Origin of the sequence: Idiomarina xiamenensis 10-D-4, assembly GCF_000299895.1 — a bacterium.
Lineage (GTDB): Bacteria > Pseudomonadota > Gammaproteobacteria > Enterobacterales > Alteromonadaceae > Idiomarina > Idiomarina xiamenensis.
Genome location: NZ_AMRG01000016.1, coordinates 1 through 57,419, shown reverse-complemented (window position 1 = coordinate 57,419; position 57,419 = coordinate 1). Strand labels below are relative to the sequence as shown.

At 50.6% G+C, this 57,419-nt stretch carries 61 protein-coding genes and 1 tRNA gene (1 of these 62 running past the window's edge); 55 read left to right on the top strand and 7 right to left on the bottom strand.

The window, feature by feature from the left end:
- The 7 genes from A10D4_RS11445 to A10D4_RS11415 form a co-directional block, all read left to right on the top strand.
- Positions 1–1,154, top strand: partial view of a LegC family aminotransferase gene (locus A10D4_RS11445; protein ID WP_008489678.1) — the 3' portion only. 19 nt of this gene lie to the left of the window's left edge; 1,154 of the gene's 1,173 nt are visible here — the last part of the coding sequence; the start codon falls outside the window, past its left edge; the stop codon is at positions 1,152–1,154.
- Positions 1,144–2,301 (top strand): UDP-N-acetylglucosamine 2-epimerase, encoded by a 1,158-nt coding sequence (gene neuC, locus A10D4_RS11440; RefSeq protein ID WP_008489677.1) that lies wholly within the window; start codon positions 1,144–1,146, stop codon positions 2,299–2,301. Before A10D4_RS11445 ends, neuC begins: the two co-directional genes overlap by 11 nt.
- Entirely contained in the window at positions 2,291–3,373 is a 1,083-nt protein-coding gene (gene neuB, locus A10D4_RS11435; RefSeq protein ID WP_237738546.1) for an N-acetylneuraminate synthase, read from the top strand. The genes neuC and neuB overlap by 11 nt, the downstream gene beginning before the upstream one ends.
- 89 nt (positions 3,374–3,462) lie before the next feature.
- Positions 3,463–4,509, top strand: coding sequence for a nucleotidyltransferase family protein (locus A10D4_RS11430; RefSeq protein ID WP_008489675.1), 1,047 nt, complete (start codon positions 3,463–3,465; stop codon positions 4,507–4,509).
- The gene (locus tag A10D4_RS13735; protein ID WP_008489674.1) at positions 4,506–5,486 is read left to right on the top strand and encodes a Gfo/Idh/MocA family protein; all 981 of its coding nucleotides are present in this window, start codon (positions 4,506–4,508) and stop codon (positions 5,484–5,486) included. The genes A10D4_RS11430 and A10D4_RS13735 overlap by 4 nt, the downstream gene beginning before the upstream one ends.
- Positions 5,486–6,181, top strand: a complete 696-nt coding sequence (locus A10D4_RS11420; protein ID WP_008489673.1) for an acylneuraminate cytidylyltransferase family protein — start codon at positions 5,486–5,488, stop codon at positions 6,179–6,181. Before A10D4_RS13735 ends, A10D4_RS11420 begins: the two co-directional genes overlap by 1 nt.
- Before the next feature lie 45 nt (positions 6,182–6,226).
- Positions 6,227–6,973: an SDR family oxidoreductase gene (locus A10D4_RS11415; RefSeq protein ID WP_008489671.1), complete on the top strand. Its 747-nt coding sequence runs from the start codon at positions 6,227–6,229 to the stop codon at positions 6,971–6,973.
- Positions 6,974–7,090: 117 nt separating this feature from the next.
- Here the strand turns inward: A10D4_RS11415 and rpsT are convergent, their stop codons facing one another.
- Positions 7,091–7,351, bottom strand: coding sequence for a 30S ribosomal protein S20 (gene rpsT, locus A10D4_RS11410; protein WP_008489670.1), 261 nt, complete (start codon positions 7,349–7,351; stop codon positions 7,091–7,093).
- 235 nt (positions 7,352–7,586) lie between these two features.
- Here rpsT and murJ point away from each other — a divergent pair, with 235 nt between their 5' ends.
- The 22 genes from murJ to A10D4_RS11300 all read left to right on the top strand — a co-directional run bounded on the left by murJ (position 7,587) and on the right by A10D4_RS11300 (position 29,606).
- Positions 7,587–9,140, top strand: a complete 1,554-nt coding sequence (murJ, locus tag A10D4_RS11405) for a murein biosynthesis integral membrane protein MurJ (RefSeq protein ID WP_008489669.1) — start codon at positions 7,587–7,589, stop codon at positions 9,138–9,140.
- A 145-nt stretch (positions 9,141–9,285) separates the two neighbouring features.
- The gene (ribF, locus tag A10D4_RS11400; protein WP_008489668.1) at positions 9,286–10,206 is read left to right on the top strand and encodes a bifunctional riboflavin kinase/FAD synthetase; all 921 of its coding nucleotides are present in this window, start codon (positions 9,286–9,288) and stop codon (positions 10,204–10,206) included.
- A 144-nt stretch (positions 10,207–10,350) separates the two neighbouring features.
- Positions 10,351–13,194 (top strand): isoleucine--tRNA ligase, encoded by a 2,844-nt coding sequence (ileS, locus tag A10D4_RS11395; RefSeq protein WP_008489664.1) that lies wholly within the window; start codon positions 10,351–10,353, stop codon positions 13,192–13,194.
- A 7-nt stretch (positions 13,195–13,201) separates the two neighbouring features.
- Complete coding sequence (gene lspA, locus A10D4_RS11390; RefSeq protein ID WP_040502905.1) at positions 13,202–13,714, top strand: signal peptidase II; 513 nt, start codon at positions 13,202–13,204, stop codon at positions 13,712–13,714.
- A complete protein-coding gene (gene fkpB / locus A10D4_RS11385) occupies positions 13,711–14,151 on the top strand; it encodes an FKBP-type peptidyl-prolyl cis-trans isomerase (protein ID WP_008489661.1) in 441 nt (146 codons plus the stop codon). Before lspA ends, fkpB begins: the two co-directional genes overlap by 4 nt.
- Before the next feature lie 8 nt (positions 14,152–14,159).
- Positions 14,160–15,101: a 4-hydroxy-3-methylbut-2-enyl diphosphate reductase gene (ispH, locus tag A10D4_RS11380; protein ID WP_008489659.1), complete on the top strand. Its 942-nt coding sequence runs from the start codon at positions 14,160–14,162 to the stop codon at positions 15,099–15,101.
- 181 nt (positions 15,102–15,282) lie between these two features.
- The gene (locus tag A10D4_RS13730; RefSeq protein WP_008489658.1) at positions 15,283–15,708 is read left to right on the top strand and encodes a hypothetical protein; all 426 of its coding nucleotides are present in this window, start codon (positions 15,283–15,285) and stop codon (positions 15,706–15,708) included.
- A gap of 23 nt (positions 15,709–15,731) precedes the next feature.
- Complete coding sequence (locus A10D4_RS11370; RefSeq protein ID WP_156812152.1) at positions 15,732–16,247, top strand: hypothetical protein; 516 nt, start codon at positions 15,732–15,734, stop codon at positions 16,245–16,247.
- Positions 16,248–16,309: 62 nt separating this feature from the next.
- Positions 16,310–16,717, top strand: coding sequence for a hypothetical protein (locus A10D4_RS11365; protein ID WP_008489655.1), 408 nt, complete (start codon positions 16,310–16,312; stop codon positions 16,715–16,717).
- Positions 16,710–16,892 carry a hypothetical protein gene (locus A10D4_RS11360; RefSeq protein ID WP_008489654.1) on the top strand — a complete coding sequence of 61 codons (183 nt, stop codon included), beginning with the start codon at positions 16,710–16,712 and terminating at the stop codon, positions 16,890–16,892. Before A10D4_RS11365 ends, A10D4_RS11360 begins: the two co-directional genes overlap by 8 nt.
- Before the next feature lie 247 nt (positions 16,893–17,139).
- Positions 17,140–19,269, top strand: coding sequence for a flagellar biosynthesis protein FlhA (gene flhA, locus A10D4_RS11355; protein ID WP_008489652.1), 2,130 nt, complete (start codon positions 17,140–17,142; stop codon positions 19,267–19,269).
- A 12-nt stretch (positions 19,270–19,281) separates the two neighbouring features.
- Positions 19,282–20,649: a flagellar biosynthesis GTPase FlhF gene (flhF, locus tag A10D4_RS11350; RefSeq protein WP_040502913.1), complete on the top strand. Its 1,368-nt coding sequence runs from the start codon at positions 19,282–19,284 to the stop codon at positions 20,647–20,649.
- A gap of 29 nt (positions 20,650–20,678) precedes the next feature.
- Positions 20,679–21,551: a MinD/ParA family protein gene (locus A10D4_RS11345; RefSeq protein ID WP_040502904.1), complete on the top strand. Its 873-nt coding sequence runs from the start codon at positions 20,679–20,681 to the stop codon at positions 21,549–21,551.
- Positions 21,544–22,269 (top strand): RNA polymerase sigma factor FliA, encoded by a 726-nt coding sequence (locus A10D4_RS11340; RefSeq protein ID WP_008489649.1) that lies wholly within the window; start codon positions 21,544–21,546, stop codon positions 22,267–22,269. The genes A10D4_RS11345 and A10D4_RS11340 overlap by 8 nt, the downstream gene beginning before the upstream one ends.
- A gap of 37 nt (positions 22,270–22,306) precedes the next feature.
- Positions 22,307–22,690, top strand: coding sequence for a chemotaxis response regulator CheY (gene cheY / locus A10D4_RS11335; protein ID WP_008489648.1), 384 nt, complete (start codon positions 22,307–22,309; stop codon positions 22,688–22,690).
- A 20-nt stretch (positions 22,691–22,710) separates the two neighbouring features.
- Positions 22,711–23,484, top strand: a complete 774-nt coding sequence (locus A10D4_RS11330; protein WP_008489646.1) for a protein phosphatase CheZ — start codon at positions 22,711–22,713, stop codon at positions 23,482–23,484.
- A 13-nt stretch (positions 23,485–23,497) separates the two neighbouring features.
- The gene (locus tag A10D4_RS11325) at positions 23,498–25,762 is read left to right on the top strand and encodes a chemotaxis protein CheA (RefSeq protein ID WP_008489645.1); all 2,265 of its coding nucleotides are present in this window, start codon (positions 23,498–23,500) and stop codon (positions 25,760–25,762) included.
- Positions 25,763–25,774: 12 nt separating this feature from the next.
- Complete coding sequence (locus tag A10D4_RS11320) at positions 25,775–26,905, top strand: protein-glutamate methylesterase/protein-glutamine glutaminase (protein ID WP_008489644.1); 1,131 nt, start codon at positions 25,775–25,777, stop codon at positions 26,903–26,905.
- 36 nt (positions 26,906–26,941) lie between these two features.
- Positions 26,942–27,730, top strand: coding sequence for a ParA family protein (locus A10D4_RS11315; RefSeq protein ID WP_008489643.1), 789 nt, complete (start codon positions 26,942–26,944; stop codon positions 27,728–27,730).
- Entirely contained in the window at positions 27,727–28,617 is an 891-nt protein-coding gene (locus tag A10D4_RS11310; RefSeq protein ID WP_008489642.1) for a chemotaxis protein CheW, read from the top strand. Before A10D4_RS11315 ends, A10D4_RS11310 begins: the two co-directional genes overlap by 4 nt.
- Positions 28,618–28,635: 18 nt before the next feature.
- A complete protein-coding gene (locus A10D4_RS11305; protein WP_008489641.1) occupies positions 28,636–29,133 on the top strand; it encodes a chemotaxis protein CheW in 498 nt (165 codons plus the stop codon).
- Positions 29,134–29,162: 29 nt separating this feature from the next.
- Positions 29,163–29,606, top strand: coding sequence for a DUF2802 domain-containing protein (locus A10D4_RS11300; RefSeq protein WP_008489640.1), 444 nt, complete (start codon positions 29,163–29,165; stop codon positions 29,604–29,606).
- Between the two features lie 14 nt (positions 29,607–29,620).
- Here the strand turns inward: A10D4_RS11300 and A10D4_RS11295 are convergent, their stop codons facing one another.
- Positions 29,621–29,953 (bottom strand): EscU/YscU/HrcU family type III secretion system export apparatus switch protein, encoded by a 333-nt coding sequence (locus A10D4_RS11295; protein ID WP_008489639.1) that lies wholly within the window; start codon positions 29,951–29,953, stop codon positions 29,621–29,623.
- Positions 29,950–31,752 carry a flagellar hook-length control protein FliK gene (fliK, locus tag A10D4_RS11290; RefSeq protein ID WP_008489637.1) on the bottom strand — a complete coding sequence of 601 codons (1,803 nt, stop codon included), beginning with the start codon at positions 31,750–31,752 and terminating at the stop codon, positions 29,950–29,952. The genes A10D4_RS11295 and fliK overlap by 4 nt, the downstream gene beginning before the upstream one ends.
- An 86-nt stretch (positions 31,753–31,838) precedes the next feature.
- Between fliK and ccmA the strand changes: the two genes are divergently transcribed.
- The 11 genes from ccmA to A10D4_RS11235 all read left to right on the top strand — a co-directional run bounded on the left by ccmA (position 31,839) and on the right by A10D4_RS11235 (position 40,748).
- A complete protein-coding gene (gene ccmA, locus A10D4_RS11285; protein WP_008489636.1) occupies positions 31,839–32,537 on the top strand; it encodes a cytochrome c biogenesis heme-transporting ATPase CcmA in 699 nt (232 codons plus the stop codon).
- On the top strand, positions 32,524–33,207 hold the full coding sequence (ccmB, locus tag A10D4_RS11280; protein WP_040502902.1) for a heme exporter protein CcmB: 684 nt from the start codon (positions 32,524–32,526) through the stop codon (positions 33,205–33,207). The genes ccmA and ccmB overlap by 14 nt, the downstream gene beginning before the upstream one ends.
- 1 nt (position 33,208) lies before the next feature.
- Positions 33,209–33,979 carry a heme ABC transporter permease gene (locus A10D4_RS11275; RefSeq protein WP_008489634.1) on the top strand — a complete coding sequence of 257 codons (771 nt, stop codon included), beginning with the start codon at positions 33,209–33,211 and terminating at the stop codon, positions 33,977–33,979.
- Positions 33,979–34,188, top strand: a complete 210-nt coding sequence (ccmD, locus tag A10D4_RS11270) for a heme exporter protein CcmD (RefSeq protein ID WP_008489633.1) — start codon at positions 33,979–33,981, stop codon at positions 34,186–34,188. Before A10D4_RS11275 ends, ccmD begins: the two co-directional genes overlap by 1 nt.
- Positions 34,185–34,676: a cytochrome c maturation protein CcmE gene (ccmE, locus tag A10D4_RS11265; protein WP_008489632.1), complete on the top strand. Its 492-nt coding sequence runs from the start codon at positions 34,185–34,187 to the stop codon at positions 34,674–34,676. Before ccmD ends, ccmE begins: the two co-directional genes overlap by 4 nt.
- Entirely contained in the window at positions 34,673–36,637 is a 1,965-nt protein-coding gene (locus A10D4_RS11260) for a heme lyase CcmF/NrfE family subunit (RefSeq protein ID WP_008489631.1), read from the top strand. Before ccmE ends, A10D4_RS11260 begins: the two co-directional genes overlap by 4 nt.
- On the top strand, positions 36,634–37,176 hold the full coding sequence (locus A10D4_RS11255; RefSeq protein ID WP_008489630.1) for a DsbE family thiol:disulfide interchange protein: 543 nt from the start codon (positions 36,634–36,636) through the stop codon (positions 37,174–37,176). The genes A10D4_RS11260 and A10D4_RS11255 overlap by 4 nt, the downstream gene beginning before the upstream one ends.
- Complete coding sequence (locus A10D4_RS11250) at positions 37,173–37,649, top strand: cytochrome c-type biogenesis protein (protein ID WP_008489629.1); 477 nt, start codon at positions 37,173–37,175, stop codon at positions 37,647–37,649. The genes A10D4_RS11255 and A10D4_RS11250 overlap by 4 nt, the downstream gene beginning before the upstream one ends.
- Positions 37,639–38,853: a c-type cytochrome biogenesis protein CcmI gene (gene ccmI / locus A10D4_RS11245; protein ID WP_008489628.1), complete on the top strand. Its 1,215-nt coding sequence runs from the start codon at positions 37,639–37,641 to the stop codon at positions 38,851–38,853. The genes A10D4_RS11250 and ccmI overlap by 11 nt, the downstream gene beginning before the upstream one ends.
- Positions 38,850–39,608, top strand: coding sequence for an MlaA family lipoprotein (locus tag A10D4_RS11240; protein ID WP_008489627.1), 759 nt, complete (start codon positions 38,850–38,852; stop codon positions 39,606–39,608). Before ccmI ends, A10D4_RS11240 begins: the two co-directional genes overlap by 4 nt.
- Before the next feature lie 144 nt (positions 39,609–39,752).
- Entirely contained in the window at positions 39,753–40,748 is a 996-nt protein-coding gene (locus A10D4_RS11235) for a response regulator (RefSeq protein WP_008489626.1), read from the top strand.
- 18 nt (positions 40,749–40,766) lie between these two features.
- Here A10D4_RS11235 and A10D4_RS11230 read toward each other — a convergent pair whose 3' ends face one another.
- Positions 40,767–41,111, bottom strand: a complete 345-nt coding sequence (locus A10D4_RS11230; RefSeq protein WP_008489625.1) for a DUF6170 family protein — start codon at positions 41,109–41,111, stop codon at positions 40,767–40,769.
- A gap of 215 nt (positions 41,112–41,326) precedes the next feature.
- Here A10D4_RS11230 and A10D4_RS11225 point away from each other — a divergent pair, with 215 nt between their 5' ends.
- Together A10D4_RS11225 and galU are read left to right on the top strand one after the other, a co-directional pair.
- A complete protein-coding gene (locus tag A10D4_RS11225) occupies positions 41,327–42,811 on the top strand; it encodes a peptide MFS transporter (RefSeq protein ID WP_008489623.1) in 1,485 nt (494 codons plus the stop codon).
- Positions 42,812–42,935: 124 nt separating this feature from the next.
- Positions 42,936–43,820: a UTP--glucose-1-phosphate uridylyltransferase GalU gene (gene galU, locus A10D4_RS11220; RefSeq protein WP_008489621.1), complete on the top strand. Its 885-nt coding sequence runs from the start codon at positions 42,936–42,938 to the stop codon at positions 43,818–43,820.
- Between the two features lie 39 nt (positions 43,821–43,859).
- Here the strand turns inward: galU and A10D4_RS11215 are convergent, their stop codons facing one another.
- From A10D4_RS11215 to cmoA, 3 genes are read right to left on the bottom strand one after another with little or no spacing between them, the layout of a single operon-like run.
- A complete protein-coding gene (locus tag A10D4_RS11215; protein WP_008489620.1) occupies positions 43,860–44,777 on the bottom strand; it encodes a LysR family transcriptional regulator in 918 nt (305 codons plus the stop codon).
- Between the two features lie 29 nt (positions 44,778–44,806).
- Positions 44,807–45,781, bottom strand: coding sequence for a tRNA 5-methoxyuridine(34)/uridine 5-oxyacetic acid(34) synthase CmoB (cmoB, locus tag A10D4_RS11210; protein WP_008489619.1), 975 nt, complete (start codon positions 45,779–45,781; stop codon positions 44,807–44,809).
- 12 nt (positions 45,782–45,793) lie between these two features.
- The gene (gene cmoA, locus A10D4_RS11205; RefSeq protein WP_008489618.1) at positions 45,794–46,540 is read right to left on the bottom strand and encodes a carboxy-S-adenosyl-L-methionine synthase CmoA; all 747 of its coding nucleotides are present in this window, start codon (positions 46,538–46,540) and stop codon (positions 45,794–45,796) included.
- 173 nt (positions 46,541–46,713) lie between these two features.
- Between cmoA and aspS the strand changes: the two genes are divergently transcribed.
- From aspS to A10D4_RS11140, 13 genes are all read left to right on the top strand, one after another.
- On the top strand, positions 46,714–48,498 hold the full coding sequence (aspS, locus tag A10D4_RS11200) for an aspartate--tRNA ligase (protein ID WP_008489617.1): 1,785 nt from the start codon (positions 46,714–46,716) through the stop codon (positions 48,496–48,498).
- A 23-nt stretch (positions 48,499–48,521) separates the two neighbouring features.
- A complete protein-coding gene (locus A10D4_RS11195; protein ID WP_008489615.1) occupies positions 48,522–49,277 on the top strand; it encodes a YebC/PmpR family DNA-binding transcriptional regulator in 756 nt (251 codons plus the stop codon).
- Entirely contained in the window at positions 49,274–49,807 is a 534-nt protein-coding gene (gene ruvC / locus A10D4_RS11190) for a crossover junction endodeoxyribonuclease RuvC (RefSeq protein WP_008489614.1), read from the top strand. The genes A10D4_RS11195 and ruvC overlap by 4 nt, the downstream gene beginning before the upstream one ends.
- 16 nt (positions 49,808–49,823) lie before the next feature.
- Positions 49,824–50,444 (top strand): Holliday junction branch migration protein RuvA, encoded by a 621-nt coding sequence (gene ruvA / locus A10D4_RS11185; protein ID WP_008489613.1) that lies wholly within the window; start codon positions 49,824–49,826, stop codon positions 50,442–50,444.
- A 9-nt stretch (positions 50,445–50,453) separates the two neighbouring features.
- Positions 50,454–51,473 carry a Holliday junction branch migration DNA helicase RuvB gene (gene ruvB / locus A10D4_RS11180; RefSeq protein WP_008489612.1) on the top strand — a complete coding sequence of 340 codons (1,020 nt, stop codon included), beginning with the start codon at positions 50,454–50,456 and terminating at the stop codon, positions 51,471–51,473.
- Between the two features lie 400 nt (positions 51,474–51,873).
- Positions 51,874–52,287, top strand: coding sequence for a tol-pal system-associated acyl-CoA thioesterase (gene ybgC, locus A10D4_RS11175; RefSeq protein ID WP_008489611.1), 414 nt, complete (start codon positions 51,874–51,876; stop codon positions 52,285–52,287).
- Entirely contained in the window at positions 52,277–52,981 is a 705-nt protein-coding gene (gene tolQ, locus A10D4_RS11170; RefSeq protein ID WP_008489610.1) for a protein TolQ, read from the top strand. Before ybgC ends, tolQ begins: the two co-directional genes overlap by 11 nt.
- A gap of 2 nt (positions 52,982–52,983) precedes the next feature.
- A complete protein-coding gene (gene tolR / locus A10D4_RS11165; protein WP_008489609.1) occupies positions 52,984–53,415 on the top strand; it encodes a protein TolR in 432 nt (143 codons plus the stop codon).
- A 3-nt stretch (positions 53,416–53,418) separates the two neighbouring features.
- Entirely contained in the window at positions 53,419–54,363 is a 945-nt protein-coding gene (tolA, locus tag A10D4_RS11160; protein ID WP_008489607.1) for a cell envelope integrity protein TolA, read from the top strand.
- Between the two features lie 43 nt (positions 54,364–54,406).
- Positions 54,407–55,759, top strand: a complete 1,353-nt coding sequence (gene tolB / locus A10D4_RS11155; protein WP_008489606.1) for a Tol-Pal system beta propeller repeat protein TolB — start codon at positions 54,407–54,409, stop codon at positions 55,757–55,759.
- Between the two features lie 46 nt (positions 55,760–55,805).
- Positions 55,806–56,339, top strand: a complete 534-nt coding sequence (pal, locus tag A10D4_RS11150; protein ID WP_008489605.1) for a peptidoglycan-associated lipoprotein Pal — start codon at positions 55,806–55,808, stop codon at positions 56,337–56,339.
- 9 nt (positions 56,340–56,348) lie between these two features.
- Positions 56,349–57,125 (top strand): tol-pal system protein YbgF, encoded by a 777-nt coding sequence (gene ybgF, locus A10D4_RS11145; protein ID WP_008489604.1) that lies wholly within the window; start codon positions 56,349–56,351, stop codon positions 57,123–57,125.
- Between the two features lie 146 nt (positions 57,126–57,271).
- Positions 57,272–57,347: transfer RNA gene (locus tag A10D4_RS11140), tRNA-Lys, on the top strand.
- Positions 57,348–57,419: the final 72 nt, after the last annotated feature.

Sequence of the window (57,419 nt, the reverse complement as noted above, 5' to 3'; positions counted from 1 at the left end):
TAACCGACCATATTCGTGCTCATTACGGCGTTAGCGATGACAGCGTCATTCCCTTGCATGCCCCACAGTTTGGCAGCCAAGAGCGCAGCGCGGTGCTGGATACCATCGACTCTACCTTTGTATCCAGCGTGGGTCGTTACGTCGATTTCTTCGAACGACAGCTGGCCGACCACTGCCAGCGGCCTGCGGCGGTTGCCACCGTTAATGGTACTGCCGCTTTGCACACTGCATTATTGATCGCCGGTGTTGAAGCGGGGGATTTGGTGCTGACACAGGCATTAACTTTTGTCGCCACCTGTAACGCGATTCGTTACTGCCAGGCCGACCCGGTATTTATCGATGTTGAGCGCGAAAGTTTGGGCATGAGTGCGACAGCGTTAGCCGAATGGCTGGCTGAGCAGGCGCTGATTGACGATCACGGCATCTGTCGTCAGCGTGAGTCGGGACGTCCAATTCGTGCTTGTGTGCCGATGCATACATACGGTCACCCGTGCGATATGGACGCACTGCAAAGCGTTTGTCAGCAGTGGCGGATACTGTTGCTCGAAGATGCCGCCGAAGCGCTGGGCTCATCTTATCGGGGCCGTCCATGTGGTGGCTTAGCGCCGTTAGCGGCGTTTAGTTTTAACGGTAATAAAGTCATCACCTGTGGCGGTGGTGGCATGGTGTTAGGTGATACCGAGCAGATGCGTCAGGCCAAGCATTTAACAACCACCGCCAAGCAGCCACACGCTTACGAATTCGTACACGACCAAGTGGCTTATAACTACCGACTGCCGAATCTAAATGCCGCCTTGGGGCACGCACAAATGCGTCATTTACCACGTTTTTTAGCCGATAAGCGCGCTACTGCCGAGGCATATCAACAGCTGCTCAGCGACAGCCCCTATCAGTTTATCGCCGAGCCCAGTTACGGCAAAAGTAACTACTGGCTAAACACCGTCTTGTGCCGCGACCTTAGCGCCCGGGATGCACTATTGAGCGGTTGTCAGCAGGCCGGTATTCAAGCGCGGCCGGTGTGGCGGCCGATGCATCAGTTGGCGATGTATCAACAGCAAGCGCACGGTGATTTAAGTCAGACCGAGTGGCTGGCACAGCGCTTGGTCAATCTACCCAGTAGCGTACGCGCTGGGGTGGCGACCGATGACGACTAAACGTATTGCGGTATTTACCGGCGGCCGAGCCGACTACGGTTTACTTACGCCATTGCTACGTGCGATCAGTGCTGAATCGACACTAACCTTACAGTTACTGGCTTCGGGGTATCACTTTGATAGCCAGCTAGGCGATACCCAGCGGCAGATCAGCGCAGACGGTTTTACCGTAAGTGCGCAAATACCTTTTCAACGGGTCGCTGATGAACGTGACGTAGTGCGCAGTATGGGCGCCGCTTTGCCAGCCCTGAGCGAGACCCTACAACGCTTGCGTAGCGAGGTGTTGGTGATACTGGGGGATCGCTATGAAGCGTTAGCGGCTGCTCAGGCCGCCTACTTTTTACGCATACCCATCGCCCATATTCATGGTGGCGAAGTCACTGCGGGCGCGTTGGACGATGGCATACGGCATGCCATCACACAGCTAGCCAGTTATCACTTTGCGTCCAATCAGCAGCATCGGCAACGCATCATTGCCATGGGTAAGTCACCACAGCGGGTGTTTGACGTTGGCGCCTTGGGTGTCGATAACGTGTTACATACCGAACTGATTGAACGCGATGCTTTTTGTGTGCATTGGGGCTTACGAGAACGGCCTTTTATCCTCGCTACTTATCATCCGGCGACGGCCAGTACAGCAGAGCAACCGGCTGCCGTGACCGCGCACATTTTGGACGCGCTGGCCGCCTTTAGCGATTACGATGTGTTGTTTACCTACCCGAATGGCGATGCCGGCCATCAGGCGATTATTGCACAGTTAGAGCAGGCGGCTGGGCGTCATCGTGATAACGATCAGCGCTTGTGCTTAGTACCCAGCTTGGGTATGCGTCATTATGTCAATGCCATTCGCCATTGCGCGTTGGTGTTAGGTAATTCATCCAGCGCTATCATTGAAGTATCGGCGCTACGCAAAGCGGTGGTTAATGTGGGTCAACGTCAAGCTGGGCGTATAGCGGCAGCATCGGTGCTACATTGTAATAGCGATACTGATTCCATCCGACAGGCGGTTGAGCAGGCGCTCAGTGATACCCATCAACGGCTTACCGCGAACTGTGCGTTACCCTATGGTGGTGGTGATAGTGCCGCCAAAATTTGTCAGCAATTAACTCAACCGAGCTCCATAGCACTAGGATTTTATGATGGCTAATTCAGCGGTTTATATCATTGCCGAGGCTGGCGTAAATCATAACGGTGATTTACACCTGGCAGAACAATTGATTGACGTTGCCGCAGCCGCCGGCGCCGACGCGGTCAAGTTTCAGACCTTTAACGCCGAAAAGCTGGCCGCTGAGCAAGCACAACAAGCCGCCTACCAACGCCAAAATATGCAGCAACAAGTGTCGCAGCGTGACATGCTCAAGGCTTTGGAATTGCCATTAGCCTGGCACCAGCCTTTGCAACAGCGAGCGCAACGACTCGGTATCGACTTTTTATCGACAGCCTTTGACAGCGATAGCCTGCAGCATTTGCTAGCGCTCTCGATAACGCGTATCAAGGTGCCTTCTGGCGAGTTGACTAATGCACCGTTACTGTTGGCCTATGCGCGCAGTGGCTTGCCGCTGATGGTCTCGACCGGTATGGCCTTTCTCAGTGAAATCGAACAGGCGTTAGCGACGCTAGCGTGGGGCGCTAATCATAGCGGTTTACCGCAGAGTAGCGAGGTTATCTGGCAATACTGGTGTCAGCCCGAGGCGCAACAGTGGGTACGACAACAGATCACCTTACTACATTGTACTTCGCAATATCCGGCTCCCGATGAAGCCATTCACTTGGCGGCAATGGATCAACTAGCGCAGGCGTTCGGCTGTGCGGTAGGGTATTCTGACCATTCGGCGGGCATTGCGGTGTCAGTGGCCGCAGCGGCGCGCGGCGCACGAGTTATCGAGAAACATTTTACCGTCGATCGTAGTTTACCGGGTCCTGACCACCAAGCCTCAATAGAGGCCGACCAGCTGACGCAAATGGTCGCCATGATCCGACAGGTATCCAGTGCCATCGGTCAACCTCGTAAGTTACCGCAAGCGTGTGAATGGGATACGCGGGCGCTGGCTCGGCAGGTTTTGGTGTGCGCGCAAGCGCTCAGCGCGGGACAAACTATCGATGCTGCGCACCTGACTACTTGCCGTAGTCGTGCTGGCATGTCGCCGCATCGTTTATGGGATTTGCTCGGGCGTCCGGCTCAACGCGACTATGCGGTCGGCGAACTGATTGACGAATAAGGATAAGCCCGCTACCGTCAAAGTTTTGTTGGCATGAAATCTGTATAGCTTTGCTGGCTGACCCCCTTAAGACAGGAGCAACACCGTCCATGAAAGATTGGCAATCGGCATTAGTGACACCCACGGCGACCATCGCCGACGCCATGACCACGCTGGATAACGCCGCACTACGCATTGTGCTGGTGGTAGACGCTGAGCGGAAGTTATTAGGCACGCTGACCGACGGTGATATTCGCCGCGGCTTGCTGGCTCGAAAAGGCTTGGATACCGCTGTCACCGAAGTGATGAACAGTCAACCTAAGGTCGGCTATAGCGATTGGTCGCTAGAGCGTTTGCAGCGTTGGATGGAAAAGCACCAAGTGTTGCAGTTGCCGATACTCAATGAGCAGGGCACAGTGACCCGCTTAGAAACGCTGCAGAGTTTGCTCAGCCGTCCGCAATACGATAACGCGGTGTTCTTGATGGCGGGCGGCTTTGGTACGCGTTTACGACCATTAACTCAAGATTGCCCGAAACCCATGCTTGAAGTAGGTGGTAAGCCGATTTTACAGGTGATTTTAGAGGGCTTTGTTAATGCGGGCTTTCAGCGTTTTTATATCTCGACCCACTATAAGCCTGAAATGATCACCTCACATTTCGGTGATGGTAGTCACTGGGGCGTCGACATTCGCTATGTGCATGAAGATAAGCCGTTGGGTACTGCTGGCGCCTTGGGTTTGTTGCGTGCTGAGCAGCTTTCTGAACCGCTATTCATGATGAATGGTGACCTGTTGACCAATTTGGACTATCGCAAGTTGTTGGATTTTCACCAGCAGTGCGGTGGTGTCGCGACCATGTGTGTACGTCAACACGAGTTTCAAATTCCGTATGGCGTGGTACGTAGTGATGGTCATCAAGCGACTGGTATCGTTGAAAAGCCGGTTTCCTGGTACGACGTCAATGCCGGTATTTATCTGATCTCGCCAGAGTTGATCGAACGAGTGCCGCTGCAGCAACGGATAGACATGCCCGATCTATTGACTCAGGAAATCGAGCAACAACGCCAAGTCAATGTGTTTCCGTTGCAAGAGTATTGGCTTGATATCGGCCGCATGGAAGACTTTAAGCGCGCCCAAAGTGAGTTTGAACAGCTGTGAGCGGTGCCATTCTGATTATTGGCAGTGGCGCCATCGCCCTAAGGCATGCCAGTAATAGTCGACGACTCAGGCCGGATTGTGAGTGCTGGTTACTGTCGGCTTCAGGGCGTGAGCTCAACTTAGTTGATTATCAAGCAGACGGTGTTAGCCGTTGTTTTTCGCAATGGCAGGCATTGCCGCTAGCGCAAATCGAAGCAGCGATCATCGCCGCGCCGGCTTCTCACCACATTGATTACGCATTGCGCTTGGCGTCGTTGAAAATACCGTTGTTAATCGAAAAGCCGCTGGCGCTGAATGCTGCCGACGCTGAACGCTTATTACCGAGCGCAAAGCAAGGCTACATAGCGCTGGCTTACCCATTGCGTTTTCGGCAGCAATTGGCGCAATTAAAGCAGTGGCTGCAAGCACCCGAGCATGGTCGGTTATTGCACGTGCATGCTCACGTTGGGCAACATTTAGCCGCTTGGCGTCCCCATTTACCTTATCAGCAATCGGTATCGGCGCAGCGCAAACTTGGTGGTGGCGTCTTATTAGAGTTATCGCACGAGTTAGATTATTTACAATGGTTATTGGGACCGTTAACGGCGCAGTGTGCGCTATCGATGCCACAGCCGTTGTTGCAAGCCGACGTTGAACAGAGCGTCACTAGCCTCTTAACTAGTGCCGATGGGGTGCCGGTCAGTTTGCATCAGAACTTTGTGCAACAGGTGGTTCAGCGCGAATCGGTGTTCACCACGGAAAATGCCGTATTGCGCTGGAACTTACTGACGCAAACGTTAATTTGTCGCTATGCCGACGGCCGCACCTTACAGGCCAACGCTGAACATAGCGACATGTATTTACGTTTACTGGAGCAGTTTTATGCCGATCAGGCGCAAGCGCAGGTGCAGCCTAGCGCGCCATTAGCGACTGTAGCCGAATCGATGACCCTATTGAAGACCTTAGATGCCTTACGCAGCATGATGAGGAATGATTGATGCAAACAACTTTCGCGTTTATTTTCGCGCGTGGTGGCTCTAAGGGATTGCCACGTAAGAACCTGCTATCGTTAATGGGTAAGCCGCTGCTACAACGCGCTATCGAGAGTGCGCAAGCGGTTGCCGAGATTGAACAGGTATTTGTCTCTACCGACGACGACGAAATCGCTGCCTTAGCGCAACAGTGTGGTGCCGAGTTGATTCGGCGTCCACCGGAACTGGCTCAGGATCGTTCACCTGAGTGGTTGGCGTGGCAGCACGCGATTAACCATGTACGTGCGCAAGGCCGGGATTTCCAGCGCTTTATCAGTGTACCCACAACCAGTCCGCTGCGTGCTACAGACGATTTACAGCGTTGCTTACAGGCATTAGATGAGCACACCGATATGGTGGTGACGGTGACAGCAGCGGCGCGCAGCCCTTATTTTAATATGCTGACCATGAATGCCGAGGGTTATGTACAGTTGGCGGCAACGTCGTCGCAAGCGGTTCATCACCGTCAAGCAGCGCCTCCGGTCTATGATATGACCACGGTGGCTTATGTGACGCGACCAGAGTTTGTACTGACAGGAGCGGGTGTGCTCAGTGGACGTACCAAAGCCGTCGAGATTCCCAAACAACGAGCGGTCGATATTGACGACCGCTACGATTTTATTACCGCCGAGGCCTATTTACGCGCTGAGAGTAATACTTAGCGCGGGTGGCTCAAACGCTAATTAATATCCAAGGAAAGTGATGTAATGACACTGGCTGATAAACGTATTTTAGTGATTGGTGCCAACGGCCTGTTGGGCGCGCGCATGGCGCTCGCTATTCAGCAAGCCGGCGCCGAGGTGGTAGCGCTGGATATTGCCGAGCACCCACAAGCGAGCTTGCAACAAGCCGGTATTCGCTATGTCCGCGGTAGTGCCAGTGCTAACGCGATTCTAGATCCATTATTGGCTGAAGGATTCGACGGTGCGGTTAATTTAGCGTATCCCCGTAATAGCGCTTATGGTCGTGATTTCTGCGAGGTGCAGCTGAGTGATTTTCAAGACAATGTCAGTCAACATTTAGGGCTTTATTTTCAGGTCATGCAGCGCTGTTATTTGGCTGCTAAAGCACGTCAACAAGCGTTTTCGCTGGTTAACTTTTCGTCGATTTACGGCCAAATTGCACCACGTTTTGATGTTTATGAGCAATTACCGATGACGATGCCGGTCGAATATGCGGCAATTAAGGCTGGAGTGCAACACCTGACCCGCTATCTCACTAATTACGCCGCGCACGACGCCGATGGTCTGCCATTTCGAGTCAACTGTGTAGCGCCGGGTGGTATCGAAGATGGTCAGCATGCCCAGTTTCAACAGAACTATCGTCGCTATTGCAACAGCAAAGGTATGTTGAATGCCGATGATATTAGCGGCAGCGTGATCTTCTTGCTCAGCGACGCGGCACGGTATATTTGTGGTCAGACGCTGACTGTCGATGATGGTTTTAGTACCTAATCGGTTAGCGTATTCTCTACTGCGCTATTTGTGAGCATACCAGTCGTAAGCATACAAATCGCGAGCACAAAAAAACCGGCAGACGCCGGTTTTTTTGGTGCGAACAAGTTTAATCGCTTACAGCGCTTTAACTTTCGCGTTCAAGCGGCTCTTATGACGAGCGGCTTTATTCTTGCTGATTAATCCTTTGGTCGCGTAGCGATCAAGGATTGGTGTTACTTGAACCAACGCTGCTTGCGCTGCTTCTTTGTCTTTAGCTTCAACTGCAGCATTTACCTTCTTCAGGTAAGTACGCATCATTGAGCGACGGCTGGCGTTATGGCGACGGTTGTTTTCTGCCTGTTTCGCGCGCTTTTTCGCAGACTTGATGTTAGCCAAGGTGGACTCCTAAAAATTCGTTAACTGAACGCACATTAATAAAGGCCGTGGAATATGCCTGTTTTAGCCGCAAAAGTCAACAGCAAATGCGTTGCCAAAATGACCAGACATCAATGACAAAAAAAGCACAGCCAAGTACAATGCAGCCATTATAACGAAGCTTGCAGCCAAACAACAGTCTGTTATGGTCAATAACTGATTGTTTCTGCCCCACCACTTATTTGAGAAACTATTTGTGTCTAAAGGCTTATTACGTTCCGGCTTAGTGGTCAGTACCATGACCTTACTTTCGCGTATGCTTGGGCTGGTGCGCGATGTCGTGATCGCTAACCTGATGGGCGCTGGGGCGGCAGCCGATGTATTCTTTTTTGCTAATAAAATCCCTAATTTTTTACGGCGTTTATTTGCAGAAGGCGCTTTCGCGCAAGCATTTGTTCCGGTGCTAGTTGAATATCAACAAGGTAAGGAGCTGCCCGATAGGCAACTGTTGATAGCGCGGGTGGCCGGCACTTTAGGAACTATTGTTAGCATCGTTACCTTAGTCGGCATGATTGCCTCGCCGTTGGTCACTGCGCTATTTGGTACCGGCTGGTTTATCGACTGGTGGCAGGGCGGGCCGCAGGCGCAAAAGTTCGTGCTGGCGTCAGATTTATTACGCATTACCTTTCCTTACTTGTGGTTCATTACCTTTACCGCATTAGCGGGCGCGATTCTTAATACATTGGGTAAGTTTGCGGTGGCCGCGTTTACCCCGGTATTCTTAAACGTGGCGATTATTCTTGCTGCAATTTGGTTGGCGCCGCAATTAGATGAGCCCGAATATGGCTTAGCGTGGGGTGTGTTTTTTGGCGGCCTGATCCAATTTTTATTTCAGCTACCTTTTTTAAAGCGTGCCGGATTGTTGGTACGGCCGCGTTGGGGCTGGTCTGATCCTGGTGTTAAAAAAATTCGCAAACTGATGTTACCGGCCTTATTCGGTGTCTCGGTAAGTCAGATTAATTTGCTGTTTGATACGCTGATTGCGAGCTTCTTAATGAGCGGATCTATCAGTTGGCTCTATTATTCTGATCGACTCTTAGAATTCCCGTTGGGGTTATTTGGCATTGCCATTGCGACGGTCATTTTGCCGGCCTTATCGGCTCGCCATAGCGACCGTTCCGCAATCGAATTTCAACGCACCTTAGATTGGGGGATTCGCATGGTGGTGTTGCTCGGTTTACCGGCAATGGCAGGTTTAATTGTGCTGGCACAACCGATGTTAATGGTGCTGTTTATGCATGGTGCCTTTAGCTACAGCGATGCGCAAATGGCATCTTACAGTTTGATCGCCTACGCCACCGGTTTGCTCAGTTTTATGCTGGTTAAGGTACTAGCCACCGGTTTTTACTCACGGCAGGACACTAAACGACCGGTCAAATTTGGCATCATTGCAATGCTGACTAACATGGTGTTCAACGTGATTTTTGCCATCCCTTTTGGTTACGTTGGCTTAGCATTAGCTACCGCGCTTTCGGCCTTGGTCAATGCTGGGTTATTGGGTATCACGTTAAAACGCGAAGGCGCGTTGGTGTGGCAACCCGGTAGTGTCAGTTTTTTGAGCAAGGTGCTACTGGCGACATTGCTGATGACGGTATTACTGGTCATGTTGCAACCTGCGTTACCCGATTGGCAGCATTGGTCGGTTAGTGAGCGCAGTTGGCGCTTAGCCGCGCTCATCGGTGTCGGTGGTGGCGCCTATTTATTGAGCTTGCTGGTTTTGGGGGTGCGGCCACGACATCTGCGCACCTAAGCGATAGATAAACCCTTCAAGCGGGGCAAGTTTGCTTTGCATTTCCTGACTATGGGTGCTGAATCTAGCCGTTGCTTACGTTATAATCGGCCGCTGTCATTCGCGGCGCGGCTGCGAGTTAAAAAAGGTAAGCTTGGCATTAGCTATGGAATTCATTCGCGGCATCCACAACTTACGTCCACGGCATCGTGGTTGCGTACTCACCATCGGTAACTTCGATGGTGTACATTTAGGCCATCAGGCGGTGTTGGCGCGGGTGTTACAGCAAGCGCAGCAACGCCAGTTAACGGCAGCGGTAATGACTTTTGAGCCACAACCGTTAGAGTTGTTTCAGCCGCAACAAGCACCGGCTCGCTTGACCAATTGGCGCGAGAAATATCAGGCATTAGCGGCAACCGGCATTCAACGTCACATCGGTATTGAATTTAATCGTCGCTTTGCGGCACAGCCGGCGCAACAGTTTATCGATGATGTATTACGCGATAAGTTGGCGGTAGAGTTTTTAGTGGTCGGTGATGACTTTCGTTTTGGCCGTGGTCGCGAGGGCGATTTCGCGTTACTACAACGCGCCGGACAGCAGTATGGTTTTGACGTGGTCGATACACACAGTTTCCGACAACAGCAGCAGCGGGTCAGTAGCACCGCGATTCGACAGGCGCTAGCAAGCGCTGACTTTGATAGCGCGGCGGCAATGTTAGGGCGACCTTATAGCTTGTCGGGACGCGTCATTCATGGTCGTAAAAATGGTCGAAAAATCGGCTTCCCAACCGCCAATGTGCCGCTAAAACGATTAAAATCGCCGTTGCACGGGGTCTATGCGGTGACTGTCGAGTTAGCTGGACAAACATACCGTGGCGTCGCTAATGTCGGTAAGCGTCCCACGTTGAACGGGCAAGACATGCAGTTAGAAGTGCATTTGTTTGATTTTACTGGCGATATTTATGGGCAGCGGGTCACTGTGACAGCGTTGGCTAAAATTCGTGATGAGCGGCGTTTTGAGTCGTTACAGCAGTTGGCTGAGCAAATTAGCAAAGATGCTCAGCAAGCGCGCGAGGTTTTCGCTTAGCTGACGAAGCAACGGTCTGCGTTGCAGAACACGGATATTCTTGACGAAACATTAGCACAATGCAGGTGCTAAAAGCGGCGGCCTAATGATAGATTATTAGGCATTACCGATAAACTTATATGATAAAGACGGAATACAGCACGCATGAGTGATTATAAACAGACGCTAAACCTTCCTGAAACAGCGTTCCCGATGCGCGGCAATTTGGCCCAGCGCGAGCCGGTTATGCTGGAAAATTGGTATCAGCAGGATCTGTATGGACAGATTCGCCAAGCCAAAGCAGGAAAGCCGACGTTCATTCTGCACGATGGCCCTCCCTACGCCAACGGCCAGATTCACATTGGTCATGCGGTCAATAAAATTTTGAAAGACATCATTGTTAAAGCCAAAACCTTGAGCGACTTTGATGCGCCTTATGTGCCGGGCTGGGATTGTCACGGCTTGCCGATTGAATTGCAGGTTGAGAAAAAACACGGCAAACCGGGTAAAAAATTGACGCTGGCCGAGTTTCGCCAAAAATGCCGTGAATACGCGCTGCAACAAGTCGAACAGCAACGCACTGATTTCAAACGTTTAGGTGTGTTAGGAGCGTGGGATACACCTTACCTAACCATGAACTTTAAACAAGAAGCCGACAGCATTCGCGCGTTAGCGAAAATTATCGATAATGGTCATCTGCAACAAGGCTTTAAGCCGGTACATTGGTGTACCGATTGTGGTTCGGCATTGGCCGAGGCTGAGGTTGAGTATCAGGATAAGACCTCGGCGGCGATTGATGTGCGCTTGCCGGTGATGTCGGAAACCGATGTAGTGGCGCGTTTTCAGCATCCGCAGGGGCACCCGGGTAACGGACCATTAAGTGTCGCGATTTGGACCACCACGCCATGGACTATGCCAGCCAACCGCGCTGTCACGTTAGCCGCTGGATTAGAGTACGCATTAGTTCAAATAGAGGCCGACGCCGAAAAAGAACGCCAGGCCGAGCGACTCATCATCGCCTCGGATTTGGTTGCCGATGTGATGCAACGTTACGACATCGACCATTATCACAAGTTGGGCTTCTGTCAGGGCAAAGATTTAGAAGGCGTGCAACTGCAACACCCGTTATATGACCTACAAGTCCCCATGATCTTAGGCGACCACGTGACCACTGAGTCGGGCACCGGCTGTGTGCATACCGCCCCAGGACATGGTGTTGATGACTTTTTAGTCGGACAAAAATACGGTATCGAGGTTTACAACCCGGTCGGCGATAACGGTGTCTATAAAGACGATACGCCGTTGTTTGCCGGTATGCATGTGTTAAAAGCCAATGATGCCATCATCGAACAACTGCGTGAGCAGGGTAATTTGCTACACCACGAGGCGTATCAGCATTCTTACCCTCACTGCTGGCGGCATAAAACGCCTATCATTTTCCGTGCTACTCCGCAGTGGTTCATCAGCATGGAAAAAGAAGGCCTGCGGCAACAGGCATTAACACAGATCGACGCGGTACAATGGGTACCCGACTGGGGTCAAAGTCGCATTGAACAAATGGTTGAAGGGCGCCCAGACTGGTGTATTTCGCGGCAGCGCACCTGGGGTAACCCCATTGCTATCTTTGTCCGTCGCGATGATGACAGCTTACATCCACGTACACTTGAGTTAATGGCGCAAGTCGCACAACGAGTTGAACAAGCGGGGATTCAGGCATGGTTTGATTTGCAGCCTGAAGATTTGTTGGACGAAGAAGAAGCTAAACAGTACCGTAAAGTCACCGATACTTTGGATGTCTGGTTTGATTCTGGTGTGACGCATCATTGCGTGTTGCGCGAGTTTGACGGTTTGAGTTGGCCTGCTGACCTCTATTTGGAAGGTTCAGACCAGCACCGTGGTTGGTTCCAGTCGTCGTTAATGACTGGCGTGGCGATGTATCAACAAGCCCCTTATCGACAAGTATTGACGCACGGTTTTACCGTCGACGGTCAAGGCCGCAAGATGTCTAAGTCGTTGGGTAACGTGATGTCACCGCAAGACGTGATGAATAAGCTGGGCGCCGATATTTTACGGTTATGGGTCGCGTCGACCGACTATTCCGCCGAAATGACCGTCTCTGACGAAATTTTGAAGCGCTCTGCCGATGCTTACCGACGCATTCGTAATACTGCGCGTTTCTTACTCGCTAACCTGAACGGTTTTGAGCCGCAACAACATGCCCTTAAGCAAGCCGATATGGTCGAATTGGACCGCTGGATTGTCGGACGTGCGGCCGATCTGCAGGCTGAATTACTAGCCGCTTATGACAGTTACCAATTCCATCAGGTAGTGCAAAAACTGATGCACTTCTGTTCCATTGAGTTGGGTAGCTTTTATTTGGATATCATTAAAGATCGTCAGTATACCGCTAAGCGTGATGGTAATGCTCGCCGCTCTTGTCAAACGGCGTTGTATCATATTGCCGAAGCATTGGTACGCTGGATGGCGCCAATCATGAGTTTTACTGCCGAAGAAATTTGGCAGGCGCTGCCAGGCCAGCGCGGCAAGTTTGCACAAGCCGATAGCTGGTATCAGGGCTTTAACGAATTTGCCGGTGTCGCCGATAGCGAAAACCGCTATTGGACAGAGTTACTGGCGGTACGTGATCAAGTCAACCGCGCGCTTGAGCAAGCGCGTCGTGACGATGTTATCGGTGGTTCGTTGCAGGCTGAGTTAACCCTTTATGCGCAACCAGAACTGGCCGACAAGTTACAACGCCTAGATGACGAACTGCGTTTTGTCATGCTGACCTCGGCTGCTCATGTGAGCGCCGTTGACAAAGCTCCGGCAGAGGCTGTTGCAACCGATATTACCGGGTTGTGGTTACAGGTTAAGCGTACCGAGTATGCTAAATGTGAACGTTGTTGGCATCACCGTGAAGAGGTTGGTCAAATAGCTGAACATCCACAATTGTGTCAGCGTTGTGTCACTAACATCGATGGAACTGGAGAGGAGCGTCACTTTGCCTAAGTCAACGATGGCGCCGGAAAAGCGCCGCTCAGGTTTACATTTTTTATGGTTGTCGGTGGTATTGATCATCATCGACCAAATCACTAAGCAATGGGTTGTTGCCAACTATGACTTGTATGAAAGTACGGCGTTGTGGCGCGCTTTTGATATCGGTCTTAATTTTACCTATGTGCACAATTACGGTGCGGCATTCAGCTTTTTGAGTGATCACGGTGGTTGGCAACGCTGGTTGTTCACGGCGATAGCGGTGGCTGCAGCGGTAGTACTGAGCATTTGGTTGCGGCGTAATCCAGTGGGTGCGTGGCGGCAGAATTTGGCGTTTTCATTAATTGTTGCGGGCGCCGTTGGCAATTTAATCGACCGCGTGATCTATGGTTACGTGATCGATTTTGTCGATGTGTTCTATCAGGATTGGCACTGGCCGGCGTTTAACGTGGCCGATACCGCGATTACCGTGGGAGCTGTGCTGATGTTATTAGAAGCGTTTTTTATCGATCAGAGAGAAGTGCGTCAATCATGAGTCGTTTATCTATTGAACACGGACTCGAAGTGGTCATGCATTTTACTATTCGTCTGAGCGATGGTTCGGTGGCTGATAGTACCTTAGCCTCGGGTAAGCCTGCGCGTTTTCGTATGGGCGATGGCAACTTAACCGATAATTTTGAACGTTGCTTGGTGGGCTTACGGCAAGGCGATAAGCGTGAGTTTGAGTTGCAGCCAGAGGACGCATTTGGGCAACCCAATCCGGATAATTATTATCAGGTCGATGCGTCGCGCTTTAGCGACGATACGAAAGCCGAAGTGGGGGCGATTATTGCCTTTACACAGCCCGATGGTACCGACCTGCCAGGCATTGTCCGTGCTGTTGAAAATGGTCAAGTGACGATTGATTTCAATCATCCATTAGCGGGACAAACACTCACTTTCGAAGTCGATATTTTGGGTGTATCACCGTAGAGGTTAGCATGAAGATTTTATTGGCAAATCCACGTGGTTTTTGTGCCGGAGTTGACCGAGCGATTACCATTGTTGAGCGTGCCTTAGCGATTTTTGAACCCCCTATTTATGTGCGTCACGAAGTCGTACATAACAAATATGTGGTTGATAGTTTACGTAATAGCGGGGCTATTTTTGTCGATGAACTCGATGAGGTACCTGACAATAGTATTGTCATATTTAGTGCGCATGGAGTCTCACAAGCGGTACGTAGCGAAGCCAAGCGGCGAGGTTTAAAAGTTTTTGATGCCACCTGTCCGTTAGTGACTAAAGTGCATATGGAAGTGACGCGAGCGAGTCGTAAAGGGCATGAATGTGTCTTAATTGGCCACCAAGGACACCCCGAAGTCGAGGGCACCATGGGCCAATATGACAATGCTGCGGGTGGTATTTATTTAGTCGAGTCTCCTGCTGATGTGGCGTTGTTGACGGTCAAAGATCCGCAACACCTGCATTACATGAGTCAGACGACGTTATCGGTAGATGATACTGCCGACGTCATTGACGCTTTACGGGCTAAGTTTCCTGATATTAATGGGCCACGCAAAGATGATATCTGCTACGCCACGCAAAACCGTCAAGATGCAGTGCGCGAACTGGCCGCTGAAAGTGACGTATTGCTGGTCGTTGGTGCGCGCAATAGCTCTAACTCGAACCGCCTGCGTGAACTCTCGGAGAAAATCGGTACTCAAGCATTTCTTATCGACGATGCCGATGGTATTCAGCGCGACTGGTTAAATGATGCTAATACGGTCGGCGTGACGGCTGGTGCGTCGGCACCAGAGGTACTCGTGCAGGCAGTGATCAAGCGTTTGCAAGATTGGGGTGGCGAGCGTGTTATTGAGCGTGATGGCCGCGCCGAAAATGTCACCTTTTCGATCCCGCCTGAATTACGGGTTACGGCGTTATAGTGCGTGATAGACGCCTCATAAAAGTGCGACGCAGCGCTTCATAAGCGGCCAGAGAGCCGCTTTTTTATTGTCTGAAATAACGGCTTTAATTGTATGCATAGGCGTAAACTACCGGCTTACCGCGGTTAGCCGACTATAGTTACCGTCACTGGTTACATTGCCTGATCGTCGATATCGCCTTATGTTAAAGCCACTAACCCCCTTGCCGTTCTGTCATGGTTGGAGCTTGCTGGAGTTGTTGTTGGTCATGGCGTTAATCGCGGCGGCGGCTTTTATGAGTTTACCGCGCTCTCAGCAGTGGCAGTCACAACAACAACTTTGGCAGGTTCAGCAGCAACTGTTGGATTATTTAGCGCAAGCCCGACAAGCGGCGCTGTTTGGTCAACGTCAACTGATCAGCCAGACGCAGCTGGCCGCCTTGGTGGGGGAGCAGTGGCAGATTATCAGTAATCGACGCTGGCCATTGAGCTTTAGTGCCAACAGTGGTCGGGCAAGCGCAACCAGCTTGAGCCTAATACCACAATCTACCGGTGTGCCCGTGGCACGTCTTATTATCAGTCAATATGGCCGAATGCGCTGGTGTTTAGCGAGCGCCAGCGTTTGTTGAGTCGGCAACGAGGAATGACGTTATTGAGCGTGATAGTAGCGCTGGGCTTGGTGACAACGCTAACGCTGTTGCTGACCCAACAGCTCTATCAGGTGCTGCAATGGCGTCATCAGGTGCGGCAGTATGCACTGCTATGGCAACAAGGCCAACGCCTGCTGGCGTTGATTCGCAACGATCTGGAACACGCCGCTGAGGTGCTTGCTTTTGGTAATAATTGTTGGCTTTTCGAGGCGCATCAGCATGACGCGCCAGGCAGCGGTTTTCGGCAGCGAGCGCAGCAGTTACAAATTCGGCATGGCAGCGATACATGCGACAGCGGTGGCTGGCAAAACTTGCTGGATGATGAGTGGGTCGGGTTGGTTCACTTTAGTTTGCAGTCGGTACCGCCGCAACGCAGCGGCTGGCAGCGAGCCGCCTACCCGCGTTGGTCGTTGCAGCTGACCCTGAAAGGACAGCAAGTTGATATGCAACTGCACTTGCAGCGCTTGCTAACTCAGACCAACGCTGCTTATCCGTTATCTTTGCAGCAGAATAGATAACCATTAAAAGCACGACTATCAAGGCAGGAAAATACGAATAGCATTACCGTTGAAGGGGAAGTATGAATCATCGTCATGCTGGCTTTTTGTTGATGGCCAGTCCGTTGTTGTTGCTGTTGACGCTACAAACGTCGTTGGCGCTGACCGCACAAGTGCTGTATCGCTTGCAACTACAACAGCAACGCTGGCAACTTTACGAATACTATCGCCAGCGTTTGCTTGATGCGTGGTGGCAATGGCAGGTTGAGCTTGATAACCCTGCCGATAACCTTGAACAGGTGGTGCAGCGCGATAGCAATTATCAGGTGCAGGTCAGTAAGCTGAGCGCTAATGTGTTGAGCATACGCTTATCTTTACGCCGTTCGCCACCGACATTCATGACAGCGTTATCAATTGTGCAGCAATGGCAACGGACAGTAAACGGTTGGCAGCCCATTAACGGTAGTTGGCGCTTGCTCGATCATGAATAAAACAACGGGGCAGGCGCTGCTTGAGGTGCTTAGCATATTACTGCTGGTGACGCCGTTACTGCTTGTGCTGCAGCAACAATGGCAAGCGCAGGCACTGCAACTGCAACAGCTACAGCAAACCATGCAGGCACAGCTTCGCATCAGCGAAGCGGCGGCTGCCACCGCTGGCCAGTGAGCAGATCTCGACACAGGGTGAGTTGCATCAGCGGGTAACACCGGTCGATAGTCAAACTGGGTTGTATCGGGTGCAATGGCAGTGGATCTCAGCTAATCCTATGCAGCCGTTATTGCGACAGCAAGGATTATGGCTACGCTGATGGCAAAAGCTAACGCTGTTTGTATTTAATTATATAGCTACCAAAGCTGGCTTGATTCTTGAATGCTACCGACTCAGATGCGGATTTTTGACGGTATAGAGAGTTATGGCAAGCGGTGCTCAGCGGTTATCAGGGGTTAAGCAATACGCCCAGAATAATGCCCATTTGATACGGGGTTTTGGTACGCCATTGGCGGTATTGGCCATTCTGGCGATGGTTATTTTGCCGATGCCGCCGATACTGCTGGATGTCCTATTTAGCTTCAGTATCACCCTATCTTTAGTGGTCATGTTAGTCGCAGTTTATACCCGTCGACCATTAGATTTTGCCGCTTTCCCTACCGTACTATTGATCGCGACCGTATTACGTTTGAGCCTAAACGTTGCCTCTACGCGCTTAGTGTTGTTGGAGGGACATACCGGGCCGGATGCCGCTGGTAGCGTCATCGAGGCGTTTGGTAGTGTGGTGATTGGTGGTAATTATGCCGTTGGTCTGGTGGTGTTCGCGATTTTGGTCATCATTAACTTTGTCGTTATCACCAAAGGTGCAGGTCGTATTTCTGAAGTCTCGGCGCGCTTTACTTTGGATGCCATGCCGGGTAAGCAAATGGCGATTGATGCCGATCTTAATGCTGGCTTAATTAATCAAGAAGAGGCTAAGGCGCGTCGCTCTGATGTAACTCGCGAAGCCGATTTTTATGGCTCTATGGATGGTGCCAGTAAATTTGTTAAGGGCGATGCCATTGCCGGTATTCTAATTTTGCTGATCAACATCGTCGGTGGATTTATCATCGGCATGGTACAGCACGGTTTGAGCTTCTCCAGTGCAATCGAGGTTTATACCTTATTGACCATCGGTGATGGCTTAGTTGCACAAATTCCCTCGTTATTACTGTCGGTTGCTACGGCGATTATTATCACCCGCGAAAATAACTCGCAGGATATGGGTGAACAAGTCGTTAAGCAGTTGGTCGATAGTCCTCGGGTCCTAGTGATCTCTAGTGCCGTGTTGTTCGCGATTGGCGTTGTACCGGGCATGCCGCATTTAGCCTTTTTAAGTATGGCGGCGGTTTTGGCGGGTGCGGCCTATTTGAAATTGAAGAAGCAAAAATCCACCGAGGGCGAGTTGGTCGAGGCGGAAAAGCAAGCCGAAGCTCAACAAGTGCAGCAAAAAGAGCTGGGCTGGGAGGACGTCCGTCAGGTCGACACTATCGGTTTAGAAGTGGGTTATCGACTGATCCCGTTGGTCGATAAAAGCCAAGGTGGCGAATTGTTGACGCGTGTTAAAGGGGTACGTAAAAAGCTCTCGCAGGAGTTTGGCTTTTTGGTGCCAGCGGTACATATTCGCGACAACTTAGATTTAGGCCCTAACAGTTATCGCTTAACCATCATGGGCGTCACCTTAGGAGAAGCCGAAATTCATGCCGACTGGGAACTGGCTATCGACCCCGGTCAGGTATTTGGCCAATTAGATGGCGAAAAGACCACAGATCCAGCGTTTGGTCTGGATGCGGTGTGGATACGTCCCGAGCAACGCGAGCACGCGCAAACGTTAGGCTATACGGTGGTCGATGCGGCGACGGTGGTCGCTACCCACTTGAGTCAAATTCTTACCAATAATGCGGCGCAGTTACTCGGTCACGACGAGGGGCAACAGTTGCTGGATATGCTGGCGCGCAAGCATCCTAAATTAGTTGAAGGCCTCGTCCCGGATAACTTGTCTTTGGGCACGTTTGTCAAAGTGCTGCAAAACCTCCTCGATGAGGGCGTCGCTATCCGCGATATTCGCACCATTGTACAGACCTTAGTGGAGTATGCGCCGCGTAGTCAGGATCCTGATGTGTTAACGGCGGCGGTGCGCATCGGTTTGCGTCGTTTGATCGTGCAAGACATCGCTAACGGTGAGCAAGAATTAGCTGTCATAACTTTGGCGCCAGAGTTGGAACAAATGTTGCATCAGTCTTTGCAGATGGCCGGTAACGACGGTAATGGTCAAGGCGCGGGCGGTATTGAACCCGGTTTAGCCGAACGCTTGCAGCAGTCGTTACGCGATGTCCATCAGCAACAGGAAATGGCTGGAGAGCCTTCGGTATTACTGACTTCAGGCCTGTTGCGGGGCACCATGGCGCGCTTTGCGCGACACGCGACGGACGGTATGCGAGTACTGTCTTATCAAGAAGTGCCGGACGATAAACAAATTCGAATTGTCAGCTCGATTGGCGGGCAATCAAGCTAAAGGTGAATGGCTGTGAAAATTAAACGTTTTTTTGCTAAAGACATGCGTACGGCGTTACAACAAGTGAAAGAAACCTTGGGTGCTGACGCTGTCATCATGTCGAACAAACGCGTTAATGGCGGTGTCGAGTTAGTGGCGGCGATAGACCCTGAGTCTCGTCAGGCACAGCCGCAGCAGAATCACGACTCACAGCCGACAGCGGAGTCGGCAAGTGTGGACGATACGCAACCGCCAGCTCAAAGCTTGGCTGAATTATTACAGCGACGCCAGCCACAGGTGCAGCCCGAAGCAAAGGCTACGGCCTCAAACAACGCTGCTGCACCGCGCAATCAAGCTGTAGCTGAGACCGATGCCGAGAACATGTACGGCGCCGATGATAGCGGCCAGGCGCAACACTTACGCAATCAATTTTTTCCTGAAATGGTGGCTAATAGCGCTCCTGCCGCGAGTGATAATCAGGATATCGCCGATTTACGTGCGCAAATTGCCGGTATCAGAGAGTTGCTGCAGCATCAGGTGTCGGGTCTAATGCAACAAGAAATCGACCGCAACGAGCCGACCCGGGCGTTACTCATTCAGCGTATGACGCGGATGGGCATTTCAGCGCCTATTGCCGACCAAATTGCCGGCTTTGTGCCCGAAAATGATGACTTAGAAGAAGCCTGGGAACAGACATTAAATCTGTTAGAAGGCCAGTTAACGACTACTCGTGACGATATTTTGGCGCGTGGTGGTGTGGTCGCGCTGGTGGGACCCACTGGTGTGGGCAAAACCACGACAATCGCTAAATTGGCCGCTCGCTTTGCGCAGCGCCACGGCAGTGATGCGATTGCGTTAATCAGCACTGACACGTTTCGCATTGGTGCCACCGAGCAGCTACAAACCTACGGTCGTATTATCGGCTGTCCGGTGAAAGTGGCGAAAGACGCACAGGAATTGGCAGACGTTTTGCTGCAATTGCGTCAGCGTAAGCTCATTCTTATTGATACCGCTGGCATGGGACAACGCGATATCCGCCTGAGCGAACAGTTAGCGACGCTGATGAGTCAACACCGTTTACGAATTCGCCCATATTTAGTGCTGTCGGCAACCGCGCAGAGTCCAGTACAGAATGATATTGTGCGTCAGTTCAAGCAGTTACCGCTAGCCGGTTGCATTTTTACTAAGCTTGATGAATGCATGAGTTTGGGCGAAGCCATTAGTGTCATGATTGAACAAGGCTTGCCAGTCAGTTATTTAACCGATGGCCAGCAGGTGCCAGAGGATATTAAAGCGGCAGAAGCCAGCTTTCTGGTCGCCGAAGCCGAACGTTTGTATGATAAAAGCATTTGTTCCAATGCAGCATACGTGACAGAATCTAGATTAAATCCGTCACTGTAAATTTTTTGTTAAGAGTAGTTTAATACGTCATGGATCAAGCGAGTGGCCTGCGAAGAATGAAAAAGTCGTTAGTTAAAGTGATAGCGGTGACCGGTGGTAAAGGCGGCGTGGGTAAAACCAACGTCTCGCTAAACACTGCCATCGCCATGGCACAACAGGGGCAGCGCGTACTAGTGCTGGATGCCGACTTGGGCCTGGCTAACGTCGATGTCATGTTGGGCTTACGGGTTGAGAAAAACTTGTCACACGTGCTCTCAGGCCAGTGCGCATTAGACGATATTTTGATTGAAGGCCCGGCGGGCATTAAAATTGTTCCGGCCACTTCGGGTACCAAGTCGATGGTTGATTTAAGCGCTGCCGAACATGCGGGCTTGATTCGCGCGTTCAGTACCTTACGTGACGACTACGACGTGCTGATCGTTGATACCGCAGCCGGTATTGGCGACATGGTTGTGAGTTTTGCGAAGGCGGCGCAAGATGTGATGGTAGTGGTTTGTGACGAACCGACCTCAATCACCGATGCTTATGCGTTAATTAAAGTCTTGAGTCGCGAGCAGGGTGTGTTTAAGTTTAAGATTGTCGCTAACATGGTGAAAACGCTACGCGACGGTCAAGTGCTGTATAATAAATTGACTAAAGTGACCGATCGATTTTTGGATGTGGCACTGGAATTAGCCGCGATCGTTCCCTTTGATGAAAATCTACGCTTAGCGGTGCGCAAACAGCAGGCGTTAGTCGCAGCTTATCCGAAGTCGCCAGCCTCGTTAGCATTTAAAGCGCTGGCTAATAAAGCGGTAAACTGGCCAATTCCGGCGCAGCCGGGCGGTCATTTAGAATTTTTCCTTGAGCAATTGATAAGTTCTGCCGATAACAATCGTGAGAGAGATGTTGCCAGTGAGTAAAGCCGCCGTTTATTCCGCGCAAGCGGACAATCGTCAGCGAATCATTGAACAGCATACTGGGTTGGTGAAACGTATTGCCCATCATATGATGGCTCGGTTGCCAGCCAGCGTGCAGGTAGATGATCTAATTCAGGCCGGCATGATCGGTCTGTTGGAAGCTGCGCGCAACTTCGATGGTGGCAAAGGTGCCAGTTTTGAGACCTTTGCTGGTATTCGTATTCGCGGCGCGATGCTGGATGAAATTCGTCGCGGTGATTGGGCACCCCGTTCGGTGCATAAAAACAATCGGATGGTGGCGAATGCGATTAAAATTGTCGAAAACGAAACGGGACGAGATGCACGCGACGTCGATGTTGCTGCGCAGCTTGCCATCAGTTTAGATGAGTATCATCACATTTTGCGAGAAGTTAACGCGGGTCGCATGATCGGTATTGAAGATCTTGGTGTCACCGAAGATGTGTTGACGCCGGCGCAGATGTCGCATGAACATGATGAACCGTTGCACGATTTAGAGCAGGAAGCGTTTCAACAAGCACTGGTTAAAACGATCGCGACCCTGCCTCAACGTGAAGCCTTAGTGCTGTCGTTATATTATGATGACGAGTTAAACCTTAAAGAAATTGGCGAAGTACTTAACGTAAGCGAATCACGCGTTAGTCAAATACACAGTCAAGCGATGCTACGATTAAAGTCTCGTATGCAAAGCTGGGTCGATTAATTTTCAGTTGTAACCGAATGCCTCAGCGGAGGGTGCTTTGGATAAGAATATGAAAATTCTTGTTGTTGATGATTTTTCAACAATGAGACGTATCATCAAAAACTTATTACGTGACTTGGGTTTCCAAAATGTATCGGAAGCAGACGACGGTAATACCGCGTTACCGATGCTACAAAACGGTGATTACGATTTTGTTGTCACCGATTGGAACATGCCGGGCATGCAGGGCATCGATTTGTTGCGTGAGATTCGCGCTGACGAAAACCTATGCCATATTCCTGTATTAATGGTCACCGCAGAAGCTAAGCGTGAGCAAATTATTGCCGCCGCGCAAGCAGGTGTTAACGGCTATATTGTTAAACCATTTACGGCAGCCACACTAAAAGAAAAACTCGATAAAATTTTCGAGCGTATTCAGTAATCATCGGGCGGGAGATAACCATGCCGATCACCGCCAGCCAAATTTCTTTGGCACAGGCTCGCCAATTGGTCGAGTATTTAGAACAAGAAAAGCACACGCAAGCTAACGAACTGTTACGCACGTTATTTACCGAACATCATGACGAATTATTCAAGTCAGTCGGCAGATTAACTCGTGATTTACATGATTCACTTCAAGATTTTCAAATTGATCCGCGCTTACAATCATTGACGGCAGATGAACTGCCCGATGCGCAAAACCGCTTGCGTTATGTGATTCAAAAAACCGAGGATGCCGCCAACCGTACCATGGATGCGGTCGAAGCGAGCTTACCGATTGCCGATGACATGCAACAACGCGTTAGCGATATTGCGCCAACTTGGCAGCGTTTAATGTCACGACAGATCGAGCTGGGTGAGTTCAAACAACTTTGTCATGACGTTAATGGTTTTATTGGCGACGCCGGTCAGAATGCCCAGCACTTACAGGGGTTGATGACCGAAATTCTGATGGCTCAGGATTTCCAGGATATTACCGGTCAGGTTATCCGGCGGGTGATTGAGCTGGTACAAGACGTCGAAAAGAACTTGATCGAGCTACTGAAAGTGTTCGGTAAGCGTTCTGCACAGCAAGTGTCAGAAAGCACTGTAGAAAACAAGGCATCCGTCGATAACAAGGTAACTCAAACTGATCAAACAGGACCAGAGGGACCCATCATCAACCCCGAAACGCGGCAAGATGTCGTGCAAGGTCAAGATGAAGTTGATGACTTATTGTCCAGTTTAGGTTTCTAGGAGAGCTGAAGCGATGAGCTTTGACGTAGATGAAGACATTTTACAGGACTTTCTGATAGAAGCGGGTGAGATTCTCGAGCAGCTCTCTGGCCAGTTAGTCGAGCTTGAGAACGATCCTGAAAACAAAGACTTACTCAACGCTATTTTCCGTGGTTTCCACACGGTAAAAGGTGGCGCTGGCTTCTTATCGTTAACCGAATTGGTACACACCTGCCACGGTGCCGAGAATGTGTTCGACACGCTACGTAATGGCGGTCGACCGGTCACGTCCGAATTGATGGATGTGATTTTGCAAGCGCTAGATACTATCAATGCGCAATTTGCCGCGGTGCAAGCTCGGGAAGAACCGACCGCAGCCGAACCGGCTTTGTTAGAAGCGTTGGAACGCTTAAGTTTACCGGCCAGTGACGATGACGTTAGCGCTCCTAGCGTAACCTCGGTCGATGATGTCGGCAGTAACGTTAGTGATAGTGATGCGCCAGTCAGTGATAGTAGCGATAGCGGCGGCATCGACGATATTAGCGAAGATGAATTTGAATCGTTGTTGGACGAACTACACGGCAGCGGTCAAGCGCCGTCGCCCAAGCCCAATCAAAAGCCTAAGCCAAGCAACGCGACGCCCGCTAAAACGAACGAAGCAAAGTCTAACGGCGCGGCTGATGACGATATTACCGATGATGAATTTGAAGCATTACTGGATCAAATTCATGGCTCTGGACAAGCGCCGTCTGGTCAGTCTTCAGCTGCCAGTCAAGTGGAGCAAGCTAGCGACAAGACATCGACGTCAGATAATACGCCAGCGGCCAGCTCGACCAAGGCCACTAGTTCAGCGAAAGCGGGTGATGACGAGATCAGCGACGACGAGTTTGAGGCGTTGTTAGATCAGTTGCATGGTTCAGGGCAGGCGCCCAAAGCTAGCGCTAGCCCGGCCAATGATAACCATACTCAGCAAGCGTCGAGCAAAGCAGCATCGACGACTAAGTCACCTGCGGCGTCTAAAGAGACTAAGCCTGCAGCGTCTGCCAGCGCGCCAGCTAACGCACCAGCCGCCGCTGCCAAAGCGACTGCCGATAGTGCCAAGAAAGCCAGTCCTGCGCCCGCCGCTAGTGCGGCAGAAACTACCGTGCGAGTAGATACCAAGCGCCTAGATGACATCATGAATATGGTGGGTGAGCTGGTGTTAGTGCGAAACCGTTTACTGAGCTTAAGCATCAACGACGAAAATGAGTCGATGAATAAAGCTATTGCCAACTTGGACGTGGTTACCGGCGACTTACAGGGTGCGGTCATGAAAACCCGCATGCAGCCGATCAAGAAAGTGTTTGGCCGCTTCCCTCGGGTTGTACGCGACTTAGCGCGTAGCCTGAAAAAAGAGATTAATCTGGAGCTTGAGGGTGAAGAGACCGATTTAGATAAAAACTTGGTCGAAGCCTTGGCCGATCCATTGGTGCATTTAGTGCGCAATGCTGTCGACCACGGCATAGAAATGCCCGAACAACGTGAAAAAAGCGGTAAGCCACGAGTCGGTACGGTGAAATTATCAGCCTCTCAAGAGGGTGACCATATCTTACTGTCGATTCGTGACGACGGTGCCGGTATGGACGCCGAAAAACTGAAAGGCATTGCCATTAAGCGTGGCATTTTAGACGTCGATGCGGCGGCTCGTATGAGTAATGAAGACGCCTATGCCTTGATATTTGCACCGGGTTTCTCGACCAAAGAGCAGATTTCGGACATATCGGGTCGTGGTGTCGGTATGGATGTGGTGAAAACCAAAATTAACCAACTGAACGGCTCGGTCTCGATCGATTCGGAGTTGGGACGCGGCACCACGTTAGAAATCAAAGTACCGTTAACCCTGGCGATTCTTCCGACGTTAATGGTCGAAGTGAAGCAACAGACTTTCGCATTGCCGCTGGCCGGTGTCAGCGAAATCATCAATTTAGATATGGCGCGAACCAACGTGGTTGACGGTCAATTAACGTTGATCGTGCGTGAAAAAGCGATTCCGCTATTCTTCCTTGAACATTGGTTAGTGCGTCATCCGGACCGTAAATCGCGCAATGAAGAAGGTCATGTGGTGGTGATTCAAGTCGGTACGCAACAAGTTGGCTTTGTGGTAGACGGCTTGATCGGGCAAGAAGAGGTGGTCATTAAACCCCTTGATACCCTGTTACAAGGTACACCGGGGATGGCTGGAGCAACCATAACCAGCGATGGTGGCATTGCCTTAATCATCGATGTTTCGGGGTTATTAAAAGCCTACGCGCGGCGATAAGGGTAACAGCGAATGGCAGTGAAAGTATTGGTTGTCGACGACTCTGCTTTTTTCCGGCGTCGAGTAACCGAAATTTTATCCGCGCATGCGGGCATTGAAGTGATTGGCACCGCTAATAATGGTGAAGAAGCGGTTGCTCAGGTTATGGCGTTACGACCCGACGTAGTCACTATGGACGTTGAAATGCCGGTAATGGATGGCATTACGGCGGTCAAGGCCATTATGGCGAAGCGGCCAATGCCGATACTGATGTTCAGCTCGCTGACTCATGAAGGTGCCAAGGCTACATTAGATGCATTAGAAGCTGGCGCGGCAGACTTTTTACCGAAGAAATTTGAAGACATCGCGCGTCAGCGCGATGACGCCGTTAACGTCTTACAGCAACGGGTATTGGCGATTGCCAAACCCAGTACGCGTTTGACACGGCCGACTTTTAGTCGCGCTAATACTGAGTCTACCGCGCGTACTCGGCCGAGTACTACGGATCCGTCTGTTAGCCATCGTAGCAGTGCCAGCAGCAGTGTCTCGACGCCGTTACCGAAGAGCCTGACAGCCGCTAACAGTCGCTATCAGTTATTTGCTATCGGCACATCGACCGGCGGACCCGTCGCACTGCAAACGATTTTGACGCAGTTACCGGCTAATTTTCCGTACCCGATCGTGATGGTACAACACATGCCAGCAGCCTTTACCCGAGCTTTTGCTCAGCGTCTTAATGGTTTGTGTCAGATTGAAGTTAAAGAAGCCGAAGATGGCGATAGCCTCAAGCCAGGTTGTGCTTATTTAGCGCCTGGCGGCAAGCAGATGTTGGTTGACGGCCGCAGTGGTGCTGCCCGTTTACGAATTCATGAAGATAAAGATCCGCGCATTACTTATCGACCCAGCGTTGATATTACCTTTGCTTCGGCAGCCAAAGTTTATGGCGGTAAAGTACTCGGCATTATTTTAACGGGTATGGGCGCAGATGGTCGTGAGGGTTCACGCTTATTAAAACAAGCCGGTGCCGAAATTTGGGCGCAGGATGAAGCATCTTGTGTCGTTTATGGTATGCCAATGGCGGTTACGCAAGCGGGTATCGCTAGCAAAAGCCTAGCCTTGAATGATGTTGCGGGCCAGGTGCTACGCGAAGTCGGCTTTCGTTAAATAACCGCACCCTTGTCAGCTGCATAGGAGCATTGCTTGAGAGTCTGGACCATTGCCAATCAAAAAGGTGGAGTCGGCAAAACCACCACCACGGTTGCGCTCGGCGGCTTATTGGCTGACCGCGGCAAGCGTGTGTTATTGGTAGACATCGACCCGCATGCGTCGTTGACGTATTACTTTGGTATTGATTCTGAGCACCTTGAACTGAGCGCTTTTGACGTTTTTACGCAAAATGCGGGCATGACTGCCGAACAATTTATGCAAGCGTTACAGCCGACTGCGGTGAAAAATTTGGATGTATTACCGTCAACCATGGCGCTGGCTACCTTAGACCGCAAATTAGGTACACAAAGCGGTATGGGCTTAATACTGAAAAAAGCCTTACATCAAGTTCGTCAAGAATATGACTATGTGTTGATTGATGTGCCGCCGGTACTCGGGGTGTTAATGGTCAACGCCATTGCCGCTTGCCAACGTATTTTGATTCCTGTGCAAACCGAGTTTCTAGCGCTAAAAGGGCTAGAACGGATGATGCGAACCCTGACCTTGATTGCCAATTCGCGGCAACAGCAACATCCTTACACGATCGTACCCACACTTTATGACCGTCGCACTAACGCCTCAATGCAAGCGCACCAACGTCTGCGCGAACTCTATGGCGAACATGTTTGGAACGGTATGATCCCCGTCGATACCAAGTTCCGTGATGCCAGTCGAGCGCAGCAGGTACCGTCACAGTTCGCACCAAAGTCGCGTGGCGTATTAGCCTATCAGTCGTTGCTCACTCATGTATTACAGTTAGATAAAGCTGGAGAACGTTTATGAGCCGCCGCCAGCATGAACAAGCGATGACCGATTATTTAGCGGCTTTACTGGATGAACAGCCGAGCGTCGAGGAACAACCTGAACAGCTTGCTGTGGATGATCGTCAGCAGCAGCTAGAAAAGTTATTACAGGGTGTTTCGCTTGCGCAATTACAAGTTGCTACGCCGGATCCACAGCAGGTAGAGGTGGTTGCCGACAACCTTGATATTGTGGTTGATAGCGAGACCACAAGCGCCGCTGAGATCGCAACCAGTGCAGTAAATGAGAGTACCGACGTCAGTGTTGACGAGGGTAAGCCAGAATTTATTGAGGAACATCAACCTCAGCAACAAGCCGAGCCGATGCCGACCATCGCGACCGAGGCTGCGCCAAATACGACCGAGCCAGTCGCGGCGCCAGACGATGTATTAGCCGAATATCAAGAGAATGACTTTCAGGCACTGTTTTTTTCGGTCGCCGGTTTGACGCTGGCAGTGCCGTTGAAAAGTTTGGGGGGTATTCACCAACTCGGTAAGGTTAGCCCGCTATTCGGTAAGCCCGATTGGTTTATGGGCATTATGACCGAACGTGACGATCAGCTGCATGCGGTCGATACGGCGCGTTGGGTGATGCCAGAAAAGTATAATGAACAACTTGCCGAGCAGTTAGATTACCAGTATCTAATCATGTTGAGTGATAGTCGCTGGGGGCTGGCGTGCGAGCGATTGGTGACGAGCGAGCCGCTACAGCCTGACGCCATTCAGTGGCGCAAAAGCGTCGACAGCCGTCGTCCATGGTTAGCTGGGGTGGTACGCGAGCGCATGTGTGCATTGCTTGATGTGAACGCACTGATTAAACTATTAGACCAAGGCTTGGGCGTGAAACACGCCACCAAGTTGGATCGCTGATACACGGAGCACAGCAAAATGAGTGAGAACCGTACGTTAAAAAAGAGTACTGAGGCAGAATCTCAGGATCAAATCCTGCAATGGGTCACCTTTTGTTTAGAGGATGAAACCTATGGCATTAATGTCATGCAGGTACAAGAAGTGCTGCGTTACAGTGAAATTGCTCCGGTTCCCGGTGCGCCTGACTATGTGTTGGGGATAATCAATCTGCGTGGTAACGTGGTGACAGTGATTGATACCCGTACGCGGTTCGGCCTGCCGACTACCGAGGTTAACGATAACTCTCGTATCGTCATCATCGAGTCTGACAAGCAAGTGGTCGGCATCTTGGTTGATAGTGTTGCCGAAGTGGTTTATTTACGCTCGTCGGAAATCGACAGTGCACCGAACGTCGGTACCGAAGAAAGCGCTAAGTTTATTCAGGGCGTTAGCAACCGTGATGGTGAATTGCTGATCTTGGTAGACTTGAATAAATTGTTGACCGACGAAGAGTGGGATGAAATATCGCGCTTATAACACACCCATTTTAGGCCATGAGCGAAACCATGACTGATCTATCGCAAGCACCTATGTGGAACAATGTTGCCCTGATCATTGCGGTGGCGGCGGTCGTGATTGTTTTAGGTGTAGCGGTTATGGTGATGCTTCGGTTGCAACAACAACAACGTTTGTTACTGCAACAGCAAGCGCGTTTACAGATAGTCACCAAAGCTGCGCATGAAGTGTTGCGCTTACGTGATGAGCTTGGCGCGTTGAAGTCGAGTACCTTGGGTGTTAATGCCGAAATGCAAGCCTTACAAGAAAAGCTGTTTGGTGTCGAGCAACGAGTACAAGACGTGGCAGAACAAGACCCCGGCGGTAAGCTTTATCAGCGCGCGGCTAAACTGGTTAGCCAAGGCGCCGACGTCGAAGAGTTAATGAGTGAGTGCGAACTGCCGCGAGCCGAAGCCGAGTTGTTGCTGAGTTTGCATCGTCCCAAAGCCGATTGAGCGTGATAGCGCTTTTAATCGTCATCGGCGGCTGGCGGTTTACTGAGTGGTAAGCCGTATTCCCACTGGCTAGGAAAGCGACCATCCAGATAATAAGCAAAGGCAATCAGTTCAGCGATAATGACATACAGCGGTTGCGGTATTTCTTCTCCAACATTGAGCTTGGCTAAGCTGTCTGATAGTTCCGGATCGTTATGAACCATGACGCCGTGCGCCTTGGCTACGGCGATGATCTCCTCAGCAAGCTCGGCATAGCCTTTTGCCACCACCGTCGGCGTGTTCGCGCCATCATAGCTCAACGCGATAGCTTGTTTGTCTGGTTGCTGCTCACCCTCTGGAGTTTTCATACGCTGACCCTTATGACGCCCGAAGCTTGCTCTGCCAGGCTCTCGGGGATGTCTCCCGCCTGCACGCTAAAGTCGACCTGATTAACCTGCTGCGCTTGCAAGCGTCCTTGCAAAACCGCTAGGTGTGTTTCTAATTGCTGCTGAGTGGCGCTATTGTTGGTATAAAAATCAATTTGTGCATGACCTTGCTGATAACGTCCCTTAGCCATAATAACGCCTAAACGCTGTGTATCTAAACGTAAGGTAAATAACCAAATATCTTGCTGTTGACGATCTCGACGACGATCTTTACGGCGTTGTATTAACAGTTCATCTTGCTTATTTTGTTGCGCTGCAGGTGGTAGCAAAATGTAATAGTCGGGCTGCTGGTTAGCGCTCGACTCTTGCAGGCGCGCTTGGCTCAATTGGGCGCTTGCAAAAGCACTGCCTAAGGTTTGTAGCAAGCGACTGACTAAGCTGCTGGAAGCTTGCGCCAGTGGGCTATTCATTTCAGTTGTGGGTGGGGCGCTGTTAAGCGCCGCATTAGTGGCTTTAGCGGCGCTATTTGACGCTGGCTGCAGCCATTGCTGCAACTGCTGTAACCATTGCTGTGTGCCGCCTTGCGGCTGTTGTTGTTGCAGGCGAGCGCCCAACAACAATAACAAAGCTTGCCCCAAGCCACCCAGTTGTTGTGCACTTTGTAATGCTAAAGGACGCGCTGCAAACCACTGTGAGACCCAGTGCTGCAAGGCTTGCGGTTGTTGCGCTAACTGCTCTGCCTGCGGACTTTTTGCCAATAGTTGCGTTAATAGTTGTTGTAATTCGACATCGGCCTGAGCCGCGCTAGCTGCCACTGACGCGGGCCGAGCAGGCGCTGCTGTAGCGGCGCTGCTGATTGAATACTGTTCAGCCAGCGCTTTAATGGATTGCGCCAACGCCGTGTTATTTACGTCGCGTGTCGGCGGTGCGTTCTGCAGTAATTCGGTTAAGCGTTGCATGACCTGTTGTGGTGACGCCGCCCGGCCTTGCAATAAGCGAGTAGCATCAAGCGTTTGTTCATGACCCGGCAACGGTGCGATAAAGCCTGACGGTTGCCGCATAGACTGTAACAATTGCTCTAACGCTAAACGACTCACGCCTTGTTCACTGAACTTCAGCAATTGCTGTGCTAACGGGCTCGCTAAGGGCATGGTCAATTGCGGAATTTGCGCTCGTGGTGGCACTTGGTAAGAGGGTTTGGCCGAATGTAAGCTGACGACCAGTTGCGGCTCTTGGCGTGTAGCAGATGGCTGAGTCAGCGCGAATTCCAATTTTAAACTGCCGTGTGAGGCTAAAAAGTTTGCCACCATAGGGGGCAAACGGCGCGGTAGTTCTACCGTTGTTGAACCTTGTTGGAAGATCAATTGCTGGCGCTCATTCAGTTGCCAGTTGACCAGCGGTTGTTGCCGATTCATGAGCTGCAATTGACCATCTTGAGCGGCTTTTAACGGCAATAACCAAAGCCGGATATCGGCTTGTTGACTCGGCCCTTGCGACAACTTTTGCGTATTGGCGGGCGGATTAAACAACAGTAACTCGCGTGCGCCTTGCTGCAATTGTTGCTGAATAGCGGCGGGTAACGCTTGGCTGTTAAGCGTCAACTGTTGACGCCCTAGCTGCAAGACGATCTGACTGTTAGCGACGCTCACCACCTGTGCCAAATGGCTGTGTCCCGGACGACTCAACTCGGCTAGCAGTTGGCTATTGTTGGCAGTCGAGGCGGTGCTCGAGCTGGCAATGCTTTGCAATAGCTGACCTAAAGGTGACTGGCCGTTAGCCATAATAAGTTTAGCCTCTGTTTTACGTTAAAATTGATTCCCGCTGTGGTATTATCGGCAAAATTTTAAGGTAGTTGAACAAGGTTTTCATGGTGGCATTGCTTCAGGCATCAGCATTGGCTTGCAGTCGTGGTGATAGAACACTGTTTAGTGATTTATCATTATCCGTCTGTGCGGGGCAGCTATGGCATGTCGAAGGCATAAATGGCGCCGGAAAATCTACCTTACTGCGCACCTTAGCGGGTTTACTACCGTTGCAGCAAGGTCAAATCGAATACCGTCAGCAGCCGTTAGCTGAGCAACTTGACGGTTTTTATCGAGAGCTTTTATTTATCGGTCACAAGGCTGCCGTTAAGGCCGATTTAACCGCACTTGAGAATTTGGCTTTTCAGCGGCAAATGGACGGTGTCGCGGCCAACGTCAACGATGACTGGGATATACTCGAGCGTATCGGCCTGCTGGGTCTAGAAGATATCCCGGCACGTCAATTGTCAGCCGGCCAGCAGCGACGTATCGCGTTGGCACGATTATGGGCTAATCAGGCCACGATGTGGATCTTGGACGAGCCTTTTACGGCACTCGATCAGCCGGGTATTCGGTTATTGCAACAGCGTTTTTTAAGCCATTTAGACGCCGGTGGCGCGATTGTAATGACCTCGCATCAGGCATTGCATGATTTTGCTGGTGACTATCGCCGTTTAACCCTGTTGACCGAATCGGCTAGCAGCACAGCTGACCAAGCAAGCGTTACCGCAACGACTCAAGGAGCCAGCAATGAATACGCGTAATAGCTGGCAAGTGATGAGTACTGTCTTTAAACGCGAATTAACGGTAGCGGTGCGGCGTAAAAGCGACCTGATTAACCCATTGTTGTTTTTGCTCATGGTGGTTACGCTGTTTCCGCTCGGCGTTGGTCCGGGCCCCGATGTTTTAGCGCGTATCGCGCCCGGCATTATTTGGATAACCGCCTTGTTATCAAGCCTATTGGGGCTGGAGCGTTTATTTCGTGACGATTTACAAGACGGTACTCTAGAGCAGCTTTGCTTGTCGCCTTGTCCATTAAGTTTGATCATGCTCAGTAAGATAGCCGCGCATTGGTTGTTAACTGGGTTGCCGTTGATTATGCTGTCGCCGCTATTAGCAATGTTGCTAAATCTGCCGACATCGGCTTGGTTAACGTTAATGCTCAGTCTGCTGTTAGGTACTCCGCTGTTAAGCGCGATTGGCGCAATCGGGGCGGCGCTGACCGCTGGCGCTCAACGCGGTGGCGCGCTGCTAAGTCTGATCCTGATCCCGTTATTTATACCGTTGCTCATTTTTGCCACAGCGGCAGTCGAGGCGGCGGTGGTCGGTATGCCTAATCAAGGTTTATTAGCCATTTTGGCGGCCTTAACCGTACTAAGTTTAACCTGTTCACCGCTAGCTGTTGCGGCAGCGGTCAAAGTGAGTGTGAATTAATATGTGGCGCTGGTTACATCCTTACGCAAAAGCTGAAGCAAGTTATCGCTTACTCTCTCGTTTGCTGCCATGGTTTGCCTGTAGTGCCGTGGTGACTTTACTGATTAGTCTGGTTTGGGGGTTAGCTTTCGCGCCGGCAGATTACCAGCAAGGCGATAGCTATCGCATCATTTACATTCATGTACCAGCTGCCATTTGGTCGATGGGTGCTTATTTCGGTATGGCTATCATGGCCTTGATTGCCTTGGTTTGGCAGATTCGTACCGCGTCGTGGGCTATCGCCGCCATCGCCCCGGTAGGAGCCGCAATGACTGCTATTGCGCTGTTAACCGGTGCCATCTGGGGAAAACCGATGTGGGGCACATGGTGGGAGTGGGATGCGCGGCTGACGTCAGAACTCATTTTGTTTTTCTTATACGTCGGTGTGCTAGCGCTTTATTTTGCCTTTGATGATCAAAAGGCGGGTGCCAAGGCTGCCGCTATTCTGGCGATTGTTGGTGTCATCAACCTGCCCATCATCCACTTTTCGGTAGAGTGGTGGAACACCCTGCATCAGGGCGCCACCATTACTAAGTTCGGCCGTCCGTCGATTGCCAACGATATGCTTTGGCCATTGTTACTGAGCATTCTGGCGTTTGCTTTAGTCACCGCCACACTCATCATCATGCGCTTACGCAACGAGATGCTATTTAATGAGATACATCGACCCTGGGCGCAAGCGGAACTGGGCGTTAACCCGCCAGTTGCGGTATCACAGCAGGAGACTCGCTGATGGCATTTTCTGATTGGCAGGCTTTTATTCACATGGGGGGCTACGGCCTGTACGTGTGGTCGGCATTCGCTTTAAGCTTTTTAATTTTAGCCTTGCTGACTTGCTATACCTTATGGACCCAGCGTCGCTTAAAACGTTTGGCAACACAGTTGCAGCAGCGCCAACAGCGCCTTGCCAAGCGTCGCCAGCAGGAGGTTAATACACCATGAATCCGCGTCGAAAAAAACGTTTAACCCTCGTTTCCATGTTACTAGTGGGTGTCGCTGCGGCGGCGTCGTTGATGCTTTACGCGTTGACACAAAATATTGATTTATTTTATACCCCGACCGAGTTGGTTGAAGGTAAGGGTAAACAACAACAGGTGCCTAGCGTCGGGCAACGCTTGCGGATCGGTGGCATGGTGGTCGAAGGCTCGGTTAAACGCGATCCAGAAACTTTGAAAGTGAGTTTTCAACTGACCGACGGTGGGCCGCTGGTGACGGTTAACTATCAGGGTATCTTGCCAGACCTATTTCGCGAAGGGCAGGGTATCGTTGCGCAAGGCGTACTGACCTCGGCAAACGAAGTCGATGCTAGCGAGGTGCTGGCCAAACATGATGAAGAATACATGCCGCCTGAACTAGCTGAACAAATAAAAGGCATTCGTCACGTTAACCCAAACCAAGTGGATGACAGCAGTTCGGGAGCGGGCCGATGATTGCTGAGTTAGGACACCTGGCGTTATGTTTAGCCTTGGCTTTCTCGATTTTGCTAGCGGTTTGGCCGACTTTAGGCTTGTATCGCCGCAATCCGGCGCAAATGGCGTTAGCAAGACCGTTGGCTTACGGCTTGTGGTTGTTTACGGCGATTTCGTTACTGATGTTAACTTGGGGCTTTGTGGTTAACGATTTTAGTATCGCCTATGTTGCCGCCAACTCTAATTCACAAACACCGTTAATATATCGCATCACCGCCGTGTGGGGCTCACATGAGGGCTCTTTCTTACTCTGGATGTTCATGCAGGCTAGCTGGATTGCCGCGGTAGCGCGTTTTTCGCGTAGTATGCCGTTATCCATGATCACCCGCGTCTTGGTGGTGTTGGGCTTGGTCAGTATTGGCTTTTACCTGTTCATGTTGAGCGTATCGAACCCATTTGATCGGAGCTTGCCGTTTATTCCTGTCGATGGCGGCGATTTGAACCCGTTATTGCAAGATCCCGGCATGATCATTCATCCGCCGATGCTGTATATGGGCTATGTCGGTTTTTCGGTCGCTTTCGCTTTTGCCATTGCTGCACTGTGGTCGGGACAGTTGGATGCTGCCTGGGCGCGTTGGTCTAGACCGTGGACATTGGCCGCTTGGTTGTTTTTGACCGTCGGTATTGCCCTAGGCAGTTGGTGGGCTTATTACGAGCTCGGTTGGGGCGGCTGGTGGTTCTGGGACCCGGTCGAAAATGCCAGTTTTATGCCGTGGTTAGTGGGGACCGCGTTGATACATTCATTAGCGGTAACCGAAAAGCGCGGTAGCTTTAAGTCATGGACCGTGCTGTTGGCAATAGCGGCGTTTGCCTTAAGTTTGCTGGGGACTTTCTTGGTTCGCTCTGGGGTATTGGTGTCGGTGCATGCCTTTGCCACCGATCCGGCTCGTGGCTTATTTATTTTAGCGCTATTAGCTGTGGTCATTGGCGGCTCCTTAGCGTTATACGCATTACGCGCCGGAAAAGTCAGTCGCAGTGGCCGTTATCAGGGATTTTCTCGCGAAGTGATGCTGTTGGGTAATAACATTTTACTGATGGCGGCGACCGCGGTGGTATTGCTAGGCACCTTGTTACCATTAGTACATAAAGAGTTAGGACTGGGGTCGATTTCTATCGGCGAGCCTTTTTTCAACCGCCTATTTACTTGGTTAGTGGTGCCTTTTGCATTGCTGGTGGGTGTCGGTCCGTTGGTGCGTTGGCGGCGACAGGAATTCAAAGCCATTCGACAACCATTAGCGTTAGCGTTGCTCTTGGCTTTAGCTTTAGCATGGGGATTACCGGCGATTTGGGCTGGGCAGGTGCCAACCATGGTGGTGTTAGGCCTGTTTCTGGCATTTTGGGTGTTAATCGCGACTTTAGCTGAGATTCGCCAAAGCTTGGCCCAGCGTCAGCTCAGTGCCGCACACTTAACGCGCTTAGGACGTAGTCATTGGGGCATGGTGCTCGGCCACGTTGGCTTTGCCGTGTCGTTGATCGGCATTGTTTTAGTCAGTCATTATGAAATTGAACGTGACGTCGCGTTGGCGCCGGGACAAGCGGCTGAAATTGCCGGCTACCAAGTTCGTTTTGACCGATTAGCACACTACGATGGCCCCAACTTTGATACCGAGCACGGTGAATTTAGCGTCTTTAAAAATGGTGAACTGGTCAGCGAGCTAGTGTCAGAAAAGCGTTTTTACCGAGTGCAGCGCACCAGCATGACCGAAGTTGGTTTGCAAACCAGTTTGTTACGTGACCTATATGTGGCGTTGGCTGAGCCCATTGACGACCAGCGTTGGGCATTGCGTATTTATGTTAAGCCTTTTGTGCGTTGGATTTGGCTGGGGGCGTTGATCATGGCTGCTGGAGCGTTATTGGCGCTGACCGATAAGCGCTATCGGCAACGACGTCGCGGCACAGCAATGACGGGAGCTGAAGCATGAGCAAACTAAAATTAGCGATATTGTTTGTGCCGTTGGCACTGTTTATCGGCTTAGCCGCTTTTCTCTTACGTGGCTTATTCAGCGATCCGACCGAACTCAATTCAGCGTTGATCGGTAAACCGGTACCGGCTTTTCAGCTACCGAATATTTACCACCCTGAACAACGCTTTGATCAGTCGTTACTAAAGGGCAAGCCGGTGCTACTCAATGTTTGGGCGACGTGGTGTCCGACTTGCCGTGCTGAGCATGAGTTTTTAAATCAATTAGCCGATCAGGGTGTAAATATCATCGGCTTGAATTATAAGGATGACTCACGCGCTAAGGCCGTTGATTGGTTGAATACCTTGGGTGACCCCTATCAACAAACCTTGTTCGATGAAAAGGGCAGTGTCGCCATCGACTTTGGTGTTTATGGAGCTCCCGAGACGTTTATCATCGACGCACAGGGTATTGTTCGATATCGCCATGTAGGTGACGTCAATGCGCGTAATTGGCAGCAGACATTAGCGCCGATTTACTACGGCTTGGAGGCGCAATGAAGTTCGTTATTACGCTAATCGCAAGCCTGTTAGTGGTGTTGACGGTTAATGCAACCGAGGTTCGCCAATTTGATAATGCGCAACAACAGCAGCTTTATCATCAGTTGATCAACGAACTCCGTTGTCCTAAGTGTCAAAATCAAACCATTGCCGATTCTAACGCTCCGCTGGCAAAAGACCTGCGTGACCGCACCGCAGAGATGGTACAAGCTGGGCAATCGCGGCAACAGATCATCGATTATATGGTCGCTCGCTATGGCGACTTCGTACATTATCAGCCGCCATTAACGTTAGCTACCAGTGTTCTGTGGTGGGGGCCTGCGGTGATTGTACTGATCGGCTTGGCCACCATTGTCGTGTTAGTGCGTCGGCAACGTCGTATTGCGGCTGATGAGACGCCGCTGAGTGACGCCGAACGACAACGTTTAGCACAGTTAAAACGTACCGCAGAGGAGCACAGTGATGATCGTTAATGGCTTAGCGATGGCTTGCTTAGTGCTCATCGGCATGTTGTTTCTATTGGTCGCTGGTCGGCGCCAGGCCGTGCAGCGTCAGAGCCGTCAGGCGTTTAACCGTCAGCTATATCAGCAACGCTTTAGTGAGTTACAACAAGAGCATCACCAAGGTTTGCTGGGCGACGACGAATTTCGCGAGGCGGAGCAGGAACTCGAACGACAGTACTTAGCTGATACCGAGCGTCAGGAATTAGCATTAGGTTCGGGGAAAACGCGCTTATTGTGGCCTGCCTTACTGGTGATGCTGATTGCTGTGGGTAGCTATTTCTTAGGCAATAGCTGGCGTTTGCAGTGGCAAGCCGACCAAGCGTTAACGGCCTTGCCAGAGCTTGGCAAGAAAGTCATGATGAATAGCGATGAGAGCGCGACTATTGAGGAAATCAATCAGTTTGCTCTAGGCTTACGGCAAAAACTAGCGCGCCAACCCGACGACGCGGTAGCATGGTTAATCTATGCGCGTTTAATGTTGACCCTGCAACAAACCGGCGAGGCCTTTCAAGCGTTTGAAAAGTCGTTAGCGTTGCAGCCTGAACGAGTCGGCACCCTAGTCAGTTATAGCCAAGCGCTGTTAGCGGTGGGTGGCGAGCAGCAGTTGCAGCGCGCCTCAAGCTTATTAGCGCGGGCGTTAACGGTGCAGCCGCAGCAAGCTGATGCATTGTCGCTGGCTGGTTTTGTCGCTTACCAGCGCGGTGATTGGAAGCAGGCTATTGAAGCTTGGCAGGCGTTGTTAGCGCAATTACCAGAAGACGCAGAGCGACGCCAAGTGTTGGCTAATGCGATTGCTGATGCCGAAACTCGACAGCAACAACAAGCGCAGGCGTTACAAGTCACGGTCACCATTGACGAACAATTACGCGCCGCTATTCCGACGGATGCGACGTTGTTTGTTTATGTGATTAATCCAAACGGGCGACCCATGCCGGCGGCAGTGATTCGACAGCCATTAAGCGAGTTACCGGTATCGGTGAGTCTAAGTGATGCCGATGCGATGTTGGCCGATTATCAAATGAGTCAGTTAGACCAGTGGCAAGTGGTCGCCAGAATTTCTCAAGATCAGCGTATCGACACTACCGTTGGAGATCTGGAAGGGCGCTCGGCGGTGCTGGAAAATCAGCCCGAGCAACAAGTTTCGATTATTATTGATAGGCGTTTAACGGAATGAAAAGTCTTATTGTCGCACTGACAGCGTTATTGTTGGCGGGTTGTTCGAGTACTCCAGACCCGGATCAGGATCCACGCGATCCGTTTGAGCATTTTAACCGCGAAATGTGGGATTTTAACCAAGAACTCGACCGCAATATTATTTCTCCAGCGGCGGATGTTTATGATGAAATTCCTGAGGGGGTTAGACGTGCTTTGTATAACATGACGGAAAACCTCGACGAACCTTCGTCATTTGTTAACAATACGCTACAAGCCAAGTTCGCCGATGCCGGTGTTTCATTAAGTCGCTTTGTCATCAACTCGACCGTCGGTTTGTTGGGGCTCTTTGATGTTGCTAGCCATGTCGGCTTGAATAAACGTCAGGAGGGCTTTGGCGAGGTGTTAGCCACTTGGGGGGTGACCGATGGTCCGTATTTGATGCTGCCGGTGCTAGGACCGACGGTGGTCATTGACCGTGGTGGCGATGTGGTTGACGGCATGTACTTTCCTTATCCGCTGTTAACGTGGCCAATGGATATTGCGCGCTGGACCATTAAAGGGCTCGAGACCCGCATTCAGTTGCGTCAGCAAGAGCGGGTGTTAAATAACTCGTTGGACCCTTACGCGTTTGTCCGTGAAGCGTATTTCCAAAACTGGCGTGATCGGGTTTACGATGGCAATCCGCCGGTCGAAATGGAAGATGACGAGTTCGAGGACTTTGAGGATTTCGATCGTTTTGATGACATCGATCTAGAATCGCAAACCCAGCCATAATTTTTCGGCCATTTTAACGCTAGCCTGTCGCTCTGGCGACAGGCTACTGGTCGACTTTTCAAGTGCTTTTATCACAGCCAATATTGACGCTTCAGCAATGCTGAATCATGCTTACTATTCATATAGCGTCATTTACAGGTGCCTATGAGTGATATTCATGTCGTGGTTATCGAAGACGATGCGGTTTTCGCCGACCTCGCTTGCCGTTACCTGTCACAAAATGGTTTTCAAGTCAGCCACGCCGCTAGCGGTGAGGCCGGATTGCAACTCTGTCAGCGGCAGCAGCCCGATGTCGTGCTGTGCGATTTAATGCTGCCTGGTATTAGCGGTTTACAAGTACTTGAGCAATTACTTAAGCGCCTACCAGAAATACCCGTGATTGTGATGTCGGCATCCGAGCAGATGGCTCATATCCGTGAAGCGGTCAGGCTTGGTGCATGGGACTATCTGGTCAAACCGTTAGACAGTTTGGACAATCTGCGTCATGCCATCAATAACTGCGTTGATCGTCATTCGTTGGAACAAGCCTGTGAGCGTGTCTTTTGGGAGTTTGATGACCATATTGACGTGCTTTATCAGGATGATGCCATCGCCGCGCAATTGAACGGTGACTTAATGCCAGTGGGCACGCTGGATATTGGACATTATCATTTCAGTCATCAATTTAATGATGTCGACAGTCATCAGCTTTGGATAGACTATCGGCGCCTACCGCAGGATAGCGGGTTATTTGTTATGGCGCTTTCGAATGCCATGGCAGGTAAGCATTTACTATCACTTTTAGTGCTTAAAACGCTGATTAATCCATTGGTTAGGCAACTACTCAGTGGGCGAGATGATACCCTGCTTAAACCACAAGAGCTGCTTAAACATTTGAACATCGAATTGTGTCATTCGCGAATTCGTGCGGCTTTTGATGTCGTGATTGGTGTGGTTGATAGTCGCCGACAGCAGATTTGTTGGGCGCGCGCCGGTGACCATTTGCTCATCAACCAAGCCAGCGAGCACCCGCAGCATCCTGATTTAGCCTTAGGTATCTGGCGGCAGGCGCATTACCATCAGCATTGCACCGAGCTATCGACTGCACAAGACTGGCGGGTTAATTACCAAAATGCCGAGTTAACCATCAGTCACCATTAAGCCTTCGTGTTAATGGTGTTACTGAGGTTCATCTTCTTGCTGCTCCGCTTCGCTGTCTTCTTGTTGTGCTCGAAAACGCTTAATTGCGGTATCTAAGTAGGGGCCGATTAAGCTCAGTGTAATGGGCTGAAATAATAGCGGATAGGCGGCGACGGCTGCGACTAGACTCAGCACCCGCCACAACCATCCTTCAACACTGACCAAGCTGTAAAATAATAATCCCAGCACCAAAATCTTTATGGTATTAGCGAAAAAGCGTCGCGGCAAAGGCATCGATTCTTGCGCTATTTGAATGATGGCGAGCCGCTCGGTAACCGAGAAAGGCTGCAATTTAGGCAACTGTCGAGGAAAAAAATATAGCATGCTGAGATTCTCGTAGCATTGGCAGTTTTTAGGGGCTGATCAAGCACTTGAGGCGGCTATCATAGCACGCTGTCAGGCTTAACCAACAGGTCAGTTAACGTAAAAGTTAAGCGAACTACCCGAGTAGGCTTGCATTAATGGGCAGTAAAACGGTATAACCTAGGCGCCTAATTATTATCATAACAACAGATTTGGAAGTCCTTTAGGAATCATTTATGACCAATCCTCCAAGTTCCAAGACGCTGTTCGGACACCCGGCCGGCCTCTATATCCTGTTCACCACCGAAATGTGGGAACGTTTTTCATATTACGGTATGCGCGCCCTATTGGTACTCACCTTAGTGGCTGCCACCGAAGGTACTAACCCTGGCTTTGGCATGGAGCATGCTAGTGCGTTAGAACTGTATGGTACTTACACGGCATTAGTTTATTTTACTCCCATACTGGGTGGCTGGTTGGCCGATAACTTTTTAGGTCAGCGCTTATCCATCCTCATGGGTGGTATATTAATGGCGGCGGGGCAGTTTGTATTATTTGCTGCAACACCGCATAGCATGTCGATATTTTATCTCGGTTTGGGCCTGATTATTTGTGGTAACGGTCTATTCAAACCCAATATTTCAACCATCGTCGGCGATTTATACGAGCAGGGTGACGCGCGCCGTGACTCAGCGTTCTCAATCTTCTACATGGGTATAAACCTTGGTGCCTTCTTTGCGCCGCTGGTCACGTCGACATTGGGTGAAAGTGCTGATTACGGCTGGCGCTGGGGTTATTTTGCCGCCGGTGTGGGTATGACTATCGCGGTCTTAACTCAGCTTGCAACCTTCCAACGCTTTTTAGGTGATGTCGGTAAGGTGCCGGGCGCGAAGTTGTCAAAACAAGCCTCTGGTGGCGTACAACAGCCGCTGACTAAGGTCGAACGTGATCGTTTGCGGGTGATTTTATCGTTGTTTGTGTTCGTTACCGTATTTTGGCTGGCATTTGAGCAAGCTGGCGGTTTGATGAACATCTACGCGCAAGATTATACCGACCGTATTTTGGCGGGTATGGAAGTGCCTGCGGGTTACTTCCAATCCTTGAACCCATTATTCATTTTATTATTCGCGCCGGTGTTCTCATTCATTTGGGTGTACTTAAATAAGGTTGATAAAAGCCCTGACGCGCCCATCAAAATTTTTGTCGGTTTATTATTGACCGCTATTGGTTTTGGCTTTTTGATTGTCGGCGTGTTCGAGATCCAAGCGACTGGCAGCTCTAGCATGATTTGGTTAGTTTTAGCTTACTTATTCCACACCTTAGGTGAGTTGTGTATTTCGCCAGTAGGCTTGTCACTGATGACGAAGTTGGCACCGCTTCGCTTAGCGTCATTGGTCATGGGTATTTGGTTCTTGATGCCAGCCATTGCACAATACTTAGCTGGTATGGTTGGTGCCTTCTCTGACGGCGCAGAAAAATACGAAACGGTACGCAGTATGGCCGCTTCAGTGGGTATAGAGCCTGAGTTTTCTGGTTTGCTGGTGGTGTTCGGTGGTATCACTGTGGGTCTAGCGATTTTTGCTGTGGTGCTTTGGCTGATCTCCGGCAAATTGGTCGATTGGATGCACGGCGCCGAGCGTTCAGCACCTAAAGACGAGAAAGAAGGTCTTAACCAAGAACTTGAAGCCGTTGCCGAGCATGAAGGCGTCGGCAAGTCGTAAAGACTTCATAAAAAACGCTGTTTTAGCCAGGGTTTCGCGCTAAACTAATGCGACTCAATGGTTAGTAGATAAAACGCATGGTATGCAAATATCATGCGTTTTCTTTATCAAAGGATAGAATTTCATGGTCAAAAAAGTTGTCATCCCGGTTGCCGGTTTAGGCACGCGCATGCTGCCAGCATCTAAAGCCATCGCCAAGGAAATGTTGCCGTTGGTCGATCGTCCCTTGATCCAGTTTATTGTCGAAGAATGTGCGGCTGCCGGTTTAACCGACATCATTTTGGTCACGCACTCGAGTAAAAATGCTATCGCCGACCATTTCGATGCGATGTATGAGTTGGAATCGACGCTCGAACAACGTAATAAACAAGCATTACTTGACGAGGTACGGGCGATTTGTCCGGCTGGGGTGACGATTAGCTGCGTTCGCCAAGGGGTCGCGAAAGGTTTAGGTCATGCGGTGTTGTGTGCGCGCAACTTGGTGGGTGATGAGCCCTTTGCGGTAGTGCTACCCGATGTATTAGTTGACGCCGCCAGCTGTGATTTGAGTCGTGACAACTTGGCTGAAATGGTGAAAAACTATGAACAGACGGCAGCGGCGCAGGTAATGGTCGAAAAAGTGCCGGCTGATAAAGTCGATCAGTATGGTATTGCCGATTTGGCTGGTGTTGAATTAGCGCCTGGCGAACAAACGGCGATTAAACAATTGGTAGAAAAGCCAGCGTTGGATAAAGCACCGTCACAGTTAGCCGTGGTTGGCCGGTATGTGTTCCCCGCGGCGCTATGGCCGTTGTTGGAAAAAACACCGGTCGGCGCCGGTAATGAAATTCAATTAACCGATGCGATGGCGATGCTCTTGGCAGACGATAAGGTGAACGCCTATTACATGAAGGGGCGTAGTCACGATTGTGGGAATAAGTTGGGCTACGCTCAAGCGTACATTGAGCATGCTCTGCGCCATCCCAAAATTGGTAGTGATTTAAGTGCTTGGCTGAAAAACTTGGTGTAAATCGCTATAGAGTAAAAAAAGGCCGAGTAACCGCTTGGGTTACTCGGCCGCTTCTTGCATCGGGTCGCCTTTGCAATGCGCCAAGATCAGCTCTGCCAATCGTCGTGCGCAAGGGCCAGCGTTGTCGCCTTTTGGTAAAATCAAATACAGTTGTCCGCGACGATGAGAGCTACCTGCCAATTGCAAGCGCTTTAATTGCCCATCCCGAATGGCTTGCTCGGTAATGTAAGGTGGTAACCAGCAAAAGCCTAGTCCACTTTTTACCAACCGCAAGGCTTCGTCAAAGTGGCTCACGGTCCAGCGTTGTTCGGCTTTTAGCCAACCTTCTTCTTCGCGAGGACTCAATGCGGTATCGCGGATAACAATTTGTAAGTGTTGCGACAGTTCGCTTTGAGCAAAGGCTTCATCGTGCTGTGCGAGAGGATGGTTAGGGTGGCAAACCAGCTCTAATTTAAAATCGGCCAACGGCTCGCCAATGGCGCCCTTGGGTAGATGATAAGTGATCACCACATCGGCGGTTTTCTCGCTAATATGCTCTAAGGTGCCGGTTAATACGGTATCTTCAATCGTCAAGCGGGTACCGCGACTGGCATGCTCAAACTCTTGTAACACGGGTACTAAAGGCGTGCGGTCAAATACCATCTCAATAGCTAGCCGCACCTCCGGCTCCCAGCCCTCGGTGAGGTTGTCGGCCAGTTGCTCTAAATCGGTGATGGTTTGCGTCAGCTGTCGTGAGCGACGCAGCATCACCTGTCCTGCTTGAGTCAGTTCAGCCTTACGGCCACGAACTTCTAATAGCTGAATACCCAGCACCTGCTGCAATTTGGCAACGGCATGATTTAATGAAGACTGGCTTTTATTCAGAAACTCAGCGGCGTGAGCATAGCCGCCATGATCGACAACCGCTTGTAGAATACGCCACTGTTCTACTGTCGTTTTAGGTCGATAGTTACTCATTTTATTATTGTTACCTGGTATGCGTGTTTTTAGGCCCTACGTGCACGAAAAACGGCTCGCCTTGGTGCCGCATACCCCTCTATAGTCAAATTTGGACGATTTGGATCAATAAAATCTGCTAAAGACTCGTTTTCCATCCACGGCGTCCGTCGTTGCTCATCGGTGGTGGTAGTACTCACGTCTAATAATTCAATTTCGCTAAAGCCACAACGTTTTAGCCAATGACTGAGTGCACCGGTGCTGGGTAAGTACCAGACATTGCGCATTTTAGCGTAGCGCTCACCTGGCATAAATACATGATGCTCATCGCCTTCGCTGATAATGGTTTCGAGCACCAGTTGCCCGCCGCGCTTTAATTGATGACGTAATTGGTAAAGAAAGTCTATCGGTGAGCGACGGTGATAAAGCACGCCCATACTGAATACCGTATCGAAGTTATTCTGTGTTGGCAGATGCTCGACGCCTAACGGGAAAAAGTGTGCGCGTTTGGCTATAGCTGCTGGCATATAACTACGTATGGCTTGAAACTGGGTCAGAAACAGCTCTCCGGGATCAATCCCCCAGGCATGGTCGGCACCACTTTCCAGCATCCGCCAGAGGTGATAGCCGCTACCACAACCGACATCCAGCACCTGTTGACCGCTTAAGTCGCCTAAATGAGGCGCAATGCGTTGCCACTTCCAATCAGAACGCCATTCGGTATCAATATGCAGACCAAACAACTCAAATGGGCCTTTGCGCCAAGGCATTAACTGTTTTAACAGTCCTTGCAGTTGTGCCCGTTGACTGTCGCTAGCTTGCTCGATATTACCGACACTCACCGTGTCGCCCAGTTGATAAGTGTCGCTTTTGAGCGCTGGTAGTTGTGCCAAAACCCGTTGCCAACGCTTAAAGTCGCCGTGGGGTTGCTGTTGCCAACTGGCTAACTGCGGTGCTACATGCGCTAGCCACGGGTGTAGCGGGCCATTCAGCAATGCTTGTAAATCATCACGAAACAACGACAAACCTGTACCCCTCTATTTAATCGCCAACATGGCGGCAAAGTTAAGGCATTGATACCACACGCTATGGTGTTTAAAACCGGCCTCGTGAAAACGTTGAAAATGTGTCGCTAAGCTATCGATACGCATCACATTCTCGATCGCCGCACGTTTCTGACTGATTTCTAAGTCGCTGTAACCATTGGCACGCTTAAAGTCATGGTGCAAATCGACCAGTAGCTCGTCAACGACCGTATCGTCATGCTTCAACTTTTCGGCGACTAGCAAGACCGCGCCGCGCCGCATACCGTCATAAATACGCTGGATAACCGCGGCTCGTTGCGCAGGCGGAACAAACTGTAGGGTAAAATTCAGCACCACCACCGAGGCATTGTCGATCGGCGTTGCGGCTAAGTCTTCGCAACGAATCGTAACCGGGGTTCGGCCTTTGTAGCCATCAACATGCATACGACAACGCTTGATCATCGCTTCTGAATTATCGACGGCGATGATTTGGCAGCCATCGACATGCTCACAGCCCTGGCGAATAGCGATGGTGGCAGCGCCTAATGAACAGCCCAAATCATATAGATTGGACTGCGGTTGAGCAAAGCGCCGGACAAATTGTGTCAGGCTGTTAACAATCGTCTGATAACCTGGCACCGAACGACTGATCATGTCGGGAAATACCTCGACCACGCGCTCGTCAAAACAGAAGTCGGCGACTTGCTGCGCTGGCTCTGCGAACAGCGCGTCGCGTTTATGCTGGTTATCGTTGTGCACCCTGATGTCCTCAACCAATCAGAAAAGTCCCTATGGTAACGGAAAAGTACTATTGGAGTCACGATTGACGCTGTTTTAGTCAGTTAAGCAAGCGGTGCTGCTAATGACTTTCTGTGCCAATTCGCTATAATGTTGCGCTTTCTTTTTACATTATCAGCGCTAGGGATGTTTGCATGCGAAGCCATTACTGTGGACAAGTCAACGAAACATTAGCCGATCAACCCGTGACGTTATGCGGCTGGGTTCATCGTCGTCGTGATTTGGGTGGTTTGATTTTTGTCGATATGCGTGACCGGGAAGGGATCATCCAAGTGGTATTTGACCCCGACCAACAGGCTATCTTTGCCGATGCAAACAAGTTGCGCCAAGAGTTTTGTATACAGGTCAGCGGCAAGGTTAGCCTACGCCCTGAATCTCAAGTCAACGCACAGATGGCGACCGGCAAAGTTGAGCTTATCGCCTCGGAACTGACGATTATTAGTCGCGCTGAACCATCGCCTATCGACTTTAATCAGCATGTGAGCGAAGAGGCGCGTTTGCGCTATCGTTATTTGGATCTACGGCGTCCCGACATGAATCACAACATTCGCTTTCGTGCCCGTGTGACCAGCGCCGTGCGTCGCTTTTTGGATGAACAGGGCTTTTTAGATATCGAAACGCCGATGTTAACCCGCGCCACCCCTGAGGGCGCACGCGACTACTTGGTGCCTAGCCGTACCCATAATGGCAAGTTTTTTGCCTTACCGCAGTCGCCGCAGTTATTTAAACAATTGCTCATGATGTCGGGTTTTGACCGCTATTATCAGATCGTTAAGTGCTTTCGTGACGAAGATTTACGCGCTGATCGACAACCCGAATTTACCCAGATCGATATTGAAACCTCGTTCATGAGCGCTGAGCAAGTGCGTGCGGTCACCGAGCAGATGGTACAACAATTGTTCCGTGATTTGCTGCAGGTAGAGTTGGGCGAGTTTCCGACCATGACTTGGCACGAAGCGATGCGTCGTTTCGGGAGCGATAAGCCGGATTTACGCAATCCATTAGAATTGGTGGACGTTGCCGACTTATTGAAAGACGTTGATTTTAAAGTGTTCTCGGCGCCAGCCAACGATGCCAAAGGGCGTGTGGCGGCGTTAAAAGTGCCTGCGGTTGCTGACCAGATCTCGCGCAAGAACATCGATGAATATACGCAGTTTGTTGGCATTTACGGCGCTAAAGGCTTAGCTTGGTTGAAAGTCAACGATATCGACGCCGGTCGCGATGGTTTGCAGTCACCAATTTTGAAATTCTTACCTGATGATGTGGTTAGCGAGTTGCTTAGCCGTCTGCAAGCGAACTCGGGCGATATTATCTTCTTTGGTGCCGATAAAGCTAATATCGTCGCTGAAGCAATGGGTGCGTTGCGCTTAAAGCTAGGCGAAACGTTTGGCTTAGTCGCTGACGGCTGGCAGCCGTTATGGGTGGTCGACTTCCCGATGTTTGAAGAAGTCGAAGACGGCTTAACCGCCATCCATCATCCCTTTACCGCGCCGGTTGGCGTCACCCCAGCACAATTGCAAGCCGATCCAGCCAACACCTTGTCTAACGCCTACGACATGGTGCTCAACGGTGTTGAAGTGGGTGGTGGTTCGGTGCGCATTCACGACAGCGATATGCAGCAAACGGTGTTTAATATTTTGGGGATCGGTGAACAAGAAGCACGAGAAAAATTTGGCTTTTTACTCGATGCACTGAAATACGGTACACCGCCGCATGCCGGTTTGGCGTTTGGCCTGGATCGGTTGGTGATGTTGATGGTCGGCGCGAGCTCTATCCGCGACGTTATTGCTTTCCCGAAAACGACCACCGCGGCGTGTTTACTGACCGACGCACCGGGTTACGCCAATGACGACGCGTTGCAGGATCTGGGCATCAGCGTTAACCTCGATGCTGAGCAAACCAATGACGGCCAAGCGTAGCCGCCAGCAAAGGAGCGAAGTTAATGGCAGGACATTCCAAATGGGCTAACATCAAACATCGCAAAGCCGCGCAAGATGCCAAGCGCGGCAAAATTTTCACTAAGCTGATTCGGGAAATTACCGTGTCAGCGCGTGAGGGCGGTCCTGAGCCGGAAACCAACCCGCGCCTACGAGCCGCTGTGGACAAAGCGCTTTCTAATAATATGAAGCGTGACACCGTTGATACCGCGATCAAGCGCGGTTCAGGTGAACTTGACGGCGACAACGTCGAAGAACTGACCTACGAGGGCTATGGTCCGGGTGGGGTGGCTGTATTATTGCAGTGTATGACCGATAATCGTAACCGTACGGTATCCGAGGTTCGCTTTGCTTTTTCTAAGCACAATGGCAATTTGGGCACCGACGGTTCGGTTGCTTATTTGTTTAGTAAGCGTGGGGTGATCAGTTTTAGTGCCGATGCCGGCGTTGACGAAGATCAGGTGATGGAAGTGGCATTGGAAACCGGTGCTGAAGACGTTGTTAGCTATGACGATGGTAGCTTAGACGTGTTTACCACTGCAGAACTATTTGGTCAGGTTAAAGACGGGCTGGATGCCGCTGGTTTACACGCCAGTCACGCCGAAGTAACACAAGTGCCAGCCACTAAAGCGGAATTAGACATTGATACGGCGACTACGTTTTTAAAGCTGATCGATGTTTTAGAAGACTTAGATGATGTGCAAGATGTGTATCATAATGCCGACATCAGTGATGAGATTTTTGAGCAACTGTCATCATGAACGTCATCCTCGGGATTGACCCGGGATCGCGCGTAACCGGCTACGGTGTTATCCGTCAGCAAGGTGCGCGCTTTGACTACATTGCTAGCGGCTGTATTCGCGTCGCGAGCACTGCCGATACTAGCCTAGCCGAACGCCTAAAACGTATTTTCGACGGCGTCAGTGAGTTGATCACTCAGTTTCAACCGCAGCAATTTGCCATTGAACAAGTATTTATGGCGCGTAATCCTGACTCTGCATTAAAGCTGGGACAGGCGCGCGGTGCGGCTATTGTGGCCGCGGCCAGCGCTGGCCTAGTGGTCTCTGAGTATGCCGCGCGGCAAGTCAAACAAGCGGTAGTGGGACGCGGCGGTGCTGACAAAGCTCAGGTACAACACATGGTGATGGCGGTATTAAAGCTCAGTAAAAAACCACAAGCGGATGCCGCAGATGCATTGGCTATTGCTTTGTGTCATGCTCATACTCAACAAAGTCTGATCAACCAAGCAGGTGCGCAGAGCCGCACACGTGCGTCGAGGCGCCTGCGTTAATAAAGGAAGTAGCGTTGTGATTGCTCATATTCGCGGGCTGTTAAGCAGTAAGCAACCGCCCCATATTGTGGTTGACGTACAGGGTGTCGGTTATGACATTCAAATGCCCATGAGTTGTTTTTATCAATTACCAGACACGGGCGCCGAGGTTACGGTTTTAACGCATTTTGTGGTGCGTGAAGATGCACAATTATTGTATGGCTTTATCACACCGTTAGAACGCCATCTGTTTCAGCAATTGATTAAGGCGCAAGGCGTCGGGCCTAAATTAGCGCTGACAATACTGTCCGGTATGTCGGCACAGCAGTTCACCATGGTCATACAACAAAGTGATGTGGCGAGCTTGGTGAAGTTACCCGGTGTGGGTAAAAAGACCGCCGAGCGCTTAGTGGTGGAAATGCGAGATCGCTTAAAAGATCTGCCGCTGATGGCGACACCGGCGACCGATGCTATGCCTGCCGATAACGAACAACTTGGCACAACCTTGATAGGCAGCGATAGTCGTGGCGACGCGTTAAGTGCTTTGCTAGCATTAGGTTACAAAGCGGCGCAGGCCGAAAAAGCGGTTAAAACGGTAGCTAACGACGGTATGAGTAGCGAAGAGATCATCCGTCAGGCGTTAAAGTCGATGGCATAGGTAGCGATTATGATTGAGGCAGACCGTATCATTCAAGGTGCCGCACAAGGTGACGACGAATGGGTTGATCGCGCCATCCGGCCGAAAAAGCTCGCCGATTATACCGGCCAAAGCCATGTGGTTGAGCAAATGGCAATTTTTATTGAGGCCGCCCGGCAGCGCCAAGAAGCGCTCGATCATTTGTTGATTTTTGGACCACCAGGTTTGGGTAAAACCACACTTGCCAATATTGTTGCCAATGAATTGGATGTCAATATTCGCACCACCTCTGGGCCGGTACTTGAAAAAGCCGGTGACTTGGCAGCGATGTTGACTAACCTTGAAGCGCACGATGTACTTTTTATCGATGAGATACATCGTTTAAGTCCAGTGGTTGAAGAGATTTTGTATCCGGCGATGGAAGATTATCAGCTGGATATTATGATCGGTGAAGGACCGGCGGCGCGTTCCATAAAACTGGATTTACCACCGTTCACGCTAATCGGCGCGACCACCCGTGCTGGCGCTTTAACCTCGCCTTTACGCGATCGTTTTGGCATTGTTCAGCGATTAGAGTTTTATCAAGTCAGTGAACTCACCGATATCGTGGCGCGTTCGGCGCGCTATCTACAAGTCGATATGGATAATGCCGGAGCCAGTGAAATCGCACGGCGTTCTCGTGGTACGCCACGTATTGCTAACCGTTTGCTACGCCGTGTGCGCGACTATGCCGAAGTACGTAGTGATGGCCGAGTTACCGCAGAAGTGGCGGCGGCGGCGTTGGATATGGTTGATGTGGATGGCGCTGGTTTCGACTATATGGATCGCAAGTTGTTGCTGGCAATCATGGAAAAGTTTTTAGGTGGGCCGGTCGGTTTAGATAATTTGGCTGCTGCCATTGGCGAAGAAAAAGACACCATTGAAGATGTGTTAGAACCCTATTTGATTCAGCAGGGGTTCTTACAGCGTACCCCTCGCGGTCGCATTGCAACGCCACATGCCTACCGTCATTTTGGCCTAACGCCAACGCTCAACGATAGCGATCAATAGGTAAAAAAAAGCCCGCGCAAAGCGCGGGCAAACTACAGAACAACAAGAAGGAAGTTAAATCCAGGGAACAATACAGAAGAAGTGACAACCAATCTCTTCAAATCTGATGTTGTGCATTATAAGCCAAGATGACGTCCTATCAACCGAGAAAAATTGTAGAGTCGGATTAGTTTTTTTTATGATTAAAAAAATCGTTTGTTTAAAAAAACATCATAAAATTGCTGAATAATTGTTGAATCTCTTATATATCAGTTGGTTGTGATGCTCTGAGTATTTGTTAAGCATAAAAAAAACTCTGGTGTTTATTTGAACAGCTCTGTTTTTTGCTGGTTTATGCAAAACTATCGCATAAGCAGTGATTTTTACTATTTAGTAAATTGTTGTAAAACTGGAATAAATGATGACAAAACATGGAACTTTTTGTTGGCCAATCAGGGTCTACTACGAGGATACCGATGCTGGTGGCATCGTTTATTATGCCAATTATCTCAAATTTCTTGAGCGAGCCCGGACAGAATGGTTACGTAGTCTAGGGATTGAGCAAGACACCTGGTTAGCACAACAGGTCGCGTTCGTGGTCAGGCATGTTGATTTGGATTTGCAAGCACCAGCACGGTTTAATGATGAGCTAAGTGTGACTGTTGTCGTCACGAAATTAGGTCGAGCTTCGGTGGTTTTTCAGCAACAGGTGCTGGATAAGCATGGTAAGCTATTGTGCCAGGCGCAAGTTAAAGCGGCTTGCGTAGATAATAAAGCGATGCGGGCGGTTGCCATGCCCGCGGAAATTTTAGGGGAATTACGGCGTGGAAGCTGAATTATCGTTTATTGACTTGTTTTTACAAGCCAGCTTACTGGTTAAATTAGTGATGTTGCTGTTATTGGCGATGTCGGTGTTAGGTTGGATGCTGATCTTCCAACGTGGCAAAGTACTGAAGTCGGCCGGCAAAGAAGCACTTAAATTTGAAGACCGCTTTTGGTCGGGCGTCGATTTAGCGCGCTTATATCAGGAAATTTCGGCGCGGGCACACAATGCGACAGGGCTAGAACTCCTGTTCCATGCCGGTTTTAAAGAGTTCGCGCGGTTACGAAATAACGATGCTAGTCCACAGGAAACTCTTGAAGCCAGTTATCGTGCCATGCGTATTGCTCATTCGCGCGAAACCGACAAACTAGAAGCTAATCTCACCACCTTGGCAACCATTGGCTCAATTAGTCCTTATATCGGCTTGTTCGGTACCGTGTGGGGTATCATGAACGCTTTTATCGCCCTTGGTGCGGTGCAACAGGCAACCTTGGCGATGGTCGCCCCCGGCATTGCCGAAGCCTTGATCGCTACCGCGATGGGTTTATTCGCGGCGATTCCGGCGGTTATCGCGTATAACCGATTTAGTCATCGCGTAGAGAAAATCGATAACCAATATATTAACTTTATGGATGAGTTTATCGCGATTTTACAGCGTCAGGCGTTGGCCGGGAAAAAACAACCAAGCACAGGCGAAGGAGTGTAACCATGCTAATGGCACCACCACGTCGCCGTCGTCGTCCGGTCGCGGAAATCAATGTGGTTCCCTACATCGACGTGATGTTGGTGTTATTGATCATTTTTATGGTGACCGCACCGTTGATCACTCAGGGCGTCAAAGTTGAGCTGCCGAAAGCCTCGGCTAAACCGCTATCGGAAGACAGCAAACCGCCAATGGTGGCATCGGTCAATCGCGACGGTGAGTACTTTTTGAATATTGCCGACGATCCAGAAGCACCGATGAGCGCGCAGGAGTTAGCGGTACTGGTTGCTGCCCACCTGCAAGTAGAGCCAGAAACGCCGGTAGTGGTCAATGGTGATGGCGCGGTATCTTATAACCAAGTAGTACAACTGATGGTTTTTCTGCAGCGCGCAGGCGTACCATCGGTCGGCTTAATGACAGATAATCCGGAACAGTAAATCGTGGCTAAATCAGCACAGACCGGCGGGACCGGCTTAGCGTGGCTTAAATCGTTAGTAGTGCACGGCGTCATTGCCGCCGTGTTATTGGTGAGCTTTGAGTTCACGCCGGATGCTCCTACGCTGGAAATTTCGGCGGACAATCCGCAGCCAGACCAACAACCGATTGTTGAGGCGGTCGCGGTGGATGCCTCGGCGGTCGAGCAGCAAGTGCAGAAGATCCAGCAGCAGCAGCGCGACAAAGAACAAGCCGAGCAACGTCGCATCGCTGAATTAGAGCGCCGTGCGCAAGCGGCAAGGCAAGCCCGTGAACGTGAACAGCGTGAGGCTGCTGAACTGGAGCGGCAGCAGCAAGCGGCACGTGAACAAGCTAAGCGAGAAGCGGAACAGGCTAAGCAAGAAGCTGCAAAATTGGAACAGCAGCGTAAAGAAGCAGAGCAAGCAGCGAAAGCCGCTGCCGAAAAGCGTAAACGCGAAGAAGAAGCCGCGCGTAAAGCCGAGGCGGAACGTAAAGCGCGTGAAGAAGCGGAACGTAAGGCTGCAGAAGAGCGCAAGCGTCGTGAGGAGGAACAGCGTCGCCAAGCCGAACGCGAAGCGCAGTTGCAAAAAGAATTAGCGGAAGAAATGGCGGCTCGCAACCAAGCTCGTCAGCAACGTATGCAAAGCGAAAAAGAGAAGTATATGGCGATCATTCAGCGGCAAATTATGTCACGCTTACGTTTGTCGTCTAATGACATTGGTAAGGAATGTGTGGTGCAATTGAACCTTGCCACAAGTGGTTTTGTCATAGACGTTCAAGGTAATGGCGATACCAACTTGTGTCGCTCAACGGTGACCGCGGTCAATCAAATCGGTACGTTCCCGATGCCAGATGACCCAGAAGTCGCGGCGCTGTTCAAAAATATTCAGTTAACGGTGGCTCCAACTAAGCTTAACCAGGCCAATTAAGCTGGTTAACCTAGACGGAGTTTATGCAGGTGGAAAGGGTGTCATGAAAAAGTGGTTTTTATTGCTAATGGCAGGGGTTACCCTGATGACAATGCAAGTCGCGCGTGCCAGCGTGCTGGAAATTGTGATCACAGAGGGTATCGATAGTGCTCGACCCATCGCGGTGGTGCCGTTTAAATGGAAAGGTACAGGTCCAGCGCCCGCGGGGCTGACCGATGTCATCGCTGCGGACTTGATGCGTAGCGGCAAGTTTAACCCGATCCCGACCGCGGCCATGCCACAGCAACCGGCTAGTGACCAGCAGATGGATTATTCGTCGTGGGCATCGATGGGCGTGGAAGCGGTATTGGTCGGTTCCATTGAGGAGTATTCGATTGATCGCTATATGGTGCAGTTTCAGCTCATCGATGTGTTGCGAGGCCAAATTACCGGCGGTAAAGCACAGATGTTGCAAAACGGCGAATTGGTGCAGAGCAACGATCATATTCTAGATGCTCGTAGTAGTGTCATCGATGGTGATCAGTTCCGCCAGTATGCGCACCGGATTTCGGACGTCGTCTACGAAGCCTTGACCGGTCAGCGTGGCGCTTTTATGACACGCATTGCCTACGTGTCGGTGAACTACGACGATGAGCGCCCTCATCACTTGGTCGTTGCCGACTATGATGGCTATAACGAGAAAGTACTGCTAAGCAGCAATGAACCGTTAATGTCACCGTCTTGGTCGCCAGACGGCAACAAGTTAGCGTATGTCTCATTCGAGAATAAACGCCCCGAAATTTTTATTCAGGATATCTATACCACCAAGCGCGAACGTATCACCTCGTTCGCTGGCATTAATGGTAATCCGGTTTTCTCGCCAGATGGCAAAAAACTCGCTATGGTATTATCTAAGGACGGTAATCCTGAAATTTATGTGATGACCTTGGCCACTCGCGAAATGCAACGTGTGACCAATCATCGGGCTATCGATACCGAGCCAAGTTGGACACCTGATGGCAAATCTATTGTGTTTACCTCAGAAAGAGGTGGCAGACCGCAGTTATATCGCGTAGATTTACTATCAGGTGATGTTCGCCGTATGACATTTGACGGTGAACAAAACCTGGGCGGGACAGTTGCACCGGACGGTGAGTCAGTCATAATGGTAAACCGTACCCGTGGTAACTATAACATTGCGAAACAGGAATACCCGTCCGGCACCATGCAAGTGCTGACTCAGACTACTTTGGATGAGTCGCCAAGCTTGGCGCCGAATGGCAGCATGATCATTTACAGCACGACGCACCAAAATCGTCAGGTACTGGCGCTGGTGTCCGTTGATGGTCGCTTTAAGGCGCGCTTACCGGCCAAAGATGGTGAGGTTAAGTCGCCATCATGGTCACCGTTCATGTGATGGGCCTAAAATCGCGGATTTGTAACAGACAAAAGGAATAAAAAGGATGCAACTTAATAAACTGCTTAAAAGTCTGGCTATTGCTCTGCCGATGGTGACACTGGCTGCATGTAGCTCAAACCAGCAAAGCGAATCAGGTTCTGGCTCAGAACAAACTACTAACCAGCAGTCTGGTCAGTCTGGTGTTCAGGTAGGTTCTGCTGAACGTGCAAAATCACCTGAAGAAATTCGTCAGGAAAAATACGAAGAAATGCGCAAAGAGCATACCGTGTATTTCGCTTTTGACGATTCAAACGTACAGTCTGAATACGCTGAACTGCTGGCTGCACATGCCGACTATTTAGTGAAGAACCCATCGGTTCGTATCGTTATCGAAGGTCACACTGACGAGCGCGGTACTCCAGAATACAACATTGCGTTGGGCGAGCGTCGTGCTAAAGCGGTTAGCGAATACCTACAAAACTTGGGTGTTCGTAGTTCACAGTTATCGACCGTTTCTTACGGTGAAGAAAAACCGATGGTGAAAGCGTCTACCGAAGCGGCATACGCTAAAAACCGTCGTGCGGTATTAGTTTACTAAGTTAGTATCATGAAAAAGACCTTAACGGCAGTTCTGGTCATGGTCGCAGGGTCGGCGCTTGCCGATCCTGCGCCTGTCTCCAGTGTTAACGGCTCGTCGCTTGAACAGCGTATTGGCGATTTAGAGCGCATGCTTGAAGCGCGTAATGAAGCGCAGATTTCGCTGCTGCAAAAAGTGAACAGCTTGCAACAGGATGTCGCCGATTTACGTGGCATCACCGAAGAGCACGCCTACCGTTTAGAGCAGTTGCTACAACGTCAGCGTGAACTGTATAAAGAAATCGACCGACGCTTGAGCGCAGCGCCCGCCGCTGGCGTTAACAACAATGTCAGTGTCGATACCCGCCAGTTAGATAACGGCACTAGCAGCAGTCAATCGTCAACCACTAATCAGGTCAACTATTCCGCTAACTTAAGCGAGAATGAGGCTTATGATCACGCGATAAAATTGGTGCTAGAAGACAAGCGTTATGACGCAGCTATTCCAGAGTTTCGTGAATTTATTAAGCGTTTTCCGCAGTCGACTTATATTCCCAATGCACATTATTGGCTAGGCCAATTGTTATTTGCTAAAGGTGAATATGATGCCGCAACCAGCGAGTTTAAGACCGTGGTTGATGAGCACCCTGACAGTAATAAGCGTGGTGACTGTTTGCTCAAATTGGGTGTGATTGCTGAGCAACAGCAAAACAACGATGTGGCTCGTAGCTTCTATCAACAAGTCGTCGAACAGTATGGCGATAGCACCGAAGCAGGTCTGGCGAAAAAGCGTTTATCGAAGCTTTAATCACCAATTCGCTCGTTTAGTAAGCAAACGATTCAATTTAGGATAAATTAGGGTTGCAACGCGGCGTTATTTCAGTAAACTATGCCGCCGTTGCAACAGCATTCCTGCTGTAACAACAAGCGTCTAATTATCGACGTGAAGGGATTGGGTCGTTAGCTCAGTTGGTAGAGCAGTTGACTTTTAATCAATTGGTCGCAGGTTCGAATCCTGCACGACCCACCAGTTCCTTTACTGAAGATGCTTCCTGAAATATGTTGTGGGTTGTTAGCTCAGTTGGTAGAGCAGTTGACTTTT

Coding starts and splice junctions, on each gene's coding strand:
- A10D4_RS11300 (WP_008489640.1), top strand. CDS start 29,163: ATGACTGATCTATCGCAAGCACCTATGTGGAACAATGTTGCCCTGATC.
- ribF (WP_008489668.1), top strand. CDS start 9,286: ATGGAATTCATTCGCGGCATCCACAACTTACGTCCACGGCATCGTGGT.
- A10D4_RS11225 (WP_008489623.1), top strand. CDS start 41,327: ATGACCAATCCTCCAAGTTCCAAGACGCTGTTCGGACACCCGGCCGGC.
- fliK (WP_008489637.1), bottom strand. CDS start 31,752: ATGGCTAACGGCCAGTCACCTTTAGGTCAGCTATTGCAAAGCATTGCC.
- A10D4_RS11325 (WP_008489645.1), top strand. CDS start 23,498: ATGAGCTTTGACGTAGATGAAGACATTTTACAGGACTTTCTGATAGAA.
- ccmD (WP_008489633.1), top strand. CDS start 33,979: ATGGCATTTTCTGATTGGCAGGCTTTTATTCACATGGGGGGCTACGGC.
- A10D4_RS11215 (WP_008489620.1), bottom strand. CDS start 44,777: ATGAGTAACTATCGACCTAAAACGACAGTAGAACAGTGGCGTATTCTA.
- ybgC (WP_008489611.1), top strand. CDS start 51,874: ATGACAAAACATGGAACTTTTTGTTGGCCAATCAGGGTCTACTACGAG.
- A10D4_RS13730 (WP_008489658.1), top strand. CDS start 15,283: ATGTTAAAGCCACTAACCCCCTTGCCGTTCTGTCATGGTTGGAGCTTG.
- fkpB (WP_008489661.1), top strand. CDS start 13,711: ATGAGTCGTTTATCTATTGAACACGGACTCGAAGTGGTCATGCATTTT.
- ruvB (WP_008489612.1), top strand. CDS start 50,454: ATGATTGAGGCAGACCGTATCATTCAAGGTGCCGCACAAGGTGACGAC.
- flhA (WP_008489652.1), top strand. CDS start 17,140: ATGGCAAGCGGTGCTCAGCGGTTATCAGGGGTTAAGCAATACGCCCAG.
- A10D4_RS11320 (WP_008489644.1), top strand. CDS start 25,775: ATGGCAGTGAAAGTATTGGTTGTCGACGACTCTGCTTTTTTCCGGCGT.
- A10D4_RS11295 (WP_008489639.1), bottom strand. CDS start 29,953: ATGAAAACTCCAGAGGGTGAGCAGCAACCAGACAAACAAGCTATCGCG.
- A10D4_RS11330 (WP_008489646.1), top strand. CDS start 22,711: ATGCCGATCACCGCCAGCCAAATTTCTTTGGCACAGGCTCGCCAATTG.
- neuB (WP_237738546.1), top strand. CDS start 2,291: ATGATGGCTAATTCAGCGGTTTATATCATTGCCGAGGCTGGCGTAAAT.
- A10D4_RS11415 (WP_008489671.1), top strand. CDS start 6,227: ATGACACTGGCTGATAAACGTATTTTAGTGATTGGTGCCAACGGCCTG.
- aspS (WP_008489617.1), top strand. CDS start 46,714: ATGCGAAGCCATTACTGTGGACAAGTCAACGAAACATTAGCCGATCAA.
- A10D4_RS11230 (WP_008489625.1), bottom strand. CDS start 41,111: ATGCTATATTTTTTTCCTCGACAGTTGCCTAAATTGCAGCCTTTCTCG.
- A10D4_RS11420 (WP_008489673.1), top strand. CDS start 5,486: ATGCAAACAACTTTCGCGTTTATTTTCGCGCGTGGTGGCTCTAAGGGA.
- A10D4_RS11235 (WP_008489626.1), top strand. CDS start 39,753: ATGAGTGATATTCATGTCGTGGTTATCGAAGACGATGCGGTTTTCGCC.
- A10D4_RS11365 (WP_008489655.1), top strand. CDS start 16,310: ATGAATCATCGTCATGCTGGCTTTTTGTTGATGGCCAGTCCGTTGTTG.
- tolR (WP_008489609.1), top strand. CDS start 52,984: ATGCTAATGGCACCACCACGTCGCCGTCGTCGTCCGGTCGCGGAAATC.
- pal (WP_008489605.1), top strand. CDS start 55,806: ATGCAACTTAATAAACTGCTTAAAAGTCTGGCTATTGCTCTGCCGATG.
- A10D4_RS11255 (WP_008489630.1), top strand. CDS start 36,634: ATGAGCAAACTAAAATTAGCGATATTGTTTGTGCCGTTGGCACTGTTT.
- ispH (WP_008489659.1), top strand. CDS start 14,160: ATGAAGATTTTATTGGCAAATCCACGTGGTTTTTGTGCCGGAGTTGAC.
- ybgF (WP_008489604.1), top strand. CDS start 56,349: ATGAAAAAGACCTTAACGGCAGTTCTGGTCATGGTCGCAGGGTCGGCG.
- A10D4_RS11250 (WP_008489629.1), top strand. CDS start 37,173: ATGAAGTTCGTTATTACGCTAATCGCAAGCCTGTTAGTGGTGTTGACG.
- tolB (WP_008489606.1), top strand. CDS start 54,407: ATGAAAAAGTGGTTTTTATTGCTAATGGCAGGGGTTACCCTGATGACA.
- A10D4_RS11260 (WP_008489631.1), top strand. CDS start 34,673: ATGATTGCTGAGTTAGGACACCTGGCGTTATGTTTAGCCTTGGCTTTC.
- lspA (WP_040502905.1), top strand. CDS start 13,202: ATGGCGCCGGAAAAGCGCCGCTCAGGTTTACATTTTTTATGGTTGTCG.
- ruvC (WP_008489614.1), top strand. CDS start 49,274: ATGAACGTCATCCTCGGGATTGACCCGGGATCGCGCGTAACCGGCTAC.
- A10D4_RS11275 (WP_008489634.1), top strand. CDS start 33,209: ATGTGGCGCTGGTTACATCCTTACGCAAAAGCTGAAGCAAGTTATCGC.
- A10D4_RS11195 (WP_008489615.1), top strand. CDS start 48,522: ATGGCAGGACATTCCAAATGGGCTAACATCAAACATCGCAAAGCCGCG.
- ccmI (WP_008489628.1), top strand. CDS start 37,639: ATGATCGTTAATGGCTTAGCGATGGCTTGCTTAGTGCTCATCGGCATG.
- A10D4_RS11430 (WP_008489675.1), top strand. CDS start 3,463: ATGAAAGATTGGCAATCGGCATTAGTGACACCCACGGCGACCATCGCC.
- A10D4_RS11345 (WP_040502904.1), top strand. CDS start 20,679: ATGGATCAAGCGAGTGGCCTGCGAAGAATGAAAAAGTCGTTAGTTAAA.
- ccmB (WP_040502902.1), top strand. CDS start 32,524: ATGAATACGCGTAATAGCTGGCAAGTGATGAGTACTGTCTTTAAACGC.
- A10D4_RS11310 (WP_008489642.1), top strand. CDS start 27,727: ATGAGCCGCCGCCAGCATGAACAAGCGATGACCGATTATTTAGCGGCT.
- A10D4_RS11360 (WP_008489654.1), top strand. CDS start 16,710: ATGAATAAAACAACGGGGCAGGCGCTGCTTGAGGTGCTTAGCATATTA.
- ileS (WP_008489664.1), top strand. CDS start 10,351: ATGAGTGATTATAAACAGACGCTAAACCTTCCTGAAACAGCGTTCCCG.
- A10D4_RS11240 (WP_008489627.1), top strand. CDS start 38,850: ATGAAAAGTCTTATTGTCGCACTGACAGCGTTATTGTTGGCGGGTTGT.
- A10D4_RS11305 (WP_008489641.1), top strand. CDS start 28,636: ATGAGTGAGAACCGTACGTTAAAAAAGAGTACTGAGGCAGAATCTCAG.
- ccmA (WP_008489636.1), top strand. CDS start 31,839: ATGGTGGCATTGCTTCAGGCATCAGCATTGGCTTGCAGTCGTGGTGAT.
- galU (WP_008489621.1), top strand. CDS start 42,936: ATGGTCAAAAAAGTTGTCATCCCGGTTGCCGGTTTAGGCACGCGCATG.
- ccmE (WP_008489632.1), top strand. CDS start 34,185: ATGAATCCGCGTCGAAAAAAACGTTTAACCCTCGTTTCCATGTTACTA.
- neuC (WP_008489677.1), top strand. CDS start 1,144: ATGACGACTAAACGTATTGCGGTATTTACCGGCGGCCGAGCCGACTAC.